Here is a 56,453-nt window from a genome sequence, read left to right on the forward strand (position 1 = left end):
TTCTTGGCGAGACTCTTGTCTGCCCCAGCCTCGTTGCAATACAGGAGGACGCGCGACCATTTGGTGAAGTTGTCCCTTGCCTCGCGCTTGATGTATGCCACGGCCTCCGCTGAATCTCTGGCGGACAGACCTTGGACTTGAGCGCTGACCAGGTGCACCGTAGCGGAGCAAGCCAGGACGAAACAAGGGATCGCGCCCTGCGGAAAGCCATCAAATCCTCCCTAGTGAGCAAACGCAGCTGACCATCAACCATCGAGAGATCCTGTGGTGGCGCCTACGAAGCGCGCTCGTGCACCATTTAGCCCATCGGCGCGGACCGAGGCGTCAGGCCCACCGCAGCAATTGCTTGCTAGGCGGTTCCCCCAGCAGAGGGCTTCCTGCTCGTGCCATGCCCTCCAGCGAAGCCTCCTCAGCCGCTTCTTCTACGCTGGGTCTGCTGGGCCACGCCGAATGGCACGTGAGCGCATGGTACAAGGTGACTTGCTCTTCCACATGCCGGAGCTGATCGTCGAAAAAGATGTGCGGGCGAAAGATTCCGGAGGATGCGAGCCTTCTCGATACCTCCGAGAAAGAACACTTCGTCGACCTCGATCCCCCAGGCACGTAGGGTAGTAACGACGCGCTCATGGGCAGGTGCGTTTCGTGCCGTCATAATTGCGACGCGCACTCGCGGTTGATAGAGAGGGTTCTTGACCACGCGCTGTCGTTCCTTGGCTTGCAGACTCGCAAGTTCACGGAACAACTTGCCGAGTGGCCCTACCGGCATCGGCACCGAGGCCGCCTTGGCTTCAGAGTCCAGAAATGCCTTCAAACCATCACCGGTTAAACACGGTCTCAGCCGAGTCATCAGCCAGATCCCGTCGAAGTCGAAGGCAAATCTAAGCTCCGGATCCGACAGGTCGTCAACCAAGTCAGTTGAAACACTTGGCCGGCCGGCGCTCCTCATAACAGCGCTCCGCACATCGACGTTGTTGGCTGACAAGAATAGCGACGCGTTAAACGCATCGAGATACGAAACGGCGGCCTACCATTCGTGAATGCCGCACGTGTGATCGCAAGCCCATGGTGCTGAATGGACTTAAAGACACGAAGTCCTGTATCCGGATCATTGCGTGAAAGGAGCACCAACTTCGACCGGTTGATCGTCTTCAGTCTTCCCATTCAAGCTCAGGAACCGACGGATCAACGGAATGCGACCCCTGGGGAAGCGGATTTGACTCGTTGCCGCGCTGGTGCTTACGGTAGACTTTCAAGTCCCTGCTCTCGAAAAAGACACTTATCTGACTCCCCCAGATCGAAGAGAGCACTTGAGGCAACCGCGATACAAGCTTTTCTCGATCGGAAATGACAACCTTTCTCCTCGTCCGTCAGCCAAACGTCTTTCCAACCCCGCCCCCGTGCGACCCAATCCCTCACGAACGGTACCCCCGGCAGGCTAGGACCGGTAGCTGGTGGCGGTTTCCTCCCCAGTTCGCTCAGTGCGCCAGAGTGTATCCGCCAAACCCGAAGCGGCGCCTCCTCCCTGCCCCGCCACGCCGGTTCAGACGCTGAACACCAGCAAATTCGGACGCATCGGCTGCAGTGGCTCCTGTTTGGTGTGGGCGAGGAGAGGCCATCGCCGATCGGCCCCCGACCACGCAAAAAGGCGCAAAGATCACCCTCGATCCCCGCGCCCCGCCGCTACCCCACCCCGCACGCACTCACCCCCTAATGCGGCTCCCTCACCGCCCTGACCCGCCGCGGATGCACCCGCTCGATCAGCTCGTGCACCGCCCTGCCCCGGTGCGAGATCTTCCCCTTCGCCTCCCGCGTCGCCTGGCCAAAGCTCATCCCCAGGTCATCACTCCAGAAGAGCGGATCGTACCCGAACCCCCCATCGCCCTCGGGAGCACGCAGGATCCGCCCCTCGGTGACCCCGGCCACCACCAGCGACGCCCCCTCCGCCGGCTCGGCCCACGGCCACTCCGCACCCGCCGGCCGGTGCAGCACCAGGACACACCGATACCGCGCCGACCGCGCCGCGTCCGGCACATCCCTGAGCGCCGTCAGCAGCGCCGCGTTGTTCGCCGCCGTCACCAGATGATCAGGGCCATCCATCCCCGCAAAGCGCTTGGAGTAGACCCCCGGCCCACCCTCAAGCGCATCGACCTCCAGCCCGCTGTCATCGGCCAACGTCACCACCCCGCTCCGCGCCGCAAACCACTCGGCCTTGAGCGCCGCGTTCTCCGCAAAGGTGTGCGCCACCTCCAGCACGTCCTCGTCCGGATGCTCCGCCAACCCGCACTGATCCGGTGACCTGACATCCACCCCCAACGGCCCCAGCAGCCCCCGGAACTCGGCCACCTTCCCCACGTTCCGAGAGGCCACCAGGAGGACCGTCACAGGCCGAGCGCCGTCCGCTGCAGCGCGAAGAGCTCGTTCATGCCGCCCTGCGCCAGGTCCAGCAACCGGTCCAGCGCCGCCCGATCAAAGGTCCCGTGCTCGCCCGTCCCCTGCACCTCGACAAAGTCATGCGGCGCCAGCATCACCACATTGGCATCCACCTCGGCGTCACGATCTTCCAGGTACGCCAGGTCGAGCCGCTGCTCGCCATCGACCGTGCCGACCGACACCGCCGCCACCAACCGCCCGAACGGCGACGGCTGACCCGTCTTCTCCGACAGCCAGGTGCAGGCATCGTGCAGCGCCACGCACGCGCCGGTGATCGAGGCGCAACGCGTGCCACCATCGGCGGTGAGGACGTCGCAGTCGACCTTGATGGTGTACTCGCCAAAGGCGAAGGTGCCCATCGCCGCGCGCAGCGACCGGCCAATCAAGCGCTGGATTTCATGCGTCCGCCCACCGGGGCCGTTCCGCTCGCGCGAGGTCCGCTCCGCCGTGGCGCGCGGCAACATGGAATACTCGGCCGTGACCCACCCCTGCCCGCTCCCCTTCTTGAACGGCGGGACACCCGTCTCGACGGAGGCGGTGCAATGCACCAGCGTCCCCCCCATCCGCACCAGGCAGGAGCCCTCGGCGTACGGGTTGGCGCGGCGCTCAAGAACGGTGGGACGAAGCTGGTTGGGCTGACGACCATCAGGGCGTGACACGAAGGCGCTCCACAAGGCGGGTAGTCGAACGATCCGGCAACAACGGAATGATCACGACACGACCACCGCGCGCACGCACGGTGTCCGCACCAACAACGGTATCAGGATTGTAGTCGCCACCCTTCACCAGCACGTCGGGCTGCAGGGCGGCGATCAGCTGCGCGGGGGTGTCCTCGTCAAAGAGGACCACACAATCGACACAGGCGAGCGCGGCCAGCACGCGGGCGCGGTCGGCGGCGGAGACGATGGGCCGTTCACTCCCCTTGTCGAGCCGGCGCACTGAGGCATCGGTGTTCACGCCGACGATGAGCGCATCGCCCAACGCGCGCGCCGACTCGAGGACGTGAATGTGGCCGGCATGGAGGAGGTCGAAGACGCCGTTGGTGAAGACCACCTGCCCCGTGGTGCCCTGGCGCCAGCGTGCGGCGTCGCCCTGGGAGCGCAGCTTCGGGGCGGTGTCGACAGGCGAGGTCAGGGTTCGCCCCCGACGATCTTCGGCGCGAACTTGTAGACCTTCTCGCCATACAGCGGCAGCGTCACGCGCTCGGTGTACTTGACCGAGATGACCACGCCGCCCGGCGGATCGAGGCGCGTCACGGTGATCTTCCGTGCCTCGGGCGGGAGGCCCAGGGTGTCGGCCACGGCACGGAGGCGGGTGAGGATCTGCGCATCGGTGAGCGTCGTGCTGAAGCGCGCCGCGGAGGTCATCTCGTCGCGGAACTGCTCGTAGCGGAACCACGGCCTGCCGAGGGTGATGCCGACGTAGACCGCCGTGCCGATCACCAGCAGCGTGACCAGACACCCCAGGCTGCTGCCACCCCGACGTCCGGCTACCACCGGGACTGCGCCTTGTCGACGATCGCGTTCACCAGGAACTCCAGCGCCTTCTTGCGGCCGTCGGCCTCGCGGCCCGGTTCGTAGTCGCCCCGCGCGCTGAGGCTGCGTTCCTGGAAGATCATGCGCCCGTCCTTGTTGGCGACCATTTCGATCGCGATGGTGACGGAGAGCTGCCGCCGAGTGACCTGGACACTGCCGCCGGTGCCACTGCCTGCGAAGGAGGTGGGCTCGTCCGGCTCGTAACTGATGATGCGGCCGCGGACCACGAGGTCGGCCTTCGCCTCGGTGGCCGCGCGGAGTCCGAGGCGCCGTTCGACGGCCTCGCGCACCGCGAGGTTCACCTGCTGACCCAGCGTCGCGTCCGACGTTTCGTTGTCGAAGGGGAGGACGGCGACGGTCTTGATATCGGCCGGCAGGCCGCCGCCGGCGAAGCCGAAGGCGCAACCGGTGCCGAGGAGGAGCAGCCCGAGGAGGCTAGAGCGAATCGCGCGGTGCATCCCACATCTCCGCCGAAAACGACCCCGGCTTCGTCACCCGCGTGAAGGTCAGATCGAGTCGCGCTGGCCCACTGGGGACGTCCAGTCGCGACTTGAGGAGCACGCCATCCGGGCCAAAGGTGGTGGTCACGATCCCGATCCGCTTCCCCGCCTGCCGCACCTCGGCCATCAACCGCAGGCCGTCGCGACTGCGCAGATAGTCCACAGTATCGGCGCCACTGATGTAGCGCCAAGCGGTGACCTTCTCGTCCTGCCGGCCACGGAGCTCGACCGCACCGGCAGGAGGACGCGCCCTGCCGAGCATGGCCCAGAGGAGCGGGTAGCTCGGTACCAGCTTGTCGACCTGATCCTTGGGCTGGACCCACTGCGCCGAGTCGCCGATGACGACCGCCGCGCCGCGGCCAGCGCCGAGGGGGCCGCGGAAGTCGAAGCGGAGGGAATCGGCGCCGGCCACCGAGGCGCTCCCCTGCCCCTTGGCGGCGGCGGAGCGCTTGTCGGTGAAGACGAAGCGGAAGCGGATCTCCTGGTTGCCCCCGGGCTGCGTCTCGGCGGCCCAGCGGCGCGCCTCCGCGTCCGAGAGGGCAGCAAGACCGGACGGCGCGATGGCGCCGGGGGTACCACCACAGGCGGCCAGCAGGAGCAGCGGGAGGAGGCGGAGTCGTTGCATTGCCCCCAAGTTCGCCCCGGAGCGGGAGGGACTCAACCCTCCCTCATCGGTGGATGCTGCGGATCACGTCGCCCTGGGTGACCCGGAGGAGGGCGGCGTAGCTCCCCGCCACCCGGCCGAAGATGGTGTAGCGCCCGTCCAGGTGCGGCTGCGGCGAGACATTGATGAACCACTGGCTCCCCCCGGTCTCGGGACCGGAGAGGGCCATCCCCGCCATCGGGACGTCGTAGCGGCGGCGGTTGAACTCGTCGCGAATGGCCCAACCCGGCCCCCCGCTCCCGGTGCCGCTCCGATCGCCGTCCTGGATGACGAAGTTCGGGACGACCCGATGCCACCGGTTGCCGTCGAACCAGCGGCGGTCCACCAGGCGGAGGAAGTTGGCGACCGTGAGCGGTGCCTCGCGCCCGAGCAGCTCGAGGTCGATGGTGCCGCGACCGTCGAGCTCCACCGTCACGTGCGGGTTCTCCTTGGCGAGCACCAGCGTGCGGACGATCACCCGGTAGTCCTCGAGGCCACGCCCGGTGACGACCGGCAGCGCCGGGCCCCAGCGTTCGGCAAGCGCCGGCCAGCTGCGCGCCGCGTCGCGCCGCAGCAGCATTTCGGCCGGCGGCGTGAAGAAGTCGCGGCGGCTCGGGTCACCGAGTTGCTGCAGGACATCGGGGACGCGGCGCGCGAGTCCCGACATGGCGGCAAGCACAGCCTGTTGCGCATCGCGTTCGACGTCGGCGGCACCGAGCCGCCAGGCCGCCAGGAGGAGGTCGAGATCTTCGACGCGTGCGTTGGCGCCGAGGACGCCGGCAGCGGTGGCACGCACCTCGGGCGCGGCACTCCGGAGACGCTCGCGGGCCGCGGCGACGACGGTGGAGTCGCTGCGCGGGCGCGCGCTGCGCCACGCACCCAGCGCCGCGGCCTGCACCCGCGCATCGGCATCCTGCAGGCCGGCCTGGAAGACGGCGTTGCCGGTGCTGCTGATGCTGCCCCATCCCTCGTAGGCGGCCATCCGCTCGCGGACGTCCTGCGAGGCCTGCCAGACGGCGGCGCGCTTGGCGAAGCGGGCGGTGTCGGCGCGGGCGAGCGCCGAGAAGGCGACGCGACGCATCGCCCAGGTGGCGCCCTGCTTGTCGAAGAGGCCGTCGAGCGCGGCCATCGCCGCTTCGCCGCGCAACTCGCCGAGCGCGGTGGTGGCCTGCACGCGGACATTGAAGTCGGCATCGGTGAGGAGGCGGAGGACGCCGGTCACTTCGGCGGAGTCGCGCCAGGAGCCGAGCGCCTGCAGCGCGCTGATCTTGACGCCGGGCGAGGCGTCCTGGAGGGCGCGGCGCAGTTCGCCGAGCACGGCAGCCGCGGGGAGCCCGGCGCTGTCGGCGTAGGCCTTCGTGTAGGAACGGACCGCGGCCTCGCGAACCAGCGCCATCTTGTCCCGCGCCGAGCGGAGCAGGCCGTTACCGGCCGTCGGGGCCTTGAGCCGCGCGATGGTGTAGCTGGCGCGCCAGCGGAGGTCGTCGTTCTGGTCGTTCAGGAACGGGAGCATCGCCGCGACGGGCGCCTGCGCGCCGAGCTTCCACGATTCGAGCAGCGCGACGGGCAGCAGGAGGTCGCGTCGGGCGGCCGAGACCGAGGTGCGGCCCCCGATGATCTCGGTGAGCATCGCGATGGCGGCGCTACCGCCGGAGCGGGCCAACGCGGCGGAGGCCTCACCGGCCGCGGCCGCATCGAGGGAGTCGGGTTGACGAATGCGGGCGATGATCGCCGCGGCGTTGTTGCTGTCGGCCAGCAGGCCGAGGGCAAAGAAGGCGTCGGCGATGACGTTCTGATCGCGATCGCCGAGCGCCTCGACGATGAGCGGCGCGCCACGCTTGTCGCCGATGCGGCCAACCGCCACCACCGCGGTGCGGCGCACCAGCGGGTCCGGATGGCCGATGGCGCGCGCCATCGCGGTGAGGTCGAGCTGCCGGCGATCCTCGGCCATCAACAACGGGGCGAGCGCCTCGACCAGCGCGGGGTCCTGGGCGGTGAGCGGCGCCGCGAGCAGCACGAGGCCGACGGCGGCGTGGAGGAAGGGGAGAGTCGCATCAGAGGCGCACCGGGTCAGGAATGGGTTGCAGCCGTTCGGCGATGCCCTCAGGGAGGCGGCCGAAGGCGAAGGTGTCGTCCATCACCAGCATGGCGGTGCTGCCGGTCGCCAGGAGCTCGCCGGTCTCGTCGTGTTCGACGGCGTAGCCGAAGGTGACGCGCCGGGAGGCCCGCTCGCGCACCCAGGTGCGCACCCGGATCGGGTCGTCATAGCGCGCCGCGCGGCGGTAGCGGATGGTGAGCTCACCGACCATCAGGCGGAAGCCGAGGGTCTCGAGGTCGCGGTACGAGAGCCCGGTCTGGCGGAGGTGCTCGGTGCGCGCGACGTCCCACCAGACCAGATACCGGGCGTGATAGACCACGCCCATCTGGTCGGTCTCGGAGTAATCGACCCGGCGGCGGATGGTGGTGATTCCGGCGCCATCGGTTGCAACGGTCGGCTGCATCGTCCACCTTTCGCGCCGTGACAGCGCACCGTGTGGTTGTGGTCGGGGATGCCCACCTTGGGGCGGCGCCCGTGGGAGACGAGGAGGCGATGCTCGCCTTCCTCGACGCCGTCCCGTCGCTGGGTGACGCGTTGCTCGTCACCGGCGACCTCTTCGACTTCTGGTTCACCTGGCGCCGAGTGATCCCGCGGCAGGCGATCCGCACCACCGCCGCCCTGGTCCATCTGGCCCGACGCTTCCCGGTGATGATGGTCGGCGGCAATCACGACCGCTGGGGCAGCACCTTCTGGGACCAGGAAGCGGGGCTCCGCTTTGACGCCCATCGGCTCGAATGCGATGTGGCCGGCCAGCGCGTCCTGATGGTCCACGGCGACGGGATGCATCAGGAGCACTTCCGCGCCAACGTGCTCAACCGGCTGATCAATTCGCCGACCATCATCCGTGCCGTCGCGACGCTGCCGGCCTCGCTCACCTTCTGGGCCGCCGACCGGTTGCAGCACAACCCGGCCTATGCCGCCGCCCATCCGGAAATCAGCGATGCGGCGATGGGACGCCAGCGGGTGATCGCCGAGGGGTTCCTCACAGCGGACCCGGGACTCGGCGCCGTGGTGATGGGCCACACCCATCGTGCAGCCGCCGTGGAGATGATGCCGGGGCGCTGGTACCTGAATCCGGGCGCGTGGCTCGATGGACACGCCTACGGCATCCTCGATGCCGACGGCGCCACGCTGCACCACTTCAGCTAGTCCGCTCGCTCCCCAGTGCCGCCAGCTCGATCGTCTCGAGCGGTTCCCCCACAAAGATCGATCCCACCCTCGCAAAGCGCGCCACGTCGTCGGTCGCGGCCCAGCGATGGTGCACCGGCGTGCCGGCCGGCGCCTCGAGCCCCTGCGCACGCAGCACGGTGGCCAGTTCACGCGCCGTCTCCTGCGCACTGTCGATCCGGACGACGTCGGGGCCGAGCACCTCGCCGATCAGGCCGCTGAGCATGGGGTAGTGCGTGCAGCCGAGGACGATGGTGTCGACGCCGGCCGCACGCAGGGGCGCGAGGTACTCCTCGGCGACCAGCCGAGTGGCGGGATGCTCGAACCACCCCTCCTCGACCAACGGCACGAAGAGCGGGCACGCCTGCTCCACCACGGCCAGCTCGGGACGGATGCGATGCAGCGCCCGACGATACGCCCCGGAGAGGATGGTGCCGGCGGTGCCGATGACGCCCACGGTGCCGCCGCGACTCGCTGCTGCGGCCGCGCGCGCGCCGGGTTCGATCACACCGATGACCGGCACGGTGGCCACGGCGCGGAGTTCATCGAGCGCATGGGCGGTGGCGGTGTTGCAGGCGACGACGACCGCCTTCACCTGGTGTTCCTCGAGCCAGGTGAGGATCTCGCGCGCATAGCGGCGGACCGTCTCCGGCGACTTCGATCCGTAGGGGACGCGCGCGGTGTCGCCGAGGTAGAGCGTCGATTCGTTCGGGAGCAGCGCGTGAATGGCGCGCACGACGGTGAGGCCGCCGATGCCGGAATCGAAGACGCCGATCGGTGCGGTGTTCATCGCGGGATCGGCAGGGTGACGCCGAGGCCACGACGACCGCCGGGGAGGATGCGCGCCTGCAACTCGCCGGGGAAGTCGTAGAGGTTGGCCGAGACGTAGGCTTCCATCCCGGCGAAGAGGTGGTTCACCGCGATCAGGAAGAGCCAGTCGCCGCGCTCGGCGCGCTTCTGCTCCAGTCGCTCCGAGCCGGTGCGGTCGAGGTAGCGCATCTCGTGATTGGCCTTCAGCGCCATCGCGACCGCCACCCCTTCGAAGGCGACGAACAACCCACCGCTCAACTTCCGATCGAGTGCTGCCTGGCCCCACCCCGGGACGAGCAGTGACCGCGCGAAGTAGCCGAGCGGTGAGGGGCGCGGGCGGATCGGCAGCGAATCGGGACGCGCCTGCGCGGCGAGCGGCGCCGCACTCAGCAGCGACACCGCGAGCAGGGCGTGCCCGGCGCGCACCAGCAGGCGCTGGATCAGGCGACCGCCACGAGTTCGATCTCGACGCGGACATCGCGCGGGAGGCCGGCGGCGGCGACGGTGCTGCGCGCCGGGCGATGGTCGCCAAAGTGCGCCGCGTAGACGGCATTCATCGGGGCGAACTCGGCCATGTCGCGGAGGAAGACGGTGGTCTTGACCACGTTCTTGAACGACATGCCGGCCGCGGCGAGGACGGCACCGAGGTTCTTGAAGACCTGCTCGGTCTGCTCGGTCACGCCGCCGGCGACGATTTCCATCGACACGGGGTCGAGGGCGATCTGCCCCGCGGTGTAGAGCATCCCGTTGACGAGGATGGCCTGGGAGTAGGGGCCGATGGCGGCGGGGGCGTCGGGAGTGGCGATAATCTGCATCAGGATGCTCGAGGTAAGGTTGGTCTTAGGGAAACGATGATCGATGATCGATGGTCGATGATCGATAGTCAGGTGTCGATGATCGATGATCGATGGCGGCTTTATCGATCATCGATCATCGATCATCGATCATCGGCGGTTGATCATCGATCATCGATCATCGATCACTCTGTTCGTGGGCCAGAACAACCGCGTTGCATTGGCCGTGGTGTCCGCAGCGATCTCTTCAAACGTTGTGCCGCGGACCTCGGCGAGGGTGTGTGCGACCGCTGGCACGTAGCTCGGCTCGTTGCGCTTGCCGCGGTGTGGCACGGGCGCCAGGTACGGCGCGTCGGTCTCGATCAGCAGGCGGTCCGCCGCCACGGCCCGCATGGCGTCCTGCTGGTCCCACGACTTGAAGGTCACCATGCCGCTGAAGGAAAAGTACCACCCCGCCTCGAGCCCGGCGTCCCGCAGGACGGGGCCGCTGGAGAAGGAGTGGAGGACCACGGTGGCGTCGGCCTGGTTGCGGAGGATGGCGACGACATCGGCATCGGCCTCGCGGGCGTGGATGACGACGGGCATCCCTGCGGCCGTGGCCAGCGCGAGCTGTTCGGCGAAGACGTCCTGCTGCACGCTGTGCGGGGCGTGGTCGTAGTGGTAGTCGAGCCCCATCTCGCCGGCGGCGCGGACCAGGGGGTGCTGCCACGCGGCCTGGAGGCGACGCCTGAGGTCGGGGGTCCAGTGGGAGGCGTCGTGGGGGTGGCAGCCGGTGGCGACCACCAACCCGGGATGCCGAACCGCCCAGCCGAGGGTGTCCTCGAGCTGGGCGGTCACGGATTCAATCACCATGGCACGGGAGACGCCGGCGGCGCCCATCCGCTCCACCACCGCGTCGCGGTCGGCCGCGAAGGCCGGGTCCGCGAGGTGGCAGTGGGTGTCCACCAGCATCAGGGTCAGACCTGGGGAACCGTGCTGCGGACTGCCTTGGGCTTGACCTTGACGCCGCGGCCGTCGACGCCGGGCCACTTCTGCTCGATCATGCGCAGGACCGGCGCCGCGATCCAGATCGACGAGAAGGTGCCGGTGAAGACGCCGAAGAACATCACCAGCGCGAACGGCCGGATGACCTCGCCGGCGAAGATCGTCAGCGCGAGCAGCGTCGACAGCGTGGTGACGTGGGTCAGGATCGAGCGCGGCAGCGTCTCGTTGATCGAGAGGTTGAGCACCTCGACCAGCTGCGAGCGCCGGAACTTGTGCAGGTTCTCGCGGACGCGGTCGAAGATGATGATCGTGTCGTTCAGCGAGTAGCCGACCATCGACAGCACGGCGGCGACGACGACGAGCGAGAGCTCGATCCGGGCCACCGCGATGAAGCAGATGGTGAGGATGATGTCGTGGGCGGTGGCGAGGACGGCCGCCAACCCGAAGCGCCACTCGAAGCGGTAGGCCAGGTAGGCCAGCACGCCGAGGAAGGAGAGCATGATCGCCATGAGCGCCTGCGTCTTGAGCTCGGCGCCGACCTTCGGCGAGACCGCCTCACCGCTGCCCGGCGTGAAGCCACCGGCGCCGACGACCTGCTCGATCGCGGCGTTGACGGCCTTCGTGGTGGCCTGGGTGTCGTCGGTCTTGGAGCCTTCGACCGCGGTCCGGGCGCGGACGGCGTACTCGTTGTCGCCCCCGAAGCGCTGGATCTCGGCGCCCTTCAGGCCAGCGGCGTCGAGGCCGGCGCGCAGCTTCTCGACGTCGACCGGCGCCGTGGTCTTGAACTGCACCAGGGTGCCGCCGGTGAATTCGATCGACTGGTGGATGCCGAGCCCGAGCAGCGCCGCGAGCCCGATCACGAACAGCACGGCAGTCACGAGATAGGCCTGCCGGCGGTGCGCGATGAAGTCGTACTTGGCGTGTGCAAAGAAGCGAATCATGGTCAGATGCTCAGCGTGGTGGCGTGGGGCTTCCGGTCGAGCCAGACGAGGAAGAACGTCTTGGTGACGAAGATCGCGGTGATCATCGAGGCGATGATGCCCATGATCAGCGTGACCGCGAAGCCCTTGACCGGGCCGGTACCGAACTGGAAGAGGAACGCGGCGGTCAGGACGGTCGAGACGTTCGAGTCGATGATGGCGGGCATCGCGTGCCGGAAGCCTTCCTCGACCGCGACGCGGACGGTCCGCCCGGCGATCAGTTCCTCTCGAATCCGCTCGAAGATCAGCACGTTCGCGTCGACGGCGATGCCGACCGAGAGCACGATGCCGGCGAGGCCGGGCAGCGTGAGGGTGGCGTCGATCATCGAGAGCGAGGCCAGCGTGAACAGGATGTAGAGCGACAGCGCCAGCACGGCGAGCGCTCCGGACATCCGGTAGTAGCCCACCATGATGATGATCACGAAGAGGGTGCCGACCAGGCCGGCGACGATGCCGCCCCGGACCGAGTCCTCACCGAGCGAGGCGCCGACGGTGCGCTCCTCGACGATCTTCAGCGTGAACGGCAGCGCGCCGGCCTTCAGCGTCAGCGCGAGGTCCTGCGCCTCCGCGATGGTGCGGCCCGACAGCTCGATCTGGCCGCGACGGTCGATGCGGCTGTTGATGACCGGCGGTGCGCCCTGGACCTTGCCGTCGAGGACGATCGCCATGAAGTCGCCGATGTGCCGGCTGGTCTCCTGGCCGAAGCGCCGCCCACCCGCGCGGTCGAGGTCGAAGACCACGATCGGCTTGTTGGAGCTCGGGTCGATCTGCGGCGTCGCGTTGACCAGCGAGGTGCCGGTGAGGATCGGCTTGGTCTCCAGCGCGTACAACGCACGCATCGGTTCGAGCCCGCCAGTCGCCGACTGATCCCACTTCAGCTCGATGCCACGCGGGAGGACGCGCTGCACCTCGGGGAGGCGGAGCAGCGAGTCGACGCGAGCCACCGAGGCTTCCGGGACCAGATAGGTCCCCGGTGCCGAGGCGCCAGCTGATGCACCCGAGATGATCAAGGCCTGGAGGATCGGGCCGCCGGCCTTGACCGTGTCGGCCGCCGCCGCCGCGCCGCTGTCCGCCTTTACGCCGCTGTCGGCCGTGAGCTTGGTGCCTGAATCGCCGGCGAGCAGCGCGTCGATCCCCTTGGCCGCCGCCGGGGCGCCCGCGGCCGGCTTGACGCCGAGCTGGGCGAGGACCCGATCCATGGCGGGGAGGGCGGCGTCGAGCGCGCCCGTCTTGTCCGTCATGCGGAATTCGAGGAAGGCGTTCTGCTGGACGATGCCCTTGGCCCGTTCCGGATCCTTGATGCCGGCGAGCTCGACGACGATCCGCGAGGAGCCGACCTTCTGGATCACCGGCTCGGTCACGCCGAACTCGTCGATGCGCTTGCGCAGCACGGTCAGCGCCAGGTCGATGTCCTTGGAGACATCGGCCGAGACCTGCGTCGACTGGTCGAGCTCGAGGCCAAGGTGCATCCCGCCCTGGAGGTCCAGGCCGCGCTTCAACGGGACGCGCTTGACCTGCACGTCCTGCATCGCGCCGGTGGCGCTGCGCTCGCGCACGGTGACGGTGCGCGGGATGAGGGCGATGATCGAGCCGATGACGAGCACGGCGATCAGGATCATGCGATTGCGAATGGTTGCGAACATCGTCACTCGGACGCCCGTAGGGGCGCTTCAAGGTCCGGGTGCGCCACGGCCAGCATGGTCCGGGCGCGGTGCGAATCCACCTCCAATTGCTGCCGGAGGCTCGCCACCGAATCGAATCGGCGGATGTCACGAAGCGGCGCGACCCACTGGACGCTGACGCTTCGATCGTACAGGACCCCCTCAAAGCCGAAGAGGTGGGCCTCCAGGAGTCGGCGGCCGTCGTCGAACGTCGGCCGATGCCCCTGGTTCATCATGCCACCGAACCGACCGGCGGCGGTTTCCACCACCACCGCGTAGACACCGTCGGGTGGCAGCAACTTCCGTCGTGCGATCGCGAGGTTGCAGGTCGGAAAGCCGATCTGACGTCCCCGCCCTTCCCCGCGTTTCACCACTGCTTCGAGCGAATACGACCGGCCGAGCATCCTGGCCGCGCCGTCGAGGTCGCCGCCGGTCACTGCGCGGCGGATCGCCGTGCTCGAGACCGGGAGCCCATCGGCGAGCAGCACCGGCGGCACGACATCCACCGGAAAGCCCCGCGACGCGCCCAACGCCTGCAGCGTCGCCACATCGCCCTGCCGTCCTCGGCCGAAGCCGTGGTCGTGCCCGATCACCAACTCGCGCAGGTCACAGCGCGGCAGCAACACCTGATCGACAAACGCCGCCGGATCGAGGGCCGCCATGGCCCGGTCGAACCGCAGGGTCATCACCCGATCGATCCCGCTGGTGGCGAGGGCGGCGAGCCGTTCGGTCGTCGTGGTCAGCAGCGCCGGGGCAGCATCCGGATTCACCACCTCGAGCGGATGCGGCTCGAAGGTCACCAGCATGCTGCGCCGCCCACTGCTCACCGCACGACGACGGATCTCCGCCAGGACCGCGTGGTGTCCCCGGTGCACGCCATCGAAGGTGCCGACGGTCACCACGCTCCCGTTCATGCCGCAGGCTCCAGCACGACCTCGGGCTGCCACCGTCCATTCACCGCCCCGGCCACCGCGAGCAGCCGGCCGTCCTCGGCGAGCAGCGCCGCGTGCCCCTCCTGCGCGTCCTGCTGCGGCACCGATCGACCGAAGCCGACATCCCGCACCGCCGCCGCATCGAGCCGGACCTGCGGCAGCATCGCCACCATCTCGGCCGGGGTCCGCAGCGCCGCCAGCGAGATCTCGTCCGGCGTCACGGCATCGGCGACCGAAAAGGGGCCGATCGAGGTCCGTCGCAACGTGGCGCAATGGGCCGGCAGTCCGACGCGGCTGCCCAGGTCCCTCGCCAGCGCCCGGATGTAGGTCCCGCGGCCCACCGTCGCGTGCATCATCAGTGTCGGCGGCGTCCACTCCCCGAGCTGCAGGCGATGCACCATGACATCCACCGGTGCGAGGTCGACCGTTTCCCCAGCGCGCGCCAGCACGTACGCGCGGGTCCCACCCACATGTTTCGCCGAATAGGCCGGCGGCCGTTGCGACTGCACCCCTTCGAGTGACGCCGCCGCCTGCTCCAGCGCCTCGCGCGTCGGCCAGGCGTCGGGCTCGACCGTCATGGTCGGCGTGCCGGCGGAGTCGTCGGTGTCGGTGGCGATCCCGAAACGGACGGTGGCCTCGTACCCCTTCTCACCGGCTTCGACGAAGCGCGCGAGTCGGGTGGCCCGTCCGATCAGCACCACGAGCAGCCCGGTGGCGAAGGGATCGAGCGTGCCGGCGTGGCCGACACTGCGCGTTCCCAACTGTCGCCGTACCGCCGCCACGACATCGTGCGAGGTCCAGCCCACCGGCTTGTCAATGAGCATCCCCCCGATCAGGAGGCCTCCTCCTCGCGCTTCAGGCCCGCCAGGAGGCGATCGATCTCCAGCGCGTGCTCGAACCCGCGATCCAGCACGAAGTGCAACTCGGGGGTGATGCGAGTGGTCAGCGCCTTCGCGACAAAGCCGCGCAGGAACCCCGCCGCCCGCTGCAACCCTTCCACGGCGGCTTCACGCTCCGCCGGTTCGCCGTGCGGCACCACCCGGACCGTCGCGTGCGACAGGTCGCGAGTGACTTCCACCGCACTGACGGTCACCATCCCCACGCGGGGATCGCGCACCTCGCCGCGCAACAGCGCCTCGGCGAGCACCGCCCGGATCGTCTCACCCACCTGCTCCGGGCGGCGCGAATTCCCCTTTCCTGCCATGGCTTAGTCCTGTGCAGCCGAGGCCGCGAGCGTGCGCTTGACCTCTTCGGTCCGGAACGCCTCGATCACGTCGCCGACCTTCACGTCGTTGAAGTTCTCGATGCCGATACCGCACTCGAGGCCTTCGCGGACTTCCTTGGCGTCGTCCTTGAACCGCTTGAGCGAGCCGAGGTTGCCGGTGTAGACCACCGAGCCGTCGCGGAGGAGCCGCACCCGCGCCGTGCGCGGAATGATGCCGCTCCGGACCATGCAGCCGGCGATGGTGCCGACGCGCGTGACCTTGAACACCTCGCGCACTTCGGCTTCGCCGAGGATGGTTTCCTTCTCTTCCGGCTTGAGCAGGCCTTCGAGCGCGTTCTTCACGTCCTCGACGGCCTCGTAGATGATCCGGTACGTCCGGATGTCCACGCCCTCGCGTTCCGCCGCCGAGCGCGCATTGGCGTCGGGACGGACGTGGAAGCCGAGGATGATCGCGCCCGAGGCCTTCGCGAGCAGCACGTCGGACTCGGAGATCTGGCCGACGCCGCGGTGGACGATGTCCACGCGCACTTCGTTGGTGCCGAGCTGGGCGAGCGAGTCGGCGAGTGCTTCCGCCGGGCCGCCCTGGTCGGCCTTGATGATGATCCGCAGCTGCGAGACGGCGCCTTCCTTCAGCGCGCGCGAGATATCCTCGAGCGTGCCACCGCGCGCCGAGCGCCGGTTCTGCGCCTCGCGTTCGAGCCGCTGCCGCTTCTGCGCGATGTCACGCGCCTCGACGGCGTCGGTCATGGCGATGAAGGTGTCACCGGCGGCCGGCACGCCCTCGAAGCCGAGGACCTGCACCGGGATCGACGGCCCGGCCGACTTCACGGCCTTGCCACGCTCGTCGTACAGCGCGCGGACACGACCCGAGTACTTGCCGCAGATGAAGTTCTCGCCGACGCGGAGGGTGCCCTTCTGGACCAGGATGGTCGCGAGGGGTCCCTTGCCGGCGTCGAGCGTCGCTTCGATGACGGTGCCGTGGGCCTTGGCATCGGCATTGGCCTTGAGCTCGAGGATTTCGGCCTGGAGGAGCAGCTGCTCCAGCAGTTCCGGAATCCCGGTGCCCTTCTTGGCCGAGATCATCGAGTGCAGGGTGGTGCCACCGAACTCTTCGAGCACCACGCTGTGCTGCAAGAGGTCCTGCTTGACCTTGCCGGGGTTCGCCGTCGGGAGGTCGATCTTGTTGATCGCGACGACGATCGGCACGCCGGCGTTCTTGGCGTGCGAGATCGCTTCGATCGTCTGCGGCATCACCTGGTCATCGGCCGCCACGACGAGCACGACGATGTCCGTCACCTGCGCGCCACGGGCACGCATCGCGGTGAAGGCCTGGTGGCCCGGGGTGTCGAGGAAGGTGATCGACTTGCCACCCATTTCGATGTGGTAGGCGCCGATGTGCTGCGTGATGCCACCGGCCTCGCCGGCGACCACGTTGGCCTTCCGGATGTAGTCGAGCAACGACGTCTTGCCGTGGTCGACGTGACCCATGATGGTGACGACCGGCGGCCGGGGCGTGAGGGTGCCCTCTTCCTCCACCTCTTCCTCGACGACCTCGGCGTGATACTCCTCTTCGCGCACGGCCTGGAAGCCGAACTCGGAGGCGATCAGTTCGATCTGGTCGAAGTCGAGCCGCTGGTTCACCGTGACCATCAGGCCGAGTTCCTTGAACGCGAACGCGACGATCTGATTGGCCGGCACCTTCATCGCCTCGGCGAGCTCGCTCACCGAGATGAATTCGTTGACGCGAATGATCGTCTTCTCGCGCTCCTTCTCCTCGGCGGCGCGCGACGCGATGATGTCGCGGTACGACGGCTCGTCGGAGCGGATCTTCCGGCGCGGCGCGGGGCCCTTCATCCCGTGCAGCGTCTTCAGGATGTTGGCTTGCACCTGATCCTGATCGACGAAGCTCTTCTTCCCCTTCTTGCCCGGCCCCTTCTTGCGGCCACCACCCGGCTGCGCGTCAGGCCCGAAGGTGCGCGGCGCGGTCGAACCGGCGTTGCCCACCTGCGTCGGGATCGCGCCACTGCCACCACCGCCCCCAGAGCCGCCACGGCCCTGCGACGGATTGCTGGACGAAAAGACCGGGCGCGGACGGCCACCAGGACCGCTCTGCCCGCCGGAGGAGTGACTGGTGCCGGGCGCCGGGCGCTGCACGCGCGGCGGAATGAACGGCTTGGCCGGACCACCCGCCGAGGTGCCGCTGGCGGCAGGCGGTGGGGTGGTCGGACGTGAAGGCTGCGGGCGCGGCGGCATCGGCGGCAGCGGCGGGCGCACGGGGGCGGCCACCGGTTCAGTCGCTGGTGCGGCATCGGCGGCCACAGGCGATGCCCCCGATTCGGCCGACTCGGCCGCGGGCGGCTCGACGACGGTCGGTTCCGGCTCCGGCGGAGCGGGCGGCAGGTCCTTGAAGAGCAGCTTGGCGCGCTCCTCGAGCGAGAGCACCGGCTTGGCCTCGGCGACCGGGACCTCGAGGACGAGCGGCTCGAGATCGAGCAGGCCACCGCGGGCGGCGACTTCCTCGGCCTCTTCGGCGGCCTTGGCCTCGGCCTCGGCGACTTCGGCGGCGGTGCGGCGACGGCGAACCGGCTTGGCATCCGCCGGCGCGGGGGCAGGCGCGGCCTCGGCCACCTTGCGACGCCCCTTCTTCGGGGCCGGCGCTTCGGCTGCCTTCCGCTTTTCCCGCTCCCAACGCACCCGCGCCGCCGCCACCTGGTCCGGCTCCAACGCCGACAAGTGACTGCGCACGAAGATGTTCATCTCGCGCAGCATCCCCATCACCTGCTCAACGGGAACGCCAAACTCCGCGGCGAGGTCGTGCACTCTGCTCTTGACCACTCCCTACCCTCCGTCAGGTCCTGTCACGGGTCGCGATTCACGGCGAGGATTCCCGCCGCCAGCGCCCGATCCTGCACTCCCACCACCATCGTTGCGGGGCGTCCCAGCCGTGCCCCGAGCGAGTCGGCATCGGGCCCCACCAGTACCGGGACGCTGATGCCTTTGGCCAACCGCACCACCTTGTCCTGCACCCGCTGCGTGGCGTCCGATGCCACCACCACCAGCAGGCACTCGCGCCGCTGCAACAGGGCGCGTGTCCCATCCACGCCAATGCTCACGCCGCCACCGCGAACTCCCAGGCCGATCAGGCCGAGGAGACGCGCCGCCGCGTCAGGCGGGAGGGGCGTCACCCTCGGGCTCGTCCTCGGTGAGATCGGTCACGAAGCGGAGCAGTTCTTCCGCCGTGCCACCGGTCATCCCGGGGATCTTCGCGATGTCCTCGGCCTCGAGGTCGATCACGTCGTTCAGCGTGGTGTAGCCGGCCTGATCGAGAATCGCGACCAGTTCGGGCGAGAGACCCTCGAGCTGCGCCAGCGGCACGCGCGTCTCCGCTTCCTCGTCGGTCGAGGCCAGGCCGAACAACGGTCCTTCGCCACCGCGCTCCAACCACTCGCGGCTCGAATAGAGGTCGATCTTCCAGCCGGTCAGTTCCGAGGCGAGCCGCACGTTCTGCCCGTTGCGACCGATCGCCAGCGAGAGCTGGTCCTCGTCGACCACGGCCTGGATGGTCTTGGTGGCCGGATCGGAGAACACCTTCGCGACGCGGGCCGGCGCGAGCGCCAACCGGGCGAAGCGTTCCGGATCGGGCGACCAGGGGACGATGTCGATGCGCTCGCCGCCGAGCTCGTTGACCACGGCCTGCACGCGCGACCCCTTGAGGCCGACGCAGGCACCCACCGGATCGATGGCGTCGTCACGCGAGATGACGGCGACCTTGGTGCGGCTGCCGACTTCGCGGGCGATGCCGCGGATTTCCACGATCTGCTGCTGGATTTCCGGGACTTCGAGCTTGAACAGCGCCTTCACGAAGAGCGGGTCGCCACGCGAGAGAATCAGCCGCGGCCCCTTCGGGGTCTCCTCGAGGCGCTTGAGCACCGCGCGGATGGTGTCGCCCTGGCTGAACTGTTCGCGATGGTTCTGCTCGCGATACGGCACGATCGCTTCGGCTTCGCGGAAGCGGTTCAGCATGATCACGAACTTGCCGCGCTCGACCTGCTGGATCTCGCCCGAGAGCAACTCGCCGACCTTGTTGGCGAATTCGTCGCGGATGCGATTGCGCTCGCCCTCGCGGACGCGCTGGATGATCCGCTGCTTGGCGGCCTGCACGGCGAGGCGACCGAAGGCCTCGAAGGGCACTTCTTCTTCGAGGACGTCGCCGACCTGGAAGTCGGGATCCTCGAACTGCGCCTCTTCGAGCGAGACCTGCGCGCTCGCGTCTTCGACCACGTCGGACACCTGGCGGAGCCGGATGACGGAGAGGGTCCCTTGCAGTTCGTCCACGTTCAGCTCGAAGCGAACGTTGGGACCGTACTTCTTCATCAGGGCCGCATGAATGCCATCACGCAACAGATCGAGCAGTTCCGAGCGATCGAGCTGCTTGCTGCTGGACAGTTCACGAAAGGCCGACAGCATCTCGGCGGACGTCGCCATCAGGGTTCTCCTGCTTCCCGGTTGCCTTGCCTGGACCAATCGTGCACGAGGGTCGCATCGCGAATCGCCTCGAGCGCGAGGGTGGCGGTCTCGCCCCCCATGTCCAGCGTCACGTGTAGTGCATCGGGTACCGCCACGATCCGCGCCGTGCGGACGCCGGATACCCCCATCGCCTTGAGGCGCACCTCGCGCCCCACGTACCGCTGCCAATGCTCGGGGAAACGGACCGGCCGTTCGATCCCCGGCGATGACACTTCCAATTCCCACTGCGGACCGACCGCGCCGGCGGCCTCGAGCGCCGCTTCCAGCGTCCGCGAGACGAGCTGACAGTCGCTGCTGGTGACGCCGTGGCCCGGGCGTCCACCACCGGGGACGTCCATGCGAATCCGGACGACTCGCCGAGACGTCGATCCGCCCACTCGCACATCCACCAACTCGAAGCCGAGTCCGGCGATCGTCTCGCGCAGCACGTCGGTCGTGAGGAGGGGTGGCGTCACCGTCGCATCCGAAGGTGGGGGTAAAGAAAAATGTCGGGGGATACCCGACACATCGCCAACTGCACGAAAGTCCCCCCAGCACCCAAAACTACCCCCTCAGGCGGGGCCCCGGCAAGGGGACGGGAGGCCCAGATAGGCCACCATCCGGCCGTCCGTGCCGCCGCTCCCCCGGTGGGAAAAGAAGGCATCCCGCTGGGCCGAGGAGCAGTGTCCGCTGGCCGTGGCCTCGCCTACCCCGAGGGCTGCGGCCTGCTCGAGGAGGACCGCCCGGAGGTCGAGGTGCCAGGGCCCCGGCCCCTCGGCCACCAGCCCCACCCCAGTCACCACCTCGGCCCCGACCTCGTAACAGGGTCCGGAGATCGCCACCCCGGCGTGCATGACCACCTCGGAGGGCGCCACCCCGGCCTCCCGACGGAGCATTTCGAGCCCGTTCGCCAGAATGCCCGCTGCGGTGCCCCGCCAGCCGGCGTGCAGGAGGGCGACGGCCCGGCGCTCGGGAGCGACCAGGTAGACCGGGACGCAGTCGGCCACCGTGACCAGCAGGGCCAGGCCCGGGGCGGTGGTGGCGTGTCCGTCCGCGCCTTCCTGGATGGTCCACCCGTCGGTGGCCGCCGCATGCCAGAGGACGCGGTTGCCGTGGACCTGATGGGCCATCACCATGGACGGGGTGTCGGTCAGGGAGGCGCGAAAGGCTCGCCAACGCCCCATGACCTCGCCGACCGGCTGGTCGGTCCAGAGGCCGAGGTCGAACGGATGGGTTGGGTCATCGCCGCGGCCGGTGATCCCGGCCACGACATCGAAGCGCTCACGCCACCCCGGGACCTCCCATCGTGGGACGTCGCCGGGGAGGCGGCGTTCGTCAGCCCTCGACACGCTCGAGGTCGGCCCCGAGGGCAATCAGGCGCTTGTCGATGTTCTCGTAGCCGCGTTCGACCTGCCCGATGTTGTGGATGTAGCTCTCGCCATCGGCGGCGAGCGCGGCCAGCACCATCGCCATCCCGGCGCGGATATCGGGCGACTCGACCTTGCCGCCGCGGAGGGCGGAGGGGCCGCTGATGACGGCGCGGTGCGGATCGCAGAGGACGATGCGCGCGCCCATCCCGATCAGCTTGTCGACGAAGAAGAGCCGCGACTCGAACATCTTCTCGTGCATGAGGATCATCCCTTCGCACTGCGTCGCGGCGACGAGGGCGATCGACATCACGTCGGCCGGGAAGGCCGGCCAGGGGCCGTCTTCGAGCTTGGGCACGTGGCCGCCGAGGTCGGGGCGCACCCGGCGCTCCTGCCCGGAGTCGACGATGAGCTGGTCGCCGACGATGCGCGGACGAATGCCGAGGCGATCGAAGCCGAGCAGCATCGAGCGGAGGTCATCGGGGCGGACCCCATCAATGGTGATCTGCCCGTCGGTGACCGCGGCGAGGCCGATGAACGAGCCGATCTCGATGTGGTCGGGGCCGATGGCGTAGGTGCAGCCACCGAGCGGCTTGCCGCCTTCGACGACGTAGGTGTTGCTGCCGATCCCCTCGATGTGGGCACCCATCGCCACGAGGACCAGGGCGGTATCCTGCACGTGCGGCTCGGAGGCGGCGTTCCGTAGCGTGGTCCGCCCCTTGGCGGCGACGGCCGCCATCAGGGCGTTCTCGGTGCCGGTGACGCTCGGCTCGTCGAGGAAGATGTCGGCCCCGATCAGCTGCTTCGCCTCGATTTCGAAACGATCGCCGACGGTCACCGACGCGCCGAGCCGCTCGAGCGCGAGGAAGTGGGTGTCCACGCGACGGCGTCCGATGACGTCTCCCCCCGGCGGGGGCAGGGTCACCTTGCCGAATCGGGCGAGCAACGGCCCCGCGAGCAGGATCGAGGCGCGAATCCGGGTGCAGAGGACGGGATCGAGCGGCTTGGGCTTGACGCCCCGCGTATCGACGGTGACATCGTTGGGACCGGTCCATTCGACGGAGGCGCCGAGGTCGGCGATCAGTTCGAGGAGGGTCTCGACGTCCCGGATGCGCGGGATGTTCTGGAGATGGACCGGACCGTCCGCCAGCAGCGTGGCGGCGATGACGGGCAGGGCGGCGTTCTTGTTGCCAGCAGGGCGAATCGTCCCGGCCAAGGGACGTCCACCGCGAACCACAAATCGAGGGGCCATGCGGAAAGCTCGTCGGGAAGACGGGAGCACCGCAAGCGGCGCCGGACGAGCGAATTACCTTTGGGGAGAATCTCCCCGGACTGGAGCGCCATCTTATGCCCACGTGGGTCGGACCAACCGTCGCCCTGTCCCTGCTGGTGATCGCTCTCTGCTTCCTGGGGATCGCGCTGGCCGCCCTCTTTGCCCTGCGCGAAGGACTGGAACGCGGGCAATCACTCGCCAAGGAACTGGGCGAACTCCGTCGCGATCTGTCGCCACTCCTCCAGGCCTTCAGTCGGCTGGGGAAGGAAGGCGCCGACGTCCTCGACCTCGCCAAGGAAGAAGTGCGCGAGATCGTCTATACGACGCGCCGCTTCCGGAAGGATGTCGAGAAGGGGATGCAGCGGACCCAGCGCCGACTCGCCGACTTCGAGGCGGTGGTCGAAGTGGTGCAGGAAGAGGTCGAGGAGACGGCGCTCGACCTCACGACCGCGCTCCGCACGGTGCGCACCGGCACCGGGATGATCGGGCAGCTGCGACGGCTGGTCCTGCCGACGCGCCGGGGCCGCCGATGAAGTTCGCCGTGGCGTTCGCGCTGGTCGCGCTCGCCGCCCTGCTCTTCCCCGAGATGCTGCACGCCTGGACCCCGGGGACGCACATCGTCCTCGGCAAGCGGATCCTCGGTTCGCTCGAGCTGCTGCCGAGGGCGATCGCCGACCTGCTGCGCGCCTTCCCGTACGACTACCTCTATGGCAACATCGCGGCCGACACGACGATGGCGAAGAAGTTCGCCCCCGCCGATCGGCACTGCCATGCCTGGCATGTCGGGATGGAAGTGCGCGACCTGGCCGACTCCGATGCGCTCCGCGCCTTCGGCCTTGGTTACATGTCGCACCTCGCCGCCGACGTGGTGGCCCACAACCACTACGTCCCGCGCCAGCTGGTGATCACCAGCAGCACGCGGTCGATGGGGCACACCTACTGGGAGAGCCGGGCGGAGACGGTGCTGGGCGAGGCGGTGCCGAAGGCGGCGCGCGAACTGATCCGGCTCGACCACGGTTCCGCCGACCAGCACCTGGAGCGGATCCTCTCGCCGACGATCTTCTCGGTCGCGACCAACCGGAAGCTCTTCCGCGGCATGGTGCGGGTGGCGAACTCGAAGCCGTGGCAGTTCGGGATGCAGGTCGCCAGCGACCAGAGCCGCTGGGACCTCACCGAAGAGCTGGTGGGCGCCAACCTCGACCAGGCCACCGCCAACATCCGATCGGTGCTGCGCGACGAGGCGTCGGACGTGTTGCGGCTCGACCCGAATGGCGAGGGCGCCCTGCTCCGCAGCAAGGATGTGCGGCGTCAGGCGCTGGTGGGGCGCGGCCGTCGCGACCGCGAATGGCTGTCGGCGCTGGCCGACGCGCAGTTTGGATTGCCGGCGCTCGATGCCGGCAAGGTGGTGGTGGACCCGCCGCGGCTGAAGGACTAACTGCGGCGACTGAGCGCGGCGACTCCGGCGACCACGCGCGCGACTTCCTCGGACGTGGTATAGCAGGCGGCGCCGATCCGTACCATCCCCTCGACTTCCAATCCCAGACGACGCGCCACCGTGGTCGCGTAGAAGTCACCGTTCGACACGAAACAGCCGTGGTCCACCAGTCCGCGCGCGATCTCCTCGGACGACTTCCCGGCCACCGTGAAGGCGATCGTCGCGGTGCGCGGCGTCCCCGGCGGCGGGCCGAGGCGCTTCACGCCGGGGACCTCGCCCAACCCGTCCCACAACTGCTGGAAGAGATCGCGCTCACGGCGGTGCAGCAGGTCGTAGCTCCGCACCAACTGCGACCGGAGATTCCCCTCGCCGCCGCCGAGCGAGGCAATCCACTGCACCGCGGCCGCCGCCCCGACGATCCCTTCGTGGTTCTGCGTCCCGGTCTCGAAGCGCTCCGGTGCCGTGTCGGGCGCCGGCTCGAGCTTCGGCACGTCGATGGTGCTCAGCACCGGGTGCCGGCCCCACAACACGCCGACATGCGGCCCGTAGAACTTGTACGAGCTGCAGGCATAGAAGTCCGCGCCGATCGACTTCGGATCGGGAAGGTGGTGCGGCGAGTAGTGCACGCCATCGACGTAGACGAGCGCGCCGGCGTTCTTGGCGAGCTTGGTCGCGGCGGCGACATCCGAGATGGTGCCGAGGGCGTTCGACGCGGCGCCGATCGCGAGCAACCTGGTGCGCTCGGTGAGCAGCCCCGGCAGCAGGTCGAGCCGCAGTTGCCACGTCTCGACGTCGAGCGGCAACATCTTGAGCACGAGGCCGCGTTCCTTCGCGACGGCCTGCCACGGCGCGAGGTTGGCGTGGTGATCGAGCTCGGTGACGATGATCTCGTCACCCTCGTTCCAGCCACGCGCGAGGGCACGCGCCACGTGGAAGGTGATCGTCGTCATGTTGTTGCCAAAGACGACCTCGTTCTCCGCCCCGCCGAAGAAGGCGGCATAGGTCCGGCGCGCCTCGAGCAGCAACGCGTCCGTCTCCACCGACGTCGGATACGCCCAGTGGGTGTTGGCGTTGTGGTGCAGCAGGTAGTCGCGGATCGCGTCGGCGACCGGCAGCGGCACCTGCGTGCCGCCGGGGCCGTCGAAGTACGCGACCGGATGCCCCGCATGGGTGCGCTCAAGCGCCGGGAACTGTGCGCGGATCTGCTCGACCGTCAGCGCGGCGCTCATTCGGCGAGCTTCGCGGTGAGGATCGGCTGGATCCCCTTCGGGTCGGCCTTCCCTTGGCTGCGCTTCATGACTTGCCCCACGAAGAAGCCGATCAACTTGGCGTCGCCACCCTTGTAGCGCGCCACCTCCCCAGGGTGCGCCGCGATGACCTCGGCAACCCACCCCTCCAACGCGCCGGTGTCGCGAACCTGCACCAGCCCGAGACGGTCGGCGACGGCGCGTGGTGCGTCGTCGTTGCCGGCGAGTTCCGCGAAGATCCGCTTGGCGGCCTGCAGCGAGACGGTGCCGTCGGCCACGAGCAACACCAGCGCGGCGAGCCGCTCCGGCGCGATCGCGAAGTGGCCATGGTCGTTCCACCCCGACATCGCCTCGCCGAGGACCCAGTTCGAGGCAGTCTTGGGGTCGACGCCTGCCGCGACGGTCGCCTCAAAGTACGCTGATACTGCGGGCTCCTGAATGAGCGTGCGCGCATCGTATTCCGACAGCCCCAGCGCCTCCTGATAGCGCGCCTTCCGCGCCGCCGGCAACTCCGGGAGCGCGGCGCGCTGCGCCTCGATCCACGCCGGGGTCAGCACCAGCGGCGGCAGGTCGGGATCGGGGAAGTAGCGATAATCGTGGCTGTCTTCCTTCGTGCGGAGCGGCTTGACCTCGCCCGTGGCCGCATTGAAGGTCAGCGTCACCTGCGTCACCGCCTCGCCCCGTTCCAGCATGGCGATCTGCCGAACGCGCTCCGCCTCGAGCGCGCGTTCGACGTTCGCAAAGGAGTTCATGTTCTTCACTTCGGTCTTGGTGCCGAGCGGATCACCGGGGCGCCGGACCGAGAGGTTGGCGTCGACGCGGAGCGACCCCTTCTCCATCGAGCACTCGGAGACGCCGGCATAGATGAGCAGCTGGCGCACCGTGGTCAGGTAGGCGCGCGCCTCGCCGGGCGAGCGCATGTCCGGGCCGCTGACGATTTCCGCGAGCGGCGTGCCGGCACGGTTGAGGTCGACCGCCGTCTGCCCTGGAATGCGATCGTGCAGCGACTTCCCGGCATCCTCCTCTAGGTGGAGGCGCGTGATCGAGATCTCGATCGGTCCGCGTTCGGGCGATTCGATCATCACCGAGCCGTGCTCGGCCAGCGGCTTGTCGAACTGCGAGATCTGATAGCCCTTCGGCAGGTCGGGGTAGAAGTAGTTCTTCCGCGCGAAGACGCTGCGTTCACGAATGTGGCAGCCCAGCGCCAGCGCGCCGACGGTGCCGAGGCGCACCGCCTCGGCGTTCGGCACGGGGAGCGCGCCCGGCAGGCCGAGGCAGACCGGGCAGACGTTGGTGTTCGGCGCATCGCCGTAGCTCGTGGGGCAGCCGCAGAACATCTTCGAGCGAGTTGCAGGCTGCACGTGGATCTCCAGCCCGATCACGGTTTCCCAGGTCATCACCGTACCTCCGCCACCGCGTCGACGGTCCGTTCCAGGACCTCCGCGACGGCGAGCATCGTGGCCTCGTCGAAATTCCGTGCAATCAACTGGCCGCCGATCGGCAACCCCTGATCGCGGCCGATCGGCACCGACATCGCCGGGACGCCGGCAAGCGAGGCCGGCGCGACGAAGATGTCGGCCAGGTACATCTGCACCGGATCGGCCGTCTTCTCACCCGCCTTGAAGGCCGGCGTCGGCGTGGTCGGGGTGAAGAGGAGGTCGACGCCGTCGGCGAAGACGTTGGCGAAGTCGTCGGCGATCAGCTTCCGCACCGCCTGCGCGCGCACGTAGTACTGATCGGCATATCCGGCCGAGAGGACGAAGGTGCCGACGAGGATGCGGCGGCGCACCTCGGGGCCGAAGCCCTCGCCGCGCGTGGCGCGGTACAGGGCGCGCACGTCGCCACCGGCCCCCACGTGCCGCGGGCCGTAGCGGACGCCGTCGAAGCGCGCGAGGTTGGCCGCTGCTTCGGCGGGGTTGACGATGTAGTAGGTCGGCACTGCGTGCTTCGTGTGCGGAAGCGAGACCTCGCGCACCGTGGCGCCGAGGGCGCGCAGGGCCGCGATGGCTCGGTCGCACGCGGCACGGACGCCGGCATCGAGGTCGGCCGGGAAGTACTCTTTCGGCAAACCGATGACCACGCCGGTCAGGTCCGCGCGCGAGGCGGGCACGGCCATCGGCGGTTCCGCGAGCGTGGTGGCATCGCGCGGGTCGTCACCGGACATCGCCGAGAGGACGCGGGCGGCGTCGCTCACCGTCTTGCCGAACACCGAGATGCAATCGAGCGACGACCCGAAGGCCACCAGCCCGAAGCGGGAGACGCGCCCGTAAGTCGGCTTCACCCCGACGATTCCGCAGAAGGCGGCGGGTTGCCGCACCGATCCGCCGGTCTCGGAGCCGAGCGCCGCCGGCACCACGCCCGCGGCGACCAGCACCGCGGAGCCGCCGCTCGAGCCGCCCGGCACCCGGTCGTGATCGATCGGGTGCAGCACGCGGCCATATGCGGAATTTTCGGTGGACGAGCCCATCGCGAATTCATCGAGATTCGCCTTCGCGCCGACGAGCGCGCCCGCGGCGCGGAGTCGGGTGATGACGGTGGCCTCGTACGGCGAGGTGTATCCTGCGAGGATCTTCGAGGCGCAGGTGGTCGGTTCCTCGGTCGTGACGATGTTGTCCTTGATGGCGATCGCCATTCCCGACAGCGGCCCCGCGGGGACGGCGTCGAGCCGATCGGCCTCACGATCGAGCACATCCTGTGACCAGTGCAACGTCGCGTTGAGGTGCGCGGCCCCGGCGAGGCGACGGCCGGTCTCGGCGGCGAGGGTACGCGCACTCATTCCTCGGCCATCCCGCCGAGCTTCGGCACGACGAAGAAGCCATCGACAAACGCCGGGGCCATCGCCGCCGGGCCACGCACCATCGGGATCGGCGCCACGACGTCGTCGCGGAGCGTCAGCTGGGCCGGACCCACCGCCACCGTGCCGACGCCCTCGGGGAGCGACACCTCGGCAAGCTGGGCCACGAATTCGACGATCGCCTCGAGCTGCGTGGCCAGCAGCGGCAGATCTTCCTCTGCCACGGCCAGTTCGGCCAGTCGTGCCACATGGCGTACTTCCGACGCCCCGATTGTCATGCGCTCTCCCAGTCGCGCTCGAGGCCGGCAAAGGCGACGAGCAGTTGCTTGGTTCCAATTTCCGGATCGTCGAAGGCCACGGACACCTTCAGGTCCTTGCCGCCGCCGCTGAGCCCAAGGATGGCCCCGGCGCCGAAGCGGCGATGGCGTACTCGTTCGCCCTTCACGTAGCGCGGCGCGTCCTGATTGTCGCTCGCGGGCGGGGTATCGACCGGCGCTGGCTCGTCCCACACGGCGCTCTTCGGCGTCGCGACCTTGGCCGGCGTGGAGGTGCTGCGGCCCCACTTGGCGCCACTGCCCTGACTGCCGCCGCTCCGGCCGCCACCCCATCCGCCCGATCCCCAGGACGACTGGCCAAGACGGCCCCCGACGGCGAACGAGGTGCTCTTTTCCTCGAGCAGCTCCGGCGGCAGTTCCTTGAGGAAGCGTGAGGCCATCGCGGGCCGCAATTCCCCACCCCGCCGACGGGCACGTGCCCAGGTCATGAGCAGCGCATCGCGCGCCCGGGTGATGCCAACGTAGCAGAGTCGCCGCTCCTCATCGAGACCATCGGGCGACTCGAGGGCGCGCCCCGATGGGAAGAGGCCGTCTTCCATCCCCGCCAGCACGACCACCGGCCATTCCAGCCCCTTGGCGGTGTGGAGCGTCATCAGGGTGACGCCGTCCTCGCGACCCGCGGTGGTGTCCACCGCCGACATGAGCGCGGCCTCGGTCAGGAAGCGCTGCAACGGGGTGCCAGGCTCCTCCTCCTCGCTGATCACCTCGGACCACTCCGCCGCGCCGGCCACCATCGCGCGGACATTCTCCCAGCGATCGGCGCCCTCGAGGCCCTCCGCCATGAGGACCTTCTCATAGTCGAGGACGCGGATCAACTCTTCCATCACCAGGACCGGGGCCGACTCGCCGACGCGGTTGCGCACGTCGTTCACCTGCGCGGCGAAGGTCGTCAGTGCCTGCCGGAGGTTCGGGCGGAGCCCGTTGATCATCTCGGCGCGCTCCGCGGTGGCCAACATTGCCAGGTTCCACTGCCGCGCCTGCTCGGCCAGCATCACCAGCGACGAGTCGCCGATGCCACGCCGCGGCACGCCGACGGCCCGGAGGAAGGCCTCGTCGTCCGAGGGGTTCGCGATGAGCCGCAGGTAGGCGAGCAGGTCCTTCACCTCGCGGCGATCGTAGAACGAGATGGACCCGACAATCCGGTAGGGGACGCCGGCGCGACGCAGCGACTCCTCAAGTGCGCGCGACTGCGCGTTGGTGCGATAGAGGACGGCGCATTCGACGTAGAGCGCGCCGTCCTGCACGCGCTGCTTCAGCTCGCGCGCGATCCACTCCGCCTCGTCGCGTTCGTCGGCGGCGGCCAGCACCACGATCGACTCACCGCCCGGACGGACGGTGCGTAGCGTCTTGCCGAGCCGCGTCCGGTTGCGGGCGATGACGGCGTTGGCCGCATCGAGGATCGGCTTGGTCGAGCGGTAGTTCTCCTCGAGCTTGACCAGGACGGCGTCGCCGAAGTCGGACTGCAGCGACTGCATGTTGCGCACGTCGGCGCCGCGCCAGCCGTAGATGCTCTGGTCGTCGTCGCCCACGGCGAAGACATTCTGGTGCCCGCTGCCCAACAGCTTGATGAGTTCGTACTGCACCTTGTTGGTGTCCTGGAACTCGTCGACCAGCAGGAAGTCGAAGCGCTTCCGCCACCGCTCCAGCACGTCCGGATGCTCACGGAAGAGCGTCAGCGGATGAAGGATCAGGTCGTCGAAGTCCATCGCGTTGGCCAGCTTGAGCGCGCGCTGCAACGCCACGTAGACATCCGCGGCGACCTTGACGGCCGGGTCATGCGGCGCGCTGCGCTCGAGGTCCTGCGCCGTCTGCATGGCGTTCTTGGCGCCGGAGATGATGTTCTGGATCAGCTTCGGCGGGTAGAGCTTCACCGGATGGTTCCGCTCTTCCATCAACCGACGAATCAGGGAGATCTGGTCGTCCTGGTCGTAGATCGAGAAATCGCGCGAGAAGCCGAGCCGGTCACCCTCGCGGCGGAGCAGCCGCGCGGAGAGCGAGTGGAAGGTGCCGATCCAGAGGCCGGCCGGGTCGCGCTCGAGCAGGTCGCCGATGCGGTGCTTCATCTCGCCGGCGGCCTTGTTGGTGAAGGTCACCGCGAAGATGCGCTCCGGCGGCACGCCGTGCGATTCGATCAGCGACGCGATGCGGGCGGTGAGGACGCGCGTCTTCCCCGAGCCCGCGCCGGCCAGCACGAGAATCGGGCCGGTGACGTGCTCCGCGGCGCGACGCTGTGCCGGGTTCAGCCCGCGCAGCAGATCCTTGCCGTCGGTCATGTGATCGGGGCCGCGAGGGGAAAGCGCATCAGGAATGTCGTTCCATGTTCAGTCGGTTCCAGGGCGAGGACGCCGGCGTGGGCATCCTCGATGACGCGGCGCGCCAGGGCCAATCCGATGCCCCAGCCTCCCCGCTTGGTGGTGATGCCGGGCTCGAAAATCGTCCGACGCAGTTCGCGCGGGACGCCCGGGCCGTCGTCAATCACGCGCAGGATCGCGTCGGCGCCATCCACTTCGGCGGCGAGGGTGATCGAACCACCGCGGCCCTGCAGGGCGTCGATGGCATTCTTGACCATCGCCTCGAGCGCCCACTCCAGCAGGACCGCGTCACCGGCCACGACCGGCCCGGCACTCGGCGCCCGCACCGTCAGGGTGATCGCATTGCTGTGCTTCGGCAGGCGCGGCTGAAAATAGCCGGCTACCCGCTCGGAGAGCGCACCGAGTCCGACCGGGTCACGTCGCGCGGGATTGCCGATGCGCTCGAAGCGTTGCGCCACGCGTTGCAGCCGCTCGGCGTCGGCGTCGAGAAACTCGGCGATCTTCGCCGGCGGAAGACCGGCCCCGCGCAACTGCTCGATCCAGCCTTGCAGCGACGTCAGCGGCGTGCCCATCTGGTGTGCCGCCTCACGCGCCATCGCGACCCACAGGCGGTCCCGCTGGGCCGTGGTAGCATTGCGGTAGGCGACGACGGCCACGCCGACCATGACGACCAGCGTCAGCGCCTGCAGCAACCCGAGGGTCAACAGCATCCGCGTTGCGGGCATCGGGCCGAAGTGCAGCGCCCCGAAGCCCGGCGAGACGATCGGCGGATTGAGCGCATCGAGTTCGGCGGCGTAACTCCGCACGCGCGGGTCGTCGAGCGGCGCCTCGAAGGGGAGGTTCGCGGCGAAGAGCACGCGGCCGCTGCTGTCGGTCTGGATCAGTGGCAAGCCGAGATCGCGGACCCGACCGCCAAGGTCGAGCAGCGCGGCGGTCCCGCCATTCGGGTCGGGATCGTTCAGCCCCCGGAAGACCACGGAGTAGAGCTGCGAGGTGGATTGGGCCTCGCCGCGAAAGTGCCGCGCCACGAGGAAGGAAACGCCGAGCGAGAGGCCGGCGAGCACGGCGACGAGCAGCACGGCCACGCCCGGGGCGAGCCGACTGAGCCGCCCCTTACGCGCGCGGGACGAGACGGTCGGTCCCGACATAGGGGACCAGCGCGGCCGGGAGCACCACCGAGCCATCGGCCTGCTGGCCGTTTTCGAGGAGCGCGATGATCGTGCGCGGGAACGCGACGCCCGAGGCGTTCAGCGTATGCACGAACTCCGGCTTTGCGCCGGGCGCGGGGCGGAAGCGAATGTTGGCGCGACGGGCCTGGAAGTCCTCGAAGGTCGACGCACTCGACGCCTCGAGCCAGTTGTCGACGCCAGGCGCCCAGACCTCGAGGTCGAAGGTGCAGGCGGAGGCAAAGCCGGTGTCGCCCGCGGCGAGTGCGAGGACGCGGTACGGGATCTCGAGGCGTTGCAGGACCGCTTCGGCGTGGGCGGTGAGGAGGGCGTGCTCGCGCGCGCTGTCCTCCGGCTTCACCAGGCGCACCAACTCGACCTTGTCGAACTGGTGGACCCGGATCAGGCCGCGCGTGTCCTTGCCGTGCGCCCCCGCCTCGCGACGGAAGCACGGCGTATAGGCGGTCATGGCAATCGGCAGGTCCGCGGCGTCGAGAATTTCGTCGCGGTAGATGTTCGTCACCGGCACTTCGGCGGTCGGGATCAGGAAGAGATCATCCGCCGAAGCGTGGTAGAGATCTTCCTCGAACTTCGGCAACTGCGCGGTGCCGGTCAGCGACGCCCGATTCACCAGGTACGGCGGTTGCACTTCGAGGTAGCCATGCTCGCGCGTGTGGAGGTCGAGCATGAACGACGCGAGCCCACGCACCAGACGAGCGCCCATCCCGGTGAAGAGCGGAAAGCCCGAACCGGTGAGCTTGGTGCCACGCGGCAGGTCGAAGAGCCCGAGCGCGACGCCGAGGTCCCAGTGCGCCTTCGGGGCGAAGTCGAACTGCCGTGGCGTGCCCCACTGACGCACCACCTGGTTGGCCTCGGCCCCACCGCTCGGCACTTCGGCGAGCACCGTATTCGGGATGTTGAGGAGGTGGCCTTCGAGCAGCGCTTCGACGTCGCGCAGATCGGTCTCGAGGATGCGCACCGCCTCGCCGGACGCCTTGAGCGTCGCGAGCAATTCGTCGGCCGGCTCCTTGGCCCGCTTGCGTCGCGCGACTTCTTCGGTCTGGCTGTTGCGCTCGGCCTGGAGCCGCTCGACGCGCGTCACCACTTCGCGGCGCTTGGCATCGAGCGCGATCACGCGATCGAGCTGCTCGAGGGCGTCGCTATCGAGGCGACGCGCGAGGGAGGCCCGCACGCCGTCGGGGTCGTGTCGGAGACGGCGAAGATCGAGCATCAGCTCAGTTCCGCGAGAAGCCGGGCTCGAGGTTGCGGTAGCCACAGTTCACGTTGGCCAGCACCTTGAGATCGACCGTCTTGAGCAGATCGTTGAATGCGAGGACTTGGAGCTTGGCGTATTGGGGGACGCCAAGGTAGCAGGTGACGCGTGAGCGCCCGGCCACGACGTCGCCGACCGCGATCGGAATCGTGTCCGTCGAGAGCCAGCCACTCGTCGGCCCGGACTTCAGGTCATCGAACGCCGTGGTGACCTTCTGCAACCCTGGGTTGCTGCCGCCCCCGGTGCCGAGACCGAGCGCCGCGAGGGGAAGCAGGACCGGGCCCTTGCCGGGGATGATGTCGTAGGCAAAATCGAAGGCCGATGATTGGTCGGTTCGGATCGGGCTGCCCACGGTGATCGAGAAGGCCGCCGGAGTGGTCAGCGCGGCGCCGTTGATGGCTCCGAGCGAGACGGTGTCGACGATGTTCGCGGTGGCCGCATCGCCGAGCTGCGTGTCACTGCAGGCGACGGCGGCGACGAGCGCCAGAAGGAGCAGGGGACGAGGACTCATGGGAGAAGGTTAGACCGCTCGCGGGAGCGCGGCAACCCGCGATCATTGCTTGACTTCCGCGCCTCGGCGGCCCTAGCTTCGCGCCGTCCCTTCCCTTGCCGGAGCGCACCCGTGACGTCGCCCCTTCGATCGGTCCTGCAGGCCCTCGCCGAGCGTCCCGAAGTGGCCGGCGTGGTGGTGGTCAGCGACGAGGGCCTGGTGGTCGATTCGGTCCTCCCTGAAGGGGTGGATCGGGAGGCCGTTGCTGCGTTGGGTGCCACGGCGCTCCGCTCCCTGGTCGGGCTGAGCCACGCCGCCGGCGTCGGGATGCCGACGGAGGTGGTGGTGGACGCCGCCGGCGGGGCCCTCGTCCTGCGGCGCCTCACCGGCAGCACCGCTTCGCTGGTGGTCCTCGCGTCGGACCAGGGGGACCTCGGGACCCTGTTGTACGAATTGCGGCGCCACGGCCCCGCGCTCGCCTCCCTGGCCTGAGGTCGACCATGCAGTGGGCTGTCCTCCTTGCCGGCGGGTCCGGGACCCGATTCTGGCCGCTCTCCTCCCCTGCCCGCCCCAAGCAGCTGCTGCCGCTCGCCGGCGTGCGGTCCACGGCGGAGGAAGCGATTGACCGCCTGACCGGGTTCATCCCGCCCGAGCGGATCCTGGTGGTCACCGGGCGGTCCCTGGCGGCGGCGCTCCAGGCCACGCTTCCGGTCCCGATCGAGAACTACCTGATCGAGCCGCGGGCGGCGTCCACGGCCCCGGCGCTGGTCTGGGCGACGATCGAGGCCGAGCGGCGCGACCCGGGGGCCGAAGTGATCTCGATGCACGCCGACTGGACGATCCGCGACCCCGCCGCCTTCGTGGCGAGCGCCGCGACAGCGCTCGAGACGGCCGCGCGGCACTCCCGCCTGGTCACGGTTGGCGTGGTGCCCTCCCGGCCCGAGACCGGCTTCGGCTACATCGTGCCGGGGGCCCGACTCGACAGTGCGGCGCGGGCGGTCGACCGCTTCCAGGAGAAGCCCGACGCCGCGACAGCCCTCGACCTGATGGCCGACGGCGCCCTCTGGAACAGCGGCCTCTTCGCGTGGCGTGCCGCCGATCTGCGACGCGAAGTGATGTTGCACACCAACGAGATCGCCCCCTGGTTGCCCGCCCTCGACGCCGGTGATGTCGCCGGCTTCTTTGCGGGCGTGCGCGATGTCTCGATCGACGTCGGCGTCTTCGAGCGCTCCGCGGCGGTCGCGGTCGTGTCGGGCGACTTCGCCTGGGATGACATCGGCACCTGGGAGGCGATGGCCCGAGTCCGGCCGCGCGATCGCCAGGGGAACGTCGTCCATGGCCCCGTGACGCTCGTCGATTGCAGCGATTGCATTGTCTGGAACGATGGGCCGCCGATGGTCCTCTCGGGCGTGCGCGAGCTGGTGGTCGTGCACGCCAATCAGCGTACGCTGGTCCTCGACCGCGCACGTGCGCCACAACTCAAGCAAACCCTCGACGCCCTCCCTGCCGAGGTGCGTGACCTGGAGTGACATGACGCTGTATCTGCTCGATCCGATGCAACCCGGCGCCGCGTGGGCGCCCTACGCTGGTGCCCTTCCCCTTGGTGAACTCCGTGCCGGCGCGTGGCGCCTGCACGAACGGTGGCGCCGCGCCCTCGGCGGCCCGGTCGCCGGCCACATTGCGCCGCACGCTGCCGGCCCCCGCCCGACCGGGGCCATTCCGGTCGTCGCCGCAACCGCCGTGAGCGGCCCCGCGTGGGTCGTCGACAGCACGTTTGCGCCGAAGCTGCCGATGCGCGCCGTCGGTGGTGCGAAGCGGCTGCTCAGTGGCGGGCGCGCCGTCGCGTGGCGGCTCGACGCCGGCGAGCCGTGGAGCGGGCCACACAACGATGGCGACGGCATCGTCATCGAGGGAATGGCGCTTCGCGGAGCCTTCGACCTGATCACCGCGCTCGAGCAACTGCTGTTCAACGATCTCCTCGGCAGCCTTGACGGCACGAGCGACCCGATCCCCGACGGCGTCATCGTGTTCGGCAATCCGGGCGCCATCGCGTTGCGCGGCGCGACCCTGGAACCCGGCGTGATCCTGGATGCTCGCAAGGGGGCAATCATCCTCGAGCGTGGTGTCGAGGTCCGTGCCGGGACTCGCATCGAGGGACCGGCGCTCGTCGAGCACGACACCCTCATCGTCGGCGGTCAACTGCGCCATGTCAGCGTCGGCCCACACTGCCGCATCCATGGCGAGATCAGCACCACCGTCTTCCAGGGCTACGCGAACAAGAGCCACGACGGCTTCCTGGGGCACAGCGTGGTTGGTGAGTGGGTGAACCTCGGGGCCGGGACGATCACCTCGAACCTCAAGAACACCTACGGTCCGATCCGGCTCGACATCGGCGCGGAGCGCGTCGAAACCGGGCGCACGAATCTCGGCACCCTCTTCGGCGACCACGCCAAGACGGCGATCGGGACCCTGATGCCCACCGGCGCGGTCGTCGGCGGCGGGGCCAATCTCTTCGGGCCGCCGCGGGCGCCGAAGTGGGTGCCGGCCTTCGCGTGGGGCGGCGACAGCACCGAGCGCTTGACGGTCGACGCGTTCATTGCGACCGCGGGGCGGATCCTGCCCCGCCGTCAGGTCGCCGTCGATGCCGCGATGGAGGCGTCGCTCCGTGGGCTGCATGCGCGTCTCGCCCGCGACTGATCGGGCGGCGCCGTCCGGACCGTGAACGACCGGCCGCCGGTCGCCGAGCTGGTGGTCCTTGGCTCGGGCTCCAAGGGCAACGCCTTCGCGCTCGTCCACGACGGGGCCATCCTGCTGCTCGAGGCGGGCTACTCGCTGCGTGAGCTGGACCGGCGGCTTGCCGACGCCGGTCTCGACGCCTCGGCGCTTGTCGGCGTGGCCATTACGCACGAACATGGCGACCACGCCGCCAGTGCCACCAAGCTGGCGCGTCGCCACGACATCCCGCTGCTCGCCTCCTTCGGCACCTTCCACGCGCTCGCGCGTGGTGGCGACCCGTGCCATTACCTCCCCATCGGATCGCGCGGCGTCGCGACCGTCGGGCCGTTCACCGTGGCCGCGTGCCCCACATCGCACGATGCCGCGGAACCGGTCGCGCTCGCGGTGACGCTGCCTGACGGCACCTCGCTCGGCATGGCCACCGACCTCGGTCGGCCAACGCAGGCGGTGCGGCTCTTTCTCCGGGAGCGGCATTGCCTGGTGCTCGAGTCGAATCACGACGAGGCGTTGCTGCGGACCAGCGGCTATCCCGCCGTGGTGCAGGACCGCATCGCGGGGCCCAGTGGGCATCTCGGCAATCACGACGCTGCGCAGCTGCTCATCGAACTGCACCACGACGAACTGCACACGGTGGTCCTGGCCCACCTGAGCCAGCGCTGCAACAATCCCGAGACGGCGCGCGGAAGCGTCGAACCCCGCCTGCGAGAGGCGGGGTTCGTCGGTGAGCTGTGGCTGGCGGAGCAGGACGGGCCGATGGCGCCGGTCGGCGTGCACGGCCCGGTGCAGCGCACCCTCTTCCGCTAGCGCCTCACCCTTCGGACAGCAGCTGGGCGCGCAACGCGGCCAGCGCCTCGGGTGACTCCGTCGATGCCGGGAACTTCAGCGGCATGGCTTCGAGCGTGCGAATCAGCACCTCGGAGATCAGCAGCCGTGCATTCTTCTTGCCATCCGCGGGGATTGCATACCAGGGCGCGTCGTCGGTGGAGGTCGCCGCGAGCGTCTCGCCGTACGCCTTCTGGTAGGCATCCCAGTATCCGCGCTCGCGCACGTCCCCCGCCGAGAACTTCCACTGCTTCTCAGGGTCGTCGATGCGCTCGAGGAAGCGCGAGCGCTGTTCCTCCTTCGAGAGGTGCAGGAAGAATTTCACGATCCGGGTGCCGTTCCGCGCGAGATGCTGCTCGAAGTGGCGGATCGAGCGGAACCGCTCCTCCCAGATGTCGTCGGACGAGCGGATCTTTTCGGGGAGCGGCTGACGATCGAGGATGTCGCGATGGACGCGCACCACCAGCGTCTCCTCATAGTACGACCGATTGAAGAGGCCGATCCGTCCGCGCTCGGGGAGGCAGCGCACGGCGCGCCAGAGGAAGTCGTGGTCGAGTTCCTCGACCGACGGCGCCTTGAACGAGAAGACCTGGCACCCCTGCGGATTGACGCCGCTCATCACGTGCTTGATGGCACCGTCCTTCCCGGCGGCATCCATCGCCTGGAAGATCACCAGCAGCGCGTGGCGATCGTCGGCGTAGAGGAGGTTCTGCAGGTGCCGGAGCCGCTTGGTGCGCTCCTCCAGGAGGTCCTGATAGTCGTCCTTGTCCTTGTAGACGTCGGGGACCTTCGTCGGCAGGGTTGCGAGGTCGACGGCATGATCGGGACGGACGCGAAAGGCATCGACGTCGAAGAGGCGGTCACGCTTCGGCATGCAGCACCATGCTCACGGCGTTGACCGGCGCGAGGGCCTGCTCGATCACCAATCGAATGCCGTAGCGTGTTCCGCGCGGCAACGCGACGATCCGCTTGTGCCCGATGGTGGTCCCCCGCGCGATCGGGCTCCAGCTCCCATCGCCCGCCAACCCCTCGATCCGCCACGCGGCGACGTGCTGACCGTGCTGGATCGGTTCCTGGAGGGTGGCCCAGCCGACGCTGCGAGGTGTCGGCAGCATGTACTCGAGACGGCCGGTCGTGCCGCTCGCCTCGCCGCTGCGCCTCTCGCTGGCCACCGCGAGCGACGCCCCGAAGCGCGCATCAAGCGCCCGCCGCATCCCTGCGAGCCGCGCAACGTCCGTCTCGTGGAGCAACCCATCCCGCGTCGGGGGGACGTTGAGCAGCAGCTTGGAATTGCGGCCGACGGAACTGACGTAGATGTCGACGAGGTTGTCGACACTCCGCACCTTGGCATCATCGGCGGGATGGTAGAACCACCCCGGGCGGATCGAGGTGTCGGTCTCGCCAGGGCGCCAGACGCTGCCGTTGGGGTCGCCCTGCTGGAGCATCCGTGTCACGCCTTCGCCACTGACACCCGGCGCGGAGACGACACGCGGGTCCACCATCGACCAGTTGGTCTCCCCCGCCGTGCCCGCCTCGTTGCCGATCCAGCGGATGTCCGGGCCAGCGTCCGAGAAGATCACCGCCTGCGGTTGGAGCCGCTTCACCTCGGCCCAGTACCGCGGCCAATCGTAGATCTGCTTCTTGCCATTCGGTCCCTCGCCGTTGGCGCCGTCGAACCAGACTTCATCCACCCGACCGTAGCGCGTCAGCAGTTCGCGCAGCTGGGTGAGGTAGAAGTCGTGATAGCCGTCCGAGCCGTACACGGCGGCATTGCGGTCCCACGGCGAGAGGTAGAGGCCGAGGCGCAGTCCGTCGGCGCGGCAGGCGTCGGCCACTTCGCGCACGACATCGCCCGTGCCGCCGCGGAACGGCGACGACTTGACCGAGTGCGCGGTCGTGGCGGTCGGCCAGAGGCAGAAGCCGTCGTGATGCTTGGCCGTGAGGATCACCATCTTGAAGCCGGCAGCCTTCGCGGCCCGCGTCCACTGCCTTGCATCGAGGGCGGTCGGATTGAAGATCGTCGGCGATTCGGTTCCCTCTCCCCACTCCCGATCGGTAAAGGTGTTCACGCCGAAGTGCGCAAAGAGTGCCAGCTCATCGCGATGCCACTGCAGCTGATCGGCGCTCGGCACCGGGCGAGTGGTGCGCGCCGGCCAACGGAGATGCCGTGCGGCGAGCGCCGAGGCACCCACGGCAAGGAAGTCGCGACGAGGGAGGAGGAACGAAGAGGACATCGGCGATCCGCGAGAGAGGGAGATCGTTGAAGGTAGCGCCAGCCGCGAGGTGGCGGGAAGGCGGGGACCGCACCACCTTTGGGGACTGCCCCACCACTTCCCGCGGAGTCGTTCATGATGGCTCGTCTCACGCCTCGCCTTGCGGCGGTGCTGCTCCTCGTTCCCGCCCTGCTCCCGGCCCAGTCCGCGGGCCGCGCCTTCACCCCGGCGGACTGGTACCGCGTCACCCAGGTGAGTGCCCCGGCTCGTTCGCCGGATGGCAAGTCGGTGGCCTTCACGGTCACCACCGTCAACGAGGCGGGCAACAAGCGCCACAGCGAAGTCTGGCTGCAGTCGGTCGCGGGCGGCCCGTCTCGCCGACTCACCTCGTCCGGGTACGAGAGCAGCGGCCCGCGATGGTCGGACGACGGCAAGACGCTGTACTTCACCTCGACGCGGCCTGGTGGCCGTGGCACGAACTGGGCGCTGCGCGTCGATGAGGTGGGTGAGGCCTTTCAGCCGACCGCGACGCCGCCCGCAGCGGCCCCTGCCGGGAGTCAGCCGACGGACAAGCGATTCCGCATCACCTCGGGCGACAGTGCGAGCGGTGGCGCAGGTGGCGGGCGGGGTGGCGGTGGACGTGGTGGCGGCGGCTTCCCGGGCGGCGCACCAGGCACCGCGCCAGCCACTGGCCCGTATGCGGCGATGCCACCGTTGGCGCGCCCCTCGGCCTCGGCCATTACCGCCCCGGTCGATCCGGCGCGCTTCGACGGCATGCATTTCACCGACAGTCGCTACAAGGCGAACGGCAACGGCTTCGTGGCCAGCACGGGCCGCGCCGGCGCGGGGGGTCCCGGTGGAGCAGCAGCCGACACTGGTGCAGCGGCACGTGCGCGCCCGGCGGCGCAGCTCTTCCTGCAGCGGGCAGGCGGCGAGCGGATCACGCTGACGAGCGCGGCGTACTCACACCGCAATCCGGTGGTCTCGCCGAACGGCGAGTGGATCGTCTTCTCGGCCGATGCCAAGCTGCGGGCCGACTCGATGGTGACGCGCGAGCGCGACTCGTTGGCGAAGCTGCCATTCTCGCGGAAGCGTGACGAGGCAGACCGCGATGGCACCGACCTCTTCATGCTCCCGGTGGCCGCCTGTGAGGCGCACACCGCGGCGTGTGTCCCGACGAGGATCGAGTACTTCGGCGAGGAGACTGGGGCCGTCTGGTCCCCGGACTCGAAGCAGCTTGCCTTCACCGGGCGCCGCGGCCGCTATCAGAGCCAGCGACTGTTTGTGTTGGCGGCTGGCACCACCAAGCCGGTCGACGTCCTCGGCGGCTGGCGGTACGAACCCGGCAACTTCACCTGGTGGGGCGACGGCACGATCCGGATGGCGACGGACGTCGGTGGCAGCAGCGGCCTCTATGCGGTGAATCCGGCCACCGAAGGAGATCCGCACCATCGTTGGTGGGCGTCGACGCGTGTCGAACATCCAGTACGACTCCGCCCGCACCACCCTGACGTACATCAGCACCGATCACACGCACCCGACGGAGCTCTACACCTCGGACATCGAGGGCCGGAACGAGCGCAAGCTCACGACCTTCAACGACGCCCTCAACACGGAGGTGGCCTGGTCCGACGCGGAGTTCTTCACGTACCGGTCGGTCGACAACCTCGAGATCGAGGCGTGGCTGATGAAGCCGTACGGCTACCAGCCCGGCAAGAAGTATCCGGTGGTGATGTACATCCACGGCGGCCCGCACTCGGCGTACGGCGACGGCTGGTTCGACGAGTTCCAGAACCTGGCCGGGGCGGGGATGTTCGTGCTCTTCACCAATCCGCGCGGCTCGTCGGGCCAACACCGCCTTCACCAACGCCTCACGCGGTGACTGGGGTGGCAAGGACTACCTGGACCTGATGAAGGCGGTGGATATCGTCTCGATCCGCCCCGATGTCGACTCGACGCGGATGGGCGTCAGTGGCGGGTCCTACGGCGGCTTCATGACGGCGTGGATCACCACCAAGACCACCCGCTTCAAGGCCGCCGAGGCCGATCGGATGATCAGCGACTGGAACGCGTGGTGGGGCACCACCGACGTGCAGTCGCTGACCAACGACGAGTTCTTCGGCAAGCCGTGGGAGAATCAGGTGATGTACGACACGCTGTCACCGATTCGCTTCGTCAAGCGGGTGAAGACGCCGACGCTGATCGTGCAGTCGGAAGAGGATCACCGGACGCCGATGGCGACGGCCGACATGTGGTACATGGCGCTGAAGACGCTCAACGTGCCGGCCGAGTTTGTCCGCTATCCGCGTTCCAACCACGACCTCTCGCGCACTGGCGAGCCGTGGCTGCTGGTCGACCGCCTCGGGCGGATCCGGCAGTGGTTCGGCCACTGGCTGGCCGAGGGTGGTCCGCCGGCGGCGGCGCCCAAGGCGGCCGCACCCTGATGCGCGACGGGGCGCCACGCATCGTGCGTGGCGCCCCGTTGGGCATGCGGCCTCGAGCGTCTCAGCTACCGGCGTCCGGGTCGCCCGGGACCTTCACCCCGATGGCTCGCGGCGTAGCCGGACCGACCTTCTTGAGGGTGACTGCCTTGGTCAGGTCGCCTCCCGAGAGGGTGATCGCGGTGGCGGACTGCTTGAGCTTGTAGATCTCCCACTCCCCACCCAGCGCAATCCAGATCTTGCCGTCCTTCACCCGCCAGCGGACCGTCTCCTTCCCCCAACTCGCGCTGGAATCGGCACGGATGATCACTTCGCGGGGGCCGTTCTTCACATCCGTTCCGGCGTCCACGCGCCAGGTCCCGGTGATGTCCGGGGCGGCCTTCTGGGCTGCCAGGGAAGCGGGGACCAGCGTGAGGGCGGCAATCGTGGCGAAACGGATCAGCACGGTCAGACTCCTGAATGGCGAGTGGTTCGGCGACACTGAATGATACTCTGGGGCCCCGGGTGGCACCGGAATGCACCGGCCGCGCTAGCTTTCAGACGGTTTTCGATTCTCCCCTCACACACCGACACCACCATGCCACTCCCCGTCCTGTCCCGGCGCTGGCTCCTTGCCGTCGTCCTGCTGCTCCCGACCGGCCCCCTTCCGGCACAGGGTCTCGCCGCCGCCCGGAAGTCGATGACCCCGGCCGATTATGGTCGGTTCGAGACCTTCGGTGGCGATGCCCTCGCCCCGGATGGGGTGTGGTACGCCTACCGCTTGACGAAGTCCGACGCCGACGGTGAGCTCCACTTTCGCCGAACCGACCGCGACGATGCGGACCGCATCGTGCCGCTCGGGGATCTCGCCGACCTTCAGTCGCGACAGCAAGTACCTGGCGTGGACCGTCGAGACTTCGATCAAGGAACGTGAGAAGCTCACCCGGGAGAAGAAGCCGATCCGGAGCGGGCTGACGGTGGCGACGTTGGCGTCTGGCGCACAGCGGTCGTACGAGGCGGTCCGGCTCTCCACCTTCTCCCCGAACGCCCGGTTCATCGCGATGCTCGGCTACGCACCGACGGAGATCAAGGGAAAAGGCGCCACGCTTCGGGTCGTCGAACTCGCCACCGGGACGGAGATGTCGTTCCAGGACGTTGGCGAGTATCGCTGGAGCGACGAAGGGAGCTTGCTCGCGATGACCATCACCACCGGAACGCCGACCGCAAACGGCGTGCAGCTGTACGATCCGGCCACCGGCCGCGTTCGCGCGCTGGAGAGCTCCGCGTCGAGCTATCGAGTGCTCACTTTCCGCAAGGGATCCTCGGACCTGGTCTTCTTCCGATCCGTGGCGCCGGCGGGAACTGAGACGCCCGGCGAGTCGGTGATCGTGTGGCGCGCGCTCGCCGGCACGCCGACGCGATTCGTGCTCGACAGCAACAACGCGGCGCTCGGCAGCGCCTTCGACGTCGTCGACCAGACGGCGCCACGGTGGTCGCTGGACGGTCAGCGCGTCGTCGTCAGCACTCGGCCGCGCCCGGCGAAAGCCGACTCGACGACCAAGAGCGGCAGTTCAACGGACTCGGCGTCGACGGTCCAGATCTGGCACACCTCGGACGTGCAACTCTTTCCTGCGCAACAGAACCGCCTGGCGGCTGACGCCAGGCGTGGGCTGCCCGCCGTGTGGCAGCTGTCGACGGGGACCCTCACCCGGGTGGGCCTCGATCCGGTGGACACGCCGACGCTCTTGGAAGGGTGGCGACACGCGGTCGAGAAGCCGACGGCCAAATACGCGTGGGGAACGATGTTCGGTCGGCGCTACGTCGACGTGGTCCTCACCGACCTCGCCACGGGGCAGCGGACCACCGCCCTGGAAAAGGTGCGCTACAGCTACGAGAGCGGCGAGGGTCGCTACCTGCTCTGGTATGACGGCAAGGACTACTGGACCTACGAGATTGCGTCGGGCAAGCGCACCAATATCACCGCCGGACTCGCCACCTCGTTCGTGAACAGTGGCTCGGACTCGCCCACCGACGTGACCCCGCCGTACGGGGTGGGCGGCTGGCTCACGGGGGATCGCGCGGTCCTGTTGTACGACCAGTACGACGTCTGGCGTGTCGCACCCGACGGCAGCAGTCGCGTTCGGCTCACCAACGGCCGCGACGACCGGATCATCCACCGCGTGCAGCGACTCGAGTTCGATGCCCCGACCCTCGATGCGACCAAGCCGCTCTACGTCACGCTGCTCGGCGAACGCGACAAGCGCATGGGATGGGCGCGTCTCACCCCCGGCGGCGAGGTGCGGCGACTGATCTATCTCGACAAGAGCCTCCGCCAATTCCGGAAGGCCGACAGCAGCGCCACCTTCATCTATCGCGCGGAAGATCGCGCGGATTCGCCCGACGTCTTCGTGACCGGGGCGGAGTTCACGGCGCCGCGCCAGATCACCCGCACGAACAGCTTCCTGGGCGAATATGCCTGGACCCGCGAGGAGCTGCTCTCGTTCACCAGCGAGGGCGGCCGCCCGCTGCAGGGAATCCTGCTCTACCCCGCCAACTATGACGCATCGAAGAAGTATCCGATGATCGTCTACACCTACGAGCGGCTCTCCGACGAGCTGCACAGCTGGGTCGCGCCGAGTGAGCGCTCGTACTACAACCAGACGGCATGGACGCTCGAGGGCTACTTCGTTCTGATGCCGGACATTGTCTTCACCGCGCGCGAGCCGGGCATCAGCACGATCCAGTCCGTGCGCGCTGCCGTGAAGGTGGTGACCGATCGGGGCCTCGTCGATCCGAAGCGTGTCGGTCAGGTTGGCCATTCGTGGGGCGGCTACGAGGCGGCGTATCTCGGGACGCACGGCGGCGACTTCCTGGCCACGACGATTGCGGGAGCGAGCATCACCGACCTGGTGTCATTCATGGGCCAGATGCACTGGGCCAGCGGGACGGCGGAGTCGGACCACTCGGAGACCGGGCAGGCGCGAATGGAAGTGCCGTATTGGGAGGATCGCGCCGCCCACCAGCGGAACTCGGCACTGGAGCGGGTCGACCAGATGACCATTCCCATGCTGATGGCGCATGGCAACAAGGACGGGACGGTGGAGTTCTTCCAGGCGACGGAGTTCTTCAACTTTGCCCGCCGGGCCGGGAAGCAGGTGGTGTTGCTGGTGTACGACGGCGAGGACCACGGCTTCTCGAAGAAGGCCAACCAGATTGACTACCAACGCCGCATCCTCGAGTGGTTCGGCCACTGGCTGAAGGGGGACCCCGCCCCGGCCTGGATCACCGCAGGCATCAAGGCGGTCGACACCCCCGCCGAGATCAAGCGGGTCGCGGAGAAGCGTGGCACTCCATAGGCGCGGCGGGGTACCGGTGCAGGCGGCGGCTTAACACGCGGGGGGAGAATCCGTCTCCCCCCATTGCCTAATCGGTCTCCCACACTACAATACCGACCACCTATGGACATCTTCGTTTCTCGCCAGCCGCTTTTCGACCGGCAGCGCCACGTCGTAGCCTACGACCTGCACTACCGCACGGGCCGTCTTCAGGCGGTTGGCGGGAATCCCGACGACATTGCTCGGAAAATGGTGAACAACACCATGCTCGGCTTCGGGCTCGACACCCTCATCGGGGGACTCCGGGATCTTCCCAGGGTCGCGGCAGTTCCTGGTGGAGGACCAGTACCAGGTCCTCCCCCCCAAGCAGACGATTGTCATGCTCCCCCGGAGCGTGCCGGGCGATCCCGACGTCGTCGAGGCGTGCCTGCGGGCCATTGCTGCCGGCTACCAACTGGCCCTGGCGGCGTTCGACCCCGCCAATGGCCACGAGCGGCTCCTCCCCCACATGCGCTACGTGAAGGCCTCGTGGCTGGCCACGCCGGTCGAGCAACGTCAGTCGTTGCTGGCACATGCCGGGCATCACAATCTCCAGGTCGTCATGGAGCATGTCGGGGACTACGCCGCCTTCGGCGCCGCGACGACCGAGGGCGCCCATCTCTTTCAGGGCTCCTTCTTCTGCGAGCCGGAGTTGCTGGCCGAGAAGGACATCGCCGTCTCGGGGATCCGCATGGCGCAGCTGGTGGCGGAGGTGAACCGCCCCGAGCTCGATGTCGATGAACTCGAGAAGTTGATCAAGAGCGAGGTCGCGCTGTCGTTGAAGTTGCTCCGTTACCTGAACAGCGCGGGGCTGGGTTGGCGTCACGAAGTCACGACGATTGGGCAGGCCCTCCGCGTGCTGGGCCAGCGGCCGACGCGCAAGTGGGCCTCGCTCGTGGCGATGACGATGGCGGGCGACCACAAGCCGAAGGAGCTGATGCAGACGTCGCTGCTTCGGGGTCAGCTGTGCGAGGAGATTGGCGCGATGGTGCTCGGCGACTCACGTCGGCCGGAGTTGTTCCTCGTGGGCCTGCTGTCCACCCTCGATGCGCTGCTCGACCGTCCGATGCCGATCCTGCTCGAGCAGATGAAGCTCGGCAAGGAACTCACGGCAACGCTGCTCGGCGATCCGACGCCGCTCCGGGCGTGCCTTGAGCTGACCATCGCCTACGATCAGGGCGACTGGAACAACGTCGACACGCTGTGCGCCCAGCTCGGCCTCGACGCGACGATTCTTCCCGTGGCGTACCACCGCACCGTCTCGTGGGTCGGCGAGGTCATGCAGGCGGCATAGCCGCGCGGGCGCGTCGCAGCCATGCACGAATCACCTCCGCGCCATCAGGCCCGGAGGTGATTTCGGTTTCAGGCCAGACGTCTCAGCGGCCGAGGCTCTTCTCGCGGATCGCTTTGAACTCGGTACCGTCCTTCCACGTTGGCCACGTCGTGCCATCGGCCACGCGGCGCCCCACGGCGTAGAGCAACCCGAGGTCGGCGACGGCGCCGCTCAGGTCCCACGCCGGATCGACTTCATCGGCGGGCTTGTGGTAGGCGCGCGCGGTATAGTCGTCGCGCTTTTCCTTTGAGAAGCCCTCGGGCTTGCCGATGTACTTGGTGCCAGGGTCGAGGTAGAGCGCCGGCACGCCGCGCTTGGCGAACTCGAAGTGGTCGGAGCGATAGAAGAAGCCCTTTGACGGCTCCGGATCGGGGGCGAGGGTCCGGCCAGCCTCCGTGGCCGCATCCGCCAGCAGATCCTCGAGGGTGGTGCTCCCGCTGCCGACCACCACGAGATCGGTGGTGGGGCCCCAGGTATTCAGCACGTCGATGTTGATGTTGGCGAGCGTCTTCTCGAGCGGATACAACGGATTGTTGGCATACCACTTGGAGCCGAGCAGCCCCTGCTCTTCGCCGGTCACGGCGACGAAGAGGATCGACCGCTTCGGTGCGCCTGCCGTCTTGAAGGCGCGGGCCAACTCGAGCAGCGCGGCAGTGCCCGAGGCGTTGTCGCGGGCGCCGTTGTAGATGGAGTCGCCGTCGACCGCTTCGCCGATGCCGAAGTGGTCCCAATGCCCGGTGTACACGACATACTCGTCGCGCAGCGTCGCGTCACTCCCCGGCAGTTTGGCGACGACATTCGCCGAGCGGACGTCGCGGATGGTCTGGGCAATGCTGAAGGCGGCCGTGGCCGGGATGGCGACCGGTGCGAAGTCGCGCATGACGGCGAGCGCCTTCAGGTGGGCAAAGTCCTGACCGGCGGCGGCGAAGAGTGCCCGCGCGGTGGCCGAGGTGATCCACCCTTCGACGGCCACCCGGCCCGCGTTGCCGTCGGCACTCCGCGTGTCCATCCGCTCGCCGGTCCAGCCGCCGCGGACGACTTCCCAGGGGTAGCCGGCCGGACCGTCCTCGTGGACCAGCAGCACTGCCGCAGCCCCCTTCTCGGTGGCGATCTCGTACTTGTAGGTCCATCGGCCATAGTACGTCATCGCGTCGCCGCGAAAGAGCTTTACGTCGAGCGCACTCGAGTCGGCGGCGTCGGGCACGGCGGGATCATTCACGAGCATCACGACCGTCTTGCCGCGCACGTCGACGCCCTTGTAGTCGTCCCACCCATACTCGGGCGCCACGACGCCGTAGCCGACGAACACCACGTCGCTCGCCGCCACGTTGACGGCGGGCACGACGCGGCGCGAGACGGCGACGTAGTCATCGCGCCAGCGCAGCGGGAAGGGCCGTCCGCGCACGGTGATGGTCGCCTCCGGCGTGCCGCGGATGCCGACCATGTCGACGGACTGCACCCAACTGCCGTCAGGATTGCCGGGCTCGAGGCCGGCGGCCTTGAACTGGGCGGTCAGGAAGGCGACGGTGCGCTCCTCCCCGAGGGTCCCCGGCGCGCGGCCGAGCAGCGAGTCATCGGCGAGGACGCGGATGTCGGCGAGCAGTCGCTCGGCGGAGAGGTCCAGGGCGGGTTCACCCTTCGGGGCGCAGGCCCCGAGCAGGGCGACCAGGGGCAGCAGGCGACGCATGGGAACTCCGGTGGGCGGGGGGAGACGCAGCCGGAATAAATCAGGTCGGGCGGCCCAACGCCAAACGGCCACCCCGAGGGGTGGCCGTTTTTCCATCATGCGGCGGGCATTGTAGGGGCGAGGCATGCCTCGCCCTTACGATATCCGCGTGGGTCGGAGGCTAGTACATCCCGCCCATGCCGCCACCGCCACCACCGGCCGGGGCGCCACCCTTCTCTTCCTTCCGCTCGACGATCACGCACTCGGTGGTCAGGAGGAGCGCGGCGATCGACGCGGCGTTCTGCAACGCCGTCCGGGTCACCTTGGTCGGGTCGATGACGCCGGCCTTGACCAGGTCCTCGTACTCGTCCGTCGCGGCGTTGTAGCCGAACGCCTTCTCCTTCGACTCCTTGACGCGCGCCACGACGATCGACCCTTCGACGCCGGCATTCGCGGCGATCGCACGGATCGGCTCTTCAATGGCCCGGCGAATGATGTTGACGCCGATCTTCTCGTCGCCCTTGGCCTTGACGCCATCGAGCACCGACTGGGCGCGCAGCAGGGCGACACCGCCGCCCGGCACGATCCCTTCCTCGACGGCCGCGCGGGTCGCGTGGAGCGCGTCCTCGACACGGGCCTTCTTCTCCTTCATCTCGGTCTCGGTCGCGGCGCCGACATGGATCACGGCGACACCACCGGCCAGCTTCGCGAGGCGCTCCTGGAGCTTCTCACGATCGTAGTCCGAGGTGCTCTTGTCGATCGCGGCGCGGATCTCGGCGATGCGGCCCTGGATGGCGCCGTCTTCGCCCTTGCCGTCGATGATCGTGGTGTTGTCCTTGTCGATCACCACGCGCTTCGCCTGACCCAGCTCGTTCAGCGTCGCGTTCTCGAGCTTGAAGCCGACTTCCTCCGAGATCACCTGGCCGTTGGTCAGGATGGCGATGTCACGGAGCATCTCCTTGCGGCGATCGCCGAAGCCCGGCGCCTTGACGGCCGAGACCTTGAGCGTGCCACGGAGCTTGTTGACCACCAGCGTGGCCAGCGCCTCACCCTCGACGTCCTCGGCGATGATGAGCAGCGGGCGCCCCATCTGGGCAACCTTCTCGAGCACCGGCAGGAGGTCCTTCATCGCGGAGATCTTCTTGTCGTGGATCAGGATGTACGGGGCGTCGAGCGACGCCTCCATCGCTTCCGGATCGGTCACGAAGTACGGCGAGAGGTAGCCGCGGTCGAACTGCATGCCGTCGACCGTCTCGAGCGTGGTCTCGAGGCCCTTCGCCTCTTCGACCGTGATGACGCCTTCCTTGCCGACCTTCTCCATCGCCTCGGCGATCAGCTTGCCGATCTCGGGATCGTTGTTCGCCGAGATGGTGCCGACCTGCGCGATGTCCTTCTTGCCGCTGGTCGGCACCGACATCGACTTCAACTCGGCGACGAGGGCCTCGACGGCCTTGTCGATGCCGCGCTTCAGTTCCATCGGGTTCGCACCGGCGGTGACGTTCTTCAGCCCTTCGCGGAAGATCGCCTGCGCCAGGACGGTCGCGGTGGTGGTGCCGTCGCCGGCGAGGTCGGAGGTCTTGGTCGCGACTTCCTTCACCATCTGCGCGCCCATGTTCTCGATCGGATCGGCGAGCTCAATCTCCTTCGCGACCGAGACGCCGTCCTTGGTGACGGTCGGCGAGCCGAACTTCTTGTCGATCACGACGTTCCGGCCCTTGGGGCCGAGGGTCACCTTCACCGCCTCAGCGAGGGCGTCGACGCCCTTCTTGAGCTTGGCGCGGGCGTCCACGTCGAACATCAATTCCTTTGCAGCCATTGCAGAATTCTCCCTTCGGTGTGAACGGTCAGCCGAGCTTCGCGAGGACGTCCGAGGCCTTGAGGATCATCACCTCGGCCCCGTCGATGGTGAACGGCGTGCCGCTGTACTTCCCGTACAGCACCGTGTCGCCGACCTTGAGGTCGACCGGCACGCGCTCGCCCTTCTCATAACGCCCCGGCCCGACGGCGATGATCTCGCCCTGGGTCGGCTTCTCCTTGGCCGTGTCGGGGATGTACAGCCCGCCACGCATCGTCTCCGCCTCTTCGGTCGGCTTGATCACCACTCGATCTTCGAGCGGGGTAATCGCAAGCTTGCTCTTCGCCATGTCCTGCACCTCCAACGTGAACGGATCTCGGTAAGTAACAGCAAGGCAACAACTTGGCACTCGACCACTCTGACTGCCAACAACCCGCGAAAGCTAGCGGCCAACCCGCCGCTGTCAACCGTGCAGGGAGAGTTGGCAATCGGCGTGCCTGAGTGCTAAGCCAGAATGGCAGATAGTCGTTAGTCGTTGGTCGTTGGTCGTTAGGGTGCGCGGTTGAGATCGGAGTGCTATCGCCACCCCCGTCCCTGACCCGGCCCTCTAACGACTAACGACCAACGACTAACGACTAACGACTAACGACTCCCGACTACTCCACGATCCTCCGCACCCCCACCCACCGCTTCAACCACCACCGTCCATCCGGATCGTCCTCGGCCAGTCGGGAGAGCCGCACCCCTTTGGAGGCGGAGTGGATGAAGCGCCCTTCCCCGACGTAGAGCCCGACGTGGGTGACCTGGTCGCCCTTCTCGGCGAAGGTCAGGATGTCGCCGGGGAGGAGCGCATCGATGTTGGTGCGGATGGCGATCCCGGCCTTGGCCTGGGAGGCGGAAGTGCGCGGGATACGGACGCCCTGGCTCTCGTAGGCGAAGTAGATCAGCCCGCTGCAGTCGAAGCCGCCGCTGCCGTCGCCGCTGCCACCCCAGACGTAGGGCTGCCCCATCTCCTCGAGCGCGGTGGTGACCACGGCGCCGAGGAGCCGCGCCTTGAACTCCGGAATCCCGGCGGAACGGAGCGCGTCCGCCGTGGCGCGCGGCACCCAGAGGCCGGCGGTCTCCGGACGGCGGGGCGCCACGGCCCGACGGCGGTACCCGATGGTCACGCCGACCTCGAAGCCGTCGCGGCCCGGAATCGTGAGGTTCCGCCACCGCCCCTCGGCGGCAACGCGGGCCTCGCCGATGTTGAGCAGGGTGAGGCGGGCGCCAATGGAGCCGGAGGTCCAGACGCGCTTCTGGTCGGCCATGCCGAGGCCGACTGCGGCGCCGAGAAAGACGGAGGGCAGCGACCGGGAGGCGGCGAAGATGGTGACATCCCCGCCGACGCCGAGGAGCTCTCCGTCGCCTGGGCGCGCGCCGGGGAGCACCTGTCCCGAGAGGTCGAGCCCGAGGGGGCCGATCAGGTCGTGCTGGACGGTCAGCCGCCAGCTGGCTTCGTCGGGGGTGCCGGCCAGCATCCGCCCCGCCGTGAGGAAGACGCCATCCTGGGCGGCGGCTGGTGCCGCAGCGAGGGTGAGACCGATGAGCAGGTTGCGGATCATGGCGCTCCCGGCTGTTCGGCGGTCCCGAGAATCGCGTCGACTGCGGCCTCGAGCGGGACGCCCTCGGGGGTGACCGCGAGCGCTTCCTGGAGGACCGGTGAGCCCCGCAACAACCGGATCCAGAGCCAGAGCCCGACGGCCGCCGAGGTGAGGCCCGCGAGGGTCACGAGGCCGAGGGCGACCGTGGTGGAAACGACCGGGGCGACCATCGCCACGACGGTCGCCCCACAGAACGCGGCAAGGGTCAACACCAGCGGCGTCAGCAGCCAGCCCGCCAGGCGGACCACCACGCGGACGACGCGGCGCATCATGGCCGTTCCGTCAGCGCTTCGAGGCGCCGAAGCCGCTGATCCAGGTGGCGAGCGTCACGGCGGGCAGGACGGCGATGGCGAAGGTCGGCACGTTGAACGAGGCGCCCGGGAAGTGGAGCGCCGCCGCGGCGGCCCCGCACACGGCCGTCAACACCGCCACCAAGCCGATGGCGCCGCCGATGGAGGAGGTCCCGTTCTTGTTTGCCTGATTCGCGAGAATCCACGCACCCATCCAGGAGAGGTAGCAACCCACCATCCACCACGTCGGGTGGTACCACCAATTCGACCCGCCACCGATTTCGTGCCAGCGATTGGTGTAGGTCCCCAGCGGCTGCAGGACGGCCACGTCGATGATCAGGAACGCCAGCGCGGCGCCAAGGCCGATACCCGCCGCGCCGGCAATCCCTTCGATCGTACGAGGGCGCGTGCGCGTCGCCGGATAGATCATGGTGACGACCGTGCCGATCGCGACCACCACACCGGTGAGCGCATGGTCGGCCGTTCCGGTGAGCGCCCTGTTGATCAGCGACACGGCGAAGACGCAGACCGACTGCACCACGCCGAGGACGAGGGAGGCGCGGACGATGTTCGAAACGTCGGTGGAGTCGCTGCTGTGATCGAGCGAAACGGCGGTGGCCATCAATCAATCTCCGGGAGGGTGTCCAGACCGGGTCGAAAATAGCGGCGCTGGCAGGGCCGAGCCAAGGGGGACGCCGTTACAACGCCCAGGCCAGGAGCACGGCAATGTCGGTCAATGCCCACGCCGCGAGGGCGTGATACATGCCGCGCTGGTGCTCCGTGGTACTCCACCCCCGCCCCCTGAGATACCACGGACCGAGCACGACGATCCATGCCGTCCCGGCGAGCCCCAGGAGCCCCCAGCGGAGTAATGCCTCGCGCCCGCCCCACCCGGAGGCCCAGGCGGCCCCGGCGAGCATCCCGAACGTGATGCCCACGCCGAGGAGTGCCACGACCAGGGAGCGGCCGACGCCGAGACGGAGGGCCAGGGTCCGATCGCCCCGCTCCCGGTCGACATCCATCTGGTAGAGTTGGGTGAGCGGATAGAACGCGGCGAAGAGTGCGCCGAATGCCACAAAGATGATCGACGCCACCGGGGTCAGCGGCCGCCCGGATAACGCCCATCCGGCATAGGGGGAGATGGCGCCGAAGCCGACCAGGTTGATCAGCCAGTCGACCCCACCCACGGCCTTCAGGCGGATCGGCGGCACCGAATAGAGGACCGACATGACCAGGCAGACCAGGTAGGCCCACCGGAACCCCGTCGGCGCCCCCCAGGTGGCGAGGGCGCCGGCCAGCATGAGCGCCATCGCGACCACGGCGAGCCCGGCAGGGACAGGCGGCGGCTGCCGGAGGTACGCGACGTCGTCGTCGTCGCGGTCGAAGGCGGAATTGAGCGCCAGGGTGCCGCCGTTGAGTGCCACGACCCACGCCAGCAGCCCCACGGTCGCGAGTCGATCAGGTGCCGTGAAGCCCGTGGCGAGCAACCATCCGAGCGCCGTGTGCGCCGCCATGATCGGCCACTCGGCCGGGCGCAGGTGGAGCACGTAGGGGAGCAGCGGGCCGAGGACGCGCCCCGCCGCGCGGCGCGCCGGCGTCGCGGTCAACGGATCGTCCGCCGCGGTGCCTCGCCGACCTGCCAGACTCACGCGAGCAATCCCAGCGCGTCGGCTGCCACGAGGATGCCGTGGAGCGTGAGGTCGGGCTCGACCCGACCGATCGACGTGGTCAGCGGGGCCACCAGCGAGGCGAGTCCGCCGGTCGCGATGACCTGCGGCGTCGTCGGCGTGGGCCACTCGGCGCGGATCCGGCGGATCATCCCGTCGACCGCGTCGGCGGTCCCGAAGAGCACGCCGCCGCGGATGTGCTCGTCGGTGCGGCGCCCGATCGCGCGGACCGGCGGGACGAGCTCCGTGGCCGTGAGCTTGGCTGCCTTCCGCACCAGCTGCTCCGCCGATGTCCGCAGGCCGGGCATGATGGAGCCGCCGATGAATCGACGATCGGCGGTGACGCAGTCGAAGGTGGTCGCGGTGCCGAAATCGACGACGATGCTGTCGCCCGGATGACGGTCCAAGGCGGCCAAGACATTGGCGATGCGATCCGGTCCGACGGCGAGCGGTTCGTCGACATCGAGAATGACGGGGAGCTTCGCCTTCGCCTCGACGAGTCCGACGCGATCGGTGTAGGTCGCGAGAATGGCGCCGACCAACGGCGAGGTGACCGCCGGCGCCACCGACGCGAGACAGGCCGCGCTGACGTCGGTCGGACCGTGTCCGGTGCGTCGGAGGCAGGCATCGAGCGCCATCGCCCACTCGTCCGGGGTGCGGTCCGCGACGGTGGTCAGCCGCCACTGGCCGAGGAGGGCGCGACCGCTGAAGAGACCGACGGTGACTTCAGTGTTGCCGATATCGAGCGCAAGCAGCATGAATGGAATCTCGCGTCAGGCGGGATCGAGGACCAGCCCGGCGAGGACGGGGCGGGCCTGCCCCCCCGGATCGCGGACCAGCAGGGAACCATCGGCGGCGATGCCGATCACCACACCGGCGACCGGTGCCCGCACGCGGCGTCCGGCCAGCGCGTCGCGCCGGAGGAAGGCCGCCAACTCGGGATCTGTCAGCGGCCCGGCGTACCCCGACACCCGAGTCACCGCTGGCAGGACGCGTTCGAGCAGCGCAGCTGGATCGGCACCCGGCACCCACTCGTCACAGCGCGCCGCCTGCCCAATCAGCGCCGCCGGCAACGGATTGCAGACATTCACGCCGACACCGACGACGACCCAGCGACACTCGGCGCCGGACCACGACGCTTCGCAGAGGATGCCAGCCACCTTGCGCCCCTCGGCCTGCAGGTCGTTGGGCCACTTGACCTGCAACGTCGGCATTGCCGGCCAGGTGCCCTCGATCGCCTCGGCGATGGCCAATCCCACCCGGAGCGACAGCGCCGCGAAGGCGTCGGCACGAGCGGGACGGGCGATGACCGAGAGCCAGAGGCCCCCGCGCTCCGAATCCCACGGGCGGCCGCGCGAGCCACGGGCCAGGTGCTGTCGTTCGGCAACGAAGGCGGTGCCATGCGGCGCACCCGCGAGGGCGGCGGCGTGGGCCAGTTCCATCGTGCTGTCGACGGAGGCAAGACGTGTCAGCATTGCCGACCGCTCACCCGCCGCGGCGCGCGAGGAAGAGCAGCAATCCCAGGCCGAAGACGATCCGATACCAGGCAAAGACCGTGAAGCTGTGCCGTTCGACGTAGCGGAGAAAGCCGCGGATCACCACCAGCGCCGAAACGAAGGACACCACCAATCCCACGGCGAACATCGGCGCATCGGCCATCGTGAAGAGCTGCCAGCTCTTGGCGAGGTCGAGGGTCGCGGCACCGATGATGGTCGGAATCGCGAGGAGGAACGAGAACTCGGTGGCCGCGGCGCGCGAGAGTCCGAAGGCATAGCCGCCGAGAATGGTGGTCGCCGCGCGCGACGTGCCGGGGATGATGGCCAGCACCTGCGCGAAGCCGATGCCGAGCGCCTGCCGCGGCGTCACCTCGGCGAGCGTCGGCGCCGTCACGGTTGGGCGCCGCCACTCCAGCAACAACATCACGACGCCGCCCACGACGAGCGCCCACGCCACCACCGTCGGCGAGAAGAGATGCGCCTTGATCCAGTGGATGAGGAGCACGCCGGCCACCGCAGCCGGGACGAAGCCGAGGAGCAGCTTCGCCACGAGGTTGCGTTCGGGACCGACGCGCATCATTCGTGTGATGAGGGAGCGCAACGTGGCGCGGTAGTGCCAGATGACGGCGAGAATGGCACCGACCTGGATCACGACCTCGAAGGTGGCCGCGCGTTCGCCGGTGTAGTGCAGCACGTCGCCGACCACGATGAGGTGCCCGGTGGACGACACCGGGAGGAATTCGGTGATCCCCTCGACGAGGCCGAGGATCACGGCGATCAGCAACGGACCGAGGGTCATCGTCCCGCCAGCACGCGATCGTAGAGTGCCTCGTACTGCGGCACCACGATGTCCGAGGAGAAGGTCGCGGCGCGCGCCAAGGCGGCGTCGCGGACCTTGGCGTAGCGCACGGGATCCTTCAGCAGGTCAATCGCGCGGCGCGCCATCGCCTCGACGGATCCCGCCGGTTCGAGAATGCCGTCGACCCCGTCGGTGATCACCTCGGGCAACCCGCCGGTGCGCGCCGCGACGACCGGCGTGCC

Annotated in this window: 56 protein-coding genes and 1 pseudogene (1 of these 57 running past the window's edge); 12 read left to right on the plus strand and 45 right to left on the minus strand. The window is 68.8% G+C overall.

The features are described from left to right. Positions 1-409 precede the first annotated feature (409 nt). The 8 genes and pseudogenes from IPP98_08485 to IPP98_08520 form a co-directional block, all read right to left on the minus strand. Positions 410-1,323: pseudogene (locus IPP98_08485) on the minus strand (5'-nucleotidase). A gap of 384 nt (positions 1,324-1,707) precedes the next feature. Next, positions 1,708-2,382 (minus strand): non-canonical purine NTP pyrophosphatase, encoded by a 675-nt coding sequence (locus IPP98_08490; protein MBL0179145.1) that lies wholly within the window; start codon positions 2,380-2,382, stop codon positions 1,708-1,710. Then, complete coding sequence (rph, locus tag IPP98_08495) at positions 2,379-3,089, minus strand: ribonuclease PH (GenBank protein ID MBL0179146.1); 711 nt, start codon at positions 3,087-3,089, stop codon at positions 2,379-2,381. The genes IPP98_08490 and rph overlap by 4 nt, the downstream gene beginning before the upstream one ends. Then, the gene (rfaE2, locus tag IPP98_08500) at positions 3,076-3,891 is read right to left on the minus strand and encodes a D-glycero-beta-D-manno-heptose 1-phosphate adenylyltransferase (protein MBL0179147.1); all 816 of its coding nucleotides are present in this window, start codon (positions 3,889-3,891) and stop codon (positions 3,076-3,078) included. The genes rph and rfaE2 overlap by 14 nt, the downstream gene beginning before the upstream one ends. 28 nt (positions 3,892-3,919) lie before the next feature. After that, complete coding sequence (locus IPP98_08505) at positions 3,920-4,423, minus strand: hypothetical protein (GenBank protein ID MBL0179148.1); 504 nt, start codon at positions 4,421-4,423, stop codon at positions 3,920-3,922. After that, on the minus strand, positions 4,401-5,090 hold the full coding sequence (locus IPP98_08510; GenBank protein MBL0179149.1) for a hypothetical protein: 690 nt from the start codon (positions 5,088-5,090) through the stop codon (positions 4,401-4,403). The genes IPP98_08505 and IPP98_08510 overlap by 23 nt, the downstream gene beginning before the upstream one ends. Positions 5,091-5,133: 43 nt before the next feature. After that, positions 5,134-7,125: a peptidylprolyl isomerase gene (locus IPP98_08515; GenBank protein ID MBL0179150.1), complete on the minus strand. Its 1,992-nt coding sequence runs from the start codon at positions 7,123-7,125 to the stop codon at positions 5,134-5,136. Positions 7,126-7,162: 37 nt separating this feature from the next. Then, the gene (locus tag IPP98_08520; protein ID MBL0179151.1) at positions 7,163-7,609 is read right to left on the minus strand and encodes an acyl-CoA thioesterase; all 447 of its coding nucleotides are present in this window, start codon (positions 7,607-7,609) and stop codon (positions 7,163-7,165) included. 17 nt (positions 7,610-7,626) lie between these two features. On the opposite strand from IPP98_08520, the gene IPP98_08525 reads away from it, so the two are divergent. After that, positions 7,627-8,355, plus strand: a complete 729-nt coding sequence (locus IPP98_08525; protein ID MBL0179152.1) for a metallophosphoesterase — start codon at positions 7,627-7,629, stop codon at positions 8,353-8,355. Here IPP98_08525 and IPP98_08530 read toward each other — a convergent pair. The 15 genes from IPP98_08530 to murA all read right to left on the minus strand — a co-directional run bounded on the left by IPP98_08530 (position 8,348) and on the right by murA (position 22,884). Further along, on the minus strand, positions 8,348-9,163 hold the full coding sequence (locus tag IPP98_08530) for a glutamate racemase (GenBank protein MBL0179153.1): 816 nt from the start codon (positions 9,161-9,163) through the stop codon (positions 8,348-8,350). The two genes, IPP98_08525 and IPP98_08530, sit on opposite strands and share 8 nt — an antisense overlap. Then, positions 9,160-9,609, minus strand: coding sequence for a hypothetical protein (locus IPP98_08535; protein MBL0179154.1), 450 nt, complete (start codon positions 9,607-9,609; stop codon positions 9,160-9,162). Before IPP98_08535 ends, IPP98_08530 begins: the two co-directional genes overlap by 4 nt. A gap of 14 nt (positions 9,610-9,623) precedes the next feature. Then, complete coding sequence (locus IPP98_08540) at positions 9,624-9,998, minus strand: RidA family protein (protein MBL0179155.1); 375 nt, start codon at positions 9,996-9,998, stop codon at positions 9,624-9,626. 150 nt (positions 9,999-10,148) lie between these two features. Beyond that, positions 10,149-10,928, minus strand: a complete 780-nt coding sequence (locus IPP98_08545) for a TatD family hydrolase (GenBank protein MBL0179156.1) — start codon at positions 10,926-10,928, stop codon at positions 10,149-10,151. A gap of 5 nt (positions 10,929-10,933) precedes the next feature. Then, positions 10,934-11,902: a protein translocase subunit SecF gene (secF, locus tag IPP98_08550; GenBank protein ID MBL0179157.1), complete on the minus strand. Its 969-nt coding sequence runs from the start codon at positions 11,900-11,902 to the stop codon at positions 10,934-10,936. 2 nt (positions 11,903-11,904) lie between these two features. Beyond that, on the minus strand, positions 11,905-13,584 hold the full coding sequence (gene secD, locus IPP98_08555) for a protein translocase subunit SecD (protein ID MBL0179158.1): 1,680 nt from the start codon (positions 13,582-13,584) through the stop codon (positions 11,905-11,907). Positions 13,585-13,586: 2 nt separating this feature from the next. After that, the gene (locus IPP98_08560) at positions 13,587-14,516 is read right to left on the minus strand and encodes a bifunctional riboflavin kinase/FAD synthetase (GenBank protein ID MBL0179159.1); all 930 of its coding nucleotides are present in this window, start codon (positions 14,514-14,516) and stop codon (positions 13,587-13,589) included. Beyond that, complete coding sequence (gene truB / locus IPP98_08565) at positions 14,513-15,358, minus strand: tRNA pseudouridine(55) synthase TruB (GenBank protein ID MBL0179160.1); 846 nt, start codon at positions 15,356-15,358, stop codon at positions 14,513-14,515. The genes IPP98_08560 and truB overlap by 4 nt, the downstream gene beginning before the upstream one ends. Positions 15,359-15,366: 8 nt before the next feature. Then, positions 15,367-15,738: a 30S ribosome-binding factor RbfA gene (gene rbfA / locus IPP98_08570; GenBank protein ID MBL0179161.1), complete on the minus strand. Its 372-nt coding sequence runs from the start codon at positions 15,736-15,738 to the stop codon at positions 15,367-15,369. Positions 15,739-15,741: 3 nt separating this feature from the next. Then, positions 15,742-18,594, minus strand: a complete 2,853-nt coding sequence (infB, locus tag IPP98_08575; GenBank protein MBL0179162.1) for a translation initiation factor IF-2 — start codon at positions 18,592-18,594, stop codon at positions 15,742-15,744. Between the two features lie 23 nt (positions 18,595-18,617). Continuing rightward, complete coding sequence (locus IPP98_08580) at positions 18,618-18,944, minus strand: ribosomal L7Ae/L30e/S12e/Gadd45 family protein (protein ID MBL0179163.1); 327 nt, start codon at positions 18,942-18,944, stop codon at positions 18,618-18,620. Next, the gene (gene nusA / locus IPP98_08585) at positions 18,925-20,244 is read right to left on the minus strand and encodes a transcription termination factor NusA (protein MBL0179164.1); all 1,320 of its coding nucleotides are present in this window, start codon (positions 20,242-20,244) and stop codon (positions 18,925-18,927) included. Before nusA ends, IPP98_08580 begins: the two co-directional genes overlap by 20 nt. Next, a complete protein-coding gene (locus IPP98_08590; protein MBL0179165.1) occupies positions 20,244-20,741 on the minus strand; it encodes a hypothetical protein in 498 nt (165 codons plus the stop codon). The genes nusA and IPP98_08590 overlap by 1 nt, the downstream gene beginning before the upstream one ends. A 96-nt stretch (positions 20,742-20,837) precedes the next feature. Next, entirely contained in the window at positions 20,838-21,614 is a 777-nt protein-coding gene (locus tag IPP98_08595; GenBank protein ID MBL0179166.1) for a polyphenol oxidase family protein, read from the minus strand. Beyond that, positions 21,601-22,884: a UDP-N-acetylglucosamine 1-carboxyvinyltransferase gene (gene murA, locus IPP98_08600; GenBank protein MBL0179167.1), complete on the minus strand. Its 1,284-nt coding sequence runs from the start codon at positions 22,882-22,884 to the stop codon at positions 21,601-21,603. Before murA ends, IPP98_08595 begins: the two co-directional genes overlap by 14 nt. A gap of 95 nt (positions 22,885-22,979) precedes the next feature. Between murA and IPP98_08605 the strand changes: the two genes are divergently transcribed. Together IPP98_08605 and IPP98_08610 are read left to right on the plus strand one after the other, a co-directional pair. Then, positions 22,980-23,438, plus strand: coding sequence for a hypothetical protein (locus IPP98_08605; GenBank protein MBL0179168.1), 459 nt, complete (start codon positions 22,980-22,982; stop codon positions 23,436-23,438). Then, positions 23,435-24,340, plus strand: coding sequence for a zinc dependent phospholipase C family protein (locus IPP98_08610; protein MBL0179169.1), 906 nt, complete (start codon positions 23,435-23,437; stop codon positions 24,338-24,340). The genes IPP98_08605 and IPP98_08610 overlap by 4 nt, the downstream gene beginning before the upstream one ends. On the opposite strand, the gene IPP98_08615 is transcribed toward IPP98_08610, so the two are convergent. From IPP98_08615 to IPP98_08650, 8 genes are read right to left on the minus strand one after another with little or no spacing between them, the layout of a single operon-like run. Then, positions 24,337-25,569, minus strand: coding sequence for a cysteine desulfurase-like protein (locus IPP98_08615; protein ID MBL0179170.1), 1,233 nt, complete (start codon positions 25,567-25,569; stop codon positions 24,337-24,339). The two genes, IPP98_08610 and IPP98_08615, sit on opposite strands and share 4 nt — an antisense overlap. Further along, the gene (gene gatB / locus IPP98_08620; protein MBL0179171.1) at positions 25,566-26,984 is read right to left on the minus strand and encodes an Asp-tRNA(Asn)/Glu-tRNA(Gln) amidotransferase subunit GatB; all 1,419 of its coding nucleotides are present in this window, start codon (positions 26,982-26,984) and stop codon (positions 25,566-25,568) included. Before gatB ends, IPP98_08615 begins: the two co-directional genes overlap by 4 nt. Beyond that, the gene (gatA, locus tag IPP98_08625; GenBank protein MBL0179172.1) at positions 26,984-28,363 is read right to left on the minus strand and encodes an Asp-tRNA(Asn)/Glu-tRNA(Gln) amidotransferase subunit GatA; all 1,380 of its coding nucleotides are present in this window, start codon (positions 28,361-28,363) and stop codon (positions 26,984-26,986) included. Before gatA ends, gatB begins: the two co-directional genes overlap by 1 nt. After that, the gene (locus IPP98_08630) at positions 28,360-28,659 is read right to left on the minus strand and encodes an aspartyl/glutamyl-tRNA amidotransferase subunit C (protein MBL0179173.1); all 300 of its coding nucleotides are present in this window, start codon (positions 28,657-28,659) and stop codon (positions 28,360-28,362) included. Before IPP98_08630 ends, gatA begins: the two co-directional genes overlap by 4 nt. Next, entirely contained in the window at positions 28,656-30,989 is a 2,334-nt protein-coding gene (locus IPP98_08635; GenBank protein MBL0179174.1) for a UvrD-helicase domain-containing protein, read from the minus strand. The genes IPP98_08630 and IPP98_08635 overlap by 4 nt, the downstream gene beginning before the upstream one ends. After that, positions 30,986-32,176 carry a HAMP domain-containing histidine kinase gene (locus IPP98_08640; protein MBL0179175.1) on the minus strand — a complete coding sequence of 397 codons (1,191 nt, stop codon included), beginning with the start codon at positions 32,174-32,176 and terminating at the stop codon, positions 30,986-30,988. Before IPP98_08640 ends, IPP98_08635 begins: the two co-directional genes overlap by 4 nt. Continuing rightward, the gene (serS, locus tag IPP98_08645; GenBank protein ID MBL0179176.1) at positions 32,142-33,425 is read right to left on the minus strand and encodes a serine--tRNA ligase; all 1,284 of its coding nucleotides are present in this window, start codon (positions 33,423-33,425) and stop codon (positions 32,142-32,144) included. The genes IPP98_08640 and serS overlap by 35 nt, the downstream gene beginning before the upstream one ends. A 4-nt stretch (positions 33,426-33,429) precedes the next feature. Beyond that, complete coding sequence (locus tag IPP98_08650; protein ID MBL0179177.1) at positions 33,430-33,978, minus strand: hypothetical protein; 549 nt, start codon at positions 33,976-33,978, stop codon at positions 33,430-33,432. Positions 33,979-34,089: 111 nt separating this feature from the next. On the opposite strand from IPP98_08650, the gene IPP98_08655 reads away from it, so the two are divergent. Genes IPP98_08655 through IPP98_08670 form a run of 4 tightly spaced genes read left to right on the plus strand, consistent with a single transcriptional unit; the run spans position 34,090 to position 37,497 of the window. Beyond that, positions 34,090-34,449, plus strand: coding sequence for a roadblock/LC7 domain-containing protein (locus IPP98_08655; GenBank protein MBL0179178.1), 360 nt, complete (start codon positions 34,090-34,092; stop codon positions 34,447-34,449). A gap of 8 nt (positions 34,450-34,457) precedes the next feature. Then, positions 34,458-35,486, plus strand: a complete 1,029-nt coding sequence (locus IPP98_08660) for a mannose-1-phosphate guanylyltransferase (protein MBL0179179.1) — start codon at positions 34,458-34,460, stop codon at positions 35,484-35,486. Between the two features lies 1 nt (position 35,487). After that, positions 35,488-36,654 (plus strand): hypothetical protein, encoded by a 1,167-nt coding sequence (locus tag IPP98_08665; GenBank protein MBL0179180.1) that lies wholly within the window; start codon positions 35,488-35,490, stop codon positions 36,652-36,654. Between the two features lie 21 nt (positions 36,655-36,675). Next, positions 36,676-37,497 (plus strand): MBL fold metallo-hydrolase, encoded by an 822-nt coding sequence (locus IPP98_08670; GenBank protein MBL0179181.1) that lies wholly within the window; start codon positions 36,676-36,678, stop codon positions 37,495-37,497. Between the two features lie 4 nt (positions 37,498-37,501). Here the strand turns inward: IPP98_08670 and IPP98_08675 are convergent, their stop codons facing one another. Both IPP98_08675 and IPP98_08680 read right to left on the minus strand, forming a co-directional pair. After that, positions 37,502-38,389 (minus strand): polyphosphate kinase 2 family protein, encoded by an 888-nt coding sequence (locus IPP98_08675; protein ID MBL0179182.1) that lies wholly within the window; start codon positions 38,387-38,389, stop codon positions 37,502-37,504. Beyond that, on the minus strand, positions 38,376-39,749 hold the full coding sequence (locus IPP98_08680; GenBank protein MBL0179183.1) for an alpha-L-fucosidase: 1,374 nt from the start codon (positions 39,747-39,749) through the stop codon (positions 38,376-38,378). The genes IPP98_08675 and IPP98_08680 overlap by 14 nt, the downstream gene beginning before the upstream one ends. 114 nt (positions 39,750-39,863) lie before the next feature. Between IPP98_08680 and IPP98_08685 the strand changes: the two genes are divergently transcribed. Next, a complete protein-coding gene (locus IPP98_08685) occupies positions 39,864-41,639 on the plus strand; it encodes a PD40 domain-containing protein (GenBank protein ID MBL0179184.1) in 1,776 nt (591 codons plus the stop codon). Beyond that, a complete protein-coding gene (locus IPP98_08690; GenBank protein ID MBL0179185.1) occupies positions 41,558-42,172 on the plus strand; it encodes a S9 family peptidase in 615 nt (204 codons plus the stop codon). The genes IPP98_08685 and IPP98_08690 overlap by 82 nt, the downstream gene beginning before the upstream one ends. Positions 42,173-42,233: 61 nt before the next feature. On the opposite strand, the gene IPP98_08695 is transcribed toward IPP98_08690, so the two are convergent. Beyond that, entirely contained in the window at positions 42,234-42,614 is a 381-nt protein-coding gene (locus IPP98_08695) for a hypothetical protein (GenBank protein ID MBL0179186.1), read from the minus strand. Between the two features lie 132 nt (positions 42,615-42,746). On the opposite strand from IPP98_08695, the gene IPP98_08700 reads away from it, so the two are divergent. The 3 genes from IPP98_08700 (at position 42,747) to IPP98_08710 (ending at position 46,816) form a co-directional block, all read left to right on the plus strand. Then, a complete protein-coding gene (locus IPP98_08700) occupies positions 42,747-43,082 on the plus strand; it encodes a hypothetical protein (protein ID MBL0179187.1) in 336 nt (111 codons plus the stop codon). Next, positions 42,985-45,504, plus strand: a complete 2,520-nt coding sequence (locus tag IPP98_08705; protein MBL0179188.1) for a S9 family peptidase — start codon at positions 42,985-42,987, stop codon at positions 45,502-45,504. Before IPP98_08700 ends, IPP98_08705 begins: the two co-directional genes overlap by 98 nt. A 358-nt stretch (positions 45,505-45,862) precedes the next feature. Next, positions 45,863-46,816: an HDOD domain-containing protein gene (locus IPP98_08710; GenBank protein MBL0179189.1), complete on the plus strand. Its 954-nt coding sequence runs from the start codon at positions 45,863-45,865 to the stop codon at positions 46,814-46,816. 82 nt (positions 46,817-46,898) lie between these two features. On the opposite strand, the gene IPP98_08715 is transcribed toward IPP98_08710, so the two are convergent. The 11 genes from IPP98_08715 to bshA all read right to left on the minus strand — a co-directional run. Then, positions 46,899-48,542, minus strand: coding sequence for a M28 family peptidase (locus IPP98_08715; GenBank protein ID MBL0179190.1), 1,644 nt, complete (start codon positions 48,540-48,542; stop codon positions 46,899-46,901). 160 nt (positions 48,543-48,702) lie between these two features. Next, positions 48,703-50,337 carry a chaperonin GroEL gene (groL, locus tag IPP98_08720; GenBank protein MBL0179191.1) on the minus strand — a complete coding sequence of 545 codons (1,635 nt, stop codon included), beginning with the start codon at positions 50,335-50,337 and terminating at the stop codon, positions 48,703-48,705. 28 nt (positions 50,338-50,365) lie between these two features. Next, positions 50,366-50,665 (minus strand): co-chaperone GroES, encoded by a 300-nt coding sequence (locus tag IPP98_08725; protein MBL0179192.1) that lies wholly within the window; start codon positions 50,663-50,665, stop codon positions 50,366-50,368. Positions 50,666-50,972: 307 nt separating this feature from the next. Beyond that, complete coding sequence (locus IPP98_08730) at positions 50,973-51,920, minus strand: C40 family peptidase (GenBank protein ID MBL0179193.1); 948 nt, start codon at positions 51,918-51,920, stop codon at positions 50,973-50,975. Continuing rightward, positions 51,917-52,231 (minus strand): hypothetical protein, encoded by a 315-nt coding sequence (locus IPP98_08735; protein ID MBL0179194.1) that lies wholly within the window; start codon positions 52,229-52,231, stop codon positions 51,917-51,919. The genes IPP98_08730 and IPP98_08735 overlap by 4 nt, the downstream gene beginning before the upstream one ends. Positions 52,232-52,241: 10 nt before the next feature. After that, on the minus strand, positions 52,242-52,871 hold the full coding sequence (locus IPP98_08740; GenBank protein MBL0179195.1) for a hypothetical protein: 630 nt from the start codon (positions 52,869-52,871) through the stop codon (positions 52,242-52,244). Between the two features lie 76 nt (positions 52,872-52,947). Next, on the minus strand, positions 52,948-53,898 hold the full coding sequence (locus IPP98_08745) for a UbiA family prenyltransferase (protein ID MBL0179196.1): 951 nt from the start codon (positions 53,896-53,898) through the stop codon (positions 52,948-52,950). Beyond that, positions 53,895-54,674, minus strand: a complete 780-nt coding sequence (locus IPP98_08750; protein MBL0179197.1) for a type III pantothenate kinase — start codon at positions 54,672-54,674, stop codon at positions 53,895-53,897. Before IPP98_08750 ends, IPP98_08745 begins: the two co-directional genes overlap by 4 nt. Before the next feature lie 15 nt (positions 54,675-54,689). Then, positions 54,690-55,391 (minus strand): biotin--[acetyl-CoA-carboxylase] ligase, encoded by a 702-nt coding sequence (locus IPP98_08755; GenBank protein MBL0179198.1) that lies wholly within the window; start codon positions 55,389-55,391, stop codon positions 54,690-54,692. A gap of 10 nt (positions 55,392-55,401) precedes the next feature. Continuing rightward, positions 55,402-56,211 carry an undecaprenyl-diphosphate phosphatase gene (locus tag IPP98_08760; protein ID MBL0179199.1) on the minus strand — a complete coding sequence of 270 codons (810 nt, stop codon included), beginning with the start codon at positions 56,209-56,211 and terminating at the stop codon, positions 55,402-55,404. Continuing rightward, positions 56,208-56,453, minus strand: the 3' portion of a protein-coding gene (gene bshA / locus IPP98_08765) for an N-acetyl-alpha-D-glucosaminyl L-malate synthase BshA (GenBank protein ID MBL0179200.1). The gene runs 885 nt beyond the window's last position; 246 of the gene's 1,131 nt are visible here — the last part of the coding sequence; its start codon lies beyond the right edge, outside the window; it ends in the stop codon at positions 56,208-56,210. Before bshA ends, IPP98_08760 begins: the two co-directional genes overlap by 4 nt.

It is taken from the genome of Gemmatimonadota bacterium (assembly GCA_016720805.1).
GTDB lineage: Bacteria > Gemmatimonadota > Gemmatimonadetes > Gemmatimonadales > GWC2-71-9 > Palsa-1233.

What these genes read in the sequence shown, in the direction of transcription:
- IPP98_08505 (MBL0179148.1), bottom strand. Translation starts at nt 4,423, where the DNA reads ATGCACCGCGCGATTCGCTCTAGCCTCCTCGGGCTGCTCCTCCTCGGC.
- groL (MBL0179191.1), bottom strand. Translation starts at nt 50,337, where the DNA reads ATGGCTGCAAAGGAATTGATGTTCGACGTGGACGCCCGCGCCAAGCTC.
- IPP98_08610 (MBL0179169.1), top strand. Translation starts at nt 23,435, where the DNA reads ATGAAGTTCGCCGTGGCGTTCGCGCTGGTCGCGCTCGCCGCCCTGCTC.
- IPP98_08640 (MBL0179175.1), bottom strand. Translation starts at nt 32,176, where the DNA reads ATGTCGGGACCGACCGTCTCGTCCCGCGCGCGTAAGGGGCGGCTCAGT.
- IPP98_08755 (MBL0179198.1), bottom strand. Translation starts at nt 55,391, where the DNA reads ATGCTGACACGTCTTGCCTCCGTCGACAGCACGATGGAACTGGCCCAC.
- IPP98_08705 (MBL0179188.1), top strand. Translation starts at nt 42,985, where the DNA reads ATGCGGACCGCATCGTGCCGCTCGGGGATCTCGCCGACCTTCAGTCGC.
- IPP98_08725 (MBL0179192.1), bottom strand. Translation starts at nt 50,665, where the DNA reads ATGGCGAAGAGCAAGCTTGCGATTACCCCGCTCGAAGATCGAGTGGTG.
- secD (MBL0179158.1), bottom strand. Translation starts at nt 13,584, where the DNA reads ATGTTCGCAACCATTCGCAATCGCATGATCCTGATCGCCGTGCTCGTC.
- IPP98_08730 (MBL0179193.1), bottom strand. Translation starts at nt 51,920, where the DNA reads ATGATCCGCAACCTGCTCATCGGTCTCACCCTCGCTGCGGCACCAGCC.
- gatB (MBL0179171.1), bottom strand. Translation starts at nt 26,984, where the DNA reads ATGACCTGGGAAACCGTGATCGGGCTGGAGATCCACGTGCAGCCTGCA.
- IPP98_08700 (MBL0179187.1), top strand. Translation starts at nt 42,747, where the DNA reads ATGCCACTCCCCGTCCTGTCCCGGCGCTGGCTCCTTGCCGTCGTCCTG.
- IPP98_08675 (MBL0179182.1), bottom strand. Translation starts at nt 38,389, where the DNA reads ATGCCGAAGCGTGACCGCCTCTTCGACGTCGATGCCTTTCGCGTCCGT.
- IPP98_08520 (MBL0179151.1), bottom strand. Translation starts at nt 7,609, where the DNA reads ATGCAGCCGACCGTTGCAACCGATGGCGCCGGAATCACCACCATCCGC.
- IPP98_08545 (MBL0179156.1), bottom strand. Translation starts at nt 10,928, where the DNA reads ATGCTGGTGGACACCCACTGCCACCTCGCGGACCCGGCCTTCGCGGCC.
- gatA (MBL0179172.1), bottom strand. Translation starts at nt 28,363, where the DNA reads ATGAGTGCGCGTACCCTCGCCGCCGAGACCGGCCGTCGCCTCGCCGGG.
- IPP98_08740 (MBL0179195.1), bottom strand. Translation starts at nt 52,871, where the DNA reads ATGGCCACCGCCGTTTCGCTCGATCACAGCAGCGACTCCACCGACGTT.
- IPP98_08760 (MBL0179199.1), bottom strand. Translation starts at nt 56,211, where the DNA reads ATGACCCTCGGTCCGTTGCTGATCGCCGTGATCCTCGGCCTCGTCGAG.
- IPP98_08710 (MBL0179189.1), top strand. Translation starts at nt 45,863, where the DNA reads ATGCTCCCCCGGAGCGTGCCGGGCGATCCCGACGTCGTCGAGGCGTGC.
- IPP98_08680 (MBL0179183.1), bottom strand. Translation starts at nt 39,749, where the DNA reads ATGTCCTCTTCGTTCCTCCTCCCTCGTCGCGACTTCCTTGCCGTGGGT.
- IPP98_08735 (MBL0179194.1), bottom strand. Translation starts at nt 52,231, where the DNA reads ATGATGCGCCGCGTCGTCCGCGTGGTGGTCCGCCTGGCGGGCTGGCTG.
- IPP98_08540 (MBL0179155.1), bottom strand. Translation starts at nt 9,998, where the DNA reads ATGCAGATTATCGCCACTCCCGACGCCCCCGCCGCCATCGGCCCCTAC.
- IPP98_08750 (MBL0179197.1), bottom strand. Translation starts at nt 54,674, where the DNA reads ATGCTGCTTGCGCTCGATATCGGCAACACTGAAGTCACCGTCGGTCTC.
- truB (MBL0179160.1), bottom strand. Translation starts at nt 15,358, where the DNA reads ATGCTCATTGACAAGCCGGTGGGCTGGACCTCGCACGATGTCGTGGCG.
- IPP98_08615 (MBL0179170.1), bottom strand. Translation starts at nt 25,569, where the DNA reads ATGAGCGCCGCGCTGACGGTCGAGCAGATCCGCGCACAGTTCCCGGCG.
- IPP98_08685 (MBL0179184.1), top strand. Translation starts at nt 39,864, where the DNA reads ATGATGGCTCGTCTCACGCCTCGCCTTGCGGCGGTGCTGCTCCTCGTT.
- IPP98_08630 (MBL0179173.1), bottom strand. Translation starts at nt 28,659, where the DNA reads ATGACAATCGGGGCGTCGGAAGTACGCCATGTGGCACGACTGGCCGAA.
- IPP98_08510 (MBL0179149.1), bottom strand. Translation starts at nt 5,090, where the DNA reads ATGCAACGACTCCGCCTCCTCCCGCTGCTCCTGCTGGCCGCCTGTGGT.
- murA (MBL0179167.1), bottom strand. Translation starts at nt 22,884, where the DNA reads ATGGCCCCTCGATTTGTGGTTCGCGGTGGACGTCCCTTGGCCGGGACG.
- IPP98_08715 (MBL0179190.1), bottom strand. Translation starts at nt 48,542, where the DNA reads ATGCGTCGCCTGCTGCCCCTGGTCGCCCTGCTCGGGGCCTGCGCCCCG.
- IPP98_08665 (MBL0179180.1), top strand. Translation starts at nt 35,488, where the DNA reads ATGACGCTGTATCTGCTCGATCCGATGCAACCCGGCGCCGCGTGGGCG.
- rbfA (MBL0179161.1), bottom strand. Translation starts at nt 15,738, where the DNA reads ATGGCAGGAAAGGGGAATTCGCGCCGCCCGGAGCAGGTGGGTGAGACG.
- nusA (MBL0179164.1), bottom strand. Translation starts at nt 20,244, where the DNA reads ATGGCGACGTCCGCCGAGATGCTGTCGGCCTTTCGTGAACTGTCCAGC.
- IPP98_08650 (MBL0179177.1), bottom strand. Translation starts at nt 33,978, where the DNA reads ATGAGTCCTCGTCCCCTGCTCCTTCTGGCGCTCGTCGCCGCCGTCGCC.
- IPP98_08530 (MBL0179153.1), bottom strand. Translation starts at nt 9,163, where the DNA reads ATGAACACCGCACCGATCGGCGTCTTCGATTCCGGCATCGGCGGCCTC.
- IPP98_08635 (MBL0179174.1), bottom strand. Translation starts at nt 30,989, where the DNA reads ATGACCGACGGCAAGGATCTGCTGCGCGGGCTGAACCCGGCACAGCGT.
- serS (MBL0179176.1), bottom strand. Translation starts at nt 33,425, where the DNA reads ATGCTCGATCTTCGCCGTCTCCGACACGACCCCGACGGCGTGCGGGCC.
- secF (MBL0179157.1), bottom strand. Translation starts at nt 11,902, where the DNA reads ATGATTCGCTTCTTTGCACACGCCAAGTACGACTTCATCGCGCACCGC.
- IPP98_08660 (MBL0179179.1), top strand. Translation starts at nt 34,458, where the DNA reads ATGCAGTGGGCTGTCCTCCTTGCCGGCGGGTCCGGGACCCGATTCTGG.
- IPP98_08560 (MBL0179159.1), bottom strand. Translation starts at nt 14,516, where the DNA reads ATGAACGGGAGCGTGGTGACCGTCGGCACCTTCGATGGCGTGCACCGG.
- IPP98_08605 (MBL0179168.1), top strand. Translation starts at nt 22,980, where the DNA reads ATGCCCACGTGGGTCGGACCAACCGTCGCCCTGTCCCTGCTGGTGATC.